This window comes from Enterobacter sp. 186315, assembly GCF_053290175.1.
In genome coordinates, this window is record NZ_JBPTTK010000002.1 from 1 (window position 1) to 55,275 (window position 55,275).

The window sequence follows — 55,275 nt, forward strand, 5'->3', positions numbered from 1 at the left end:
ACGACCTTGCCAAGGTCGGGGTCGCGAGTTCGAGTCTCGTTTCCCGCTCCAAATTCTTCTCAATCTCCTGAATATCCACAGCGAAAAGATTCGTTGGGGACGTATTCTATTGAGCCTGAAATTTTCTTTTAAACAGACTTATCCACAGATCATATGTCAGTTCTGAAGAGGTCAAAACCTTAGCAGGGTGAATGATATCCTTTCAACCCATTGAAAAGAATGGATAAAATTTCGTTCAAAAATGCTATGGCGATCGCTTGACCTGTTTGCAAAGCCAGACTACGCCTGAGTTTCGATTTTTATTCACAGGCTGTGAATATATCACGCATCGCGGGTAAGCCCTTTTTCGATCACCCTCACCAGACGCTGCTTTTTCGGGAGTTGTACTTCAACCACGCAGGCATTTCGTTTCTCGATTTGCTGCGCAATCGCCCATTCTATGTGCTTATCGAGAAGTGGGTGCTCACCTCTACGGCTTTCCAGCGCCTGGATATTTGCCTCATCCCAGGGAGCATTGCCCAACGCAACGGCAACGTTTCGCAGCCAGCGAAGATGTCCAATACGGCGAATCGCAGAACCCTCTGTCACCTTCAGGAACCAGGCTTCGGTCCAGGCAAACAGGTCAATGAGTTCAGGGGCGTGAAGCGCTTTACGCGGGCTGAAGTCCTCTTCGTCGGTTAGCTGCGAATAGCGATTCCACGGGCAAATCAGCTGGCAATCGTCGCAGCCGTAGATGCGGTTTCCGATTAACGGCCTGAACTCTTCCGGAATAGCGCCCTCAAGCTCAATGGTGAGGTAAGAGATGCAGCGGCGCGCGTCGACGGTGTAAGGCTCGACAATCGCCCCGGTCGGGCAGATGGTCATGCAGGCCACGCAGCGGCCGCATCCTTCTTCCACCGGGCCGTCTATCGGCAGCGGTAAATCAATCAGCAGTTCACCGAGGAAGAAGAATGATCCGGCGTCGCGGCTCAAGATTAGTGAGTGCTTACCTGTCCAGCCAAGCCCGGCTTTTTCAGCGATCGGGCGCTCAAGAATAGGCGCAGAATCGACAAAGGGTCTAAAATTCAGCGAATCGCAGTGCTGCTGAATAGTTTCCCCGAGTTTTTTTAAGCGGTTACGCAGAAGTTTATGGTAATCACGCCCCAGGGCATAACGGCTGACGTAACCCAAAGAGGGATTTTTTAAGGTACGGGCAAACGCCGCGTTAGCGGGAAGATAGTTCATCCGCACGCTAATGACCCGCAACGTGCCCGGCAAAAGCTCGTGTGGACGCGCCCGCATCATGCCGTGTCGCGCCATCCACTCCATTTCGCCGTGGTATTGTTTGTCCAGCCAGGCCTGTAGTTTCGGCTCGCTGGCAGAAAGGTCGGTGTCCGTAATGCCGACTTTCTGGAAGCCAAGCTCAGCGCCCCACTGTTTAATTTTTTGCGCTAACTGATTGAGATCGAGGGGCTGTGACATGACGGACCATACTGTGAAGAAAAACCCCGCAAGTATACCACATTCCATCTGGGATGCGGATGACCTCCGGCGTGCCGAAAAAGAGGCCGCCGACAGTCTCGGTATTACCCTTTTTGAACTGATGCAGCGCGCGGGCGAGGCGGCGTTTAACGTTGCCCGCCACGCGTATCCCGATGCGACACACTGGCTCATCTTATGTGGGCACGGCAATAACGGCGGCGACGGCTACGTGGTGGCACGTCTGGCGGTTGCGGCGGGTCTTCGCGTGACCCTGCTGGCGCAGGAGAGCGATAAACCGCTGCCGGAAGAGGCGAGTGACGCGCGCGAAGCCTGGCTCAATGCCGGCGGGACTATCCATGCCGCAGATATTCTCTGGCCGGACGATATTGATCTGATCGTCGATGGCCTGCTGGGCACCGGGCTGCGTAACGCTCCGCGCGATCCGATAGCCGCCCTGATTGAGCGCGCCAACGTGCATCCCGCGCCGGTTGTGGCGCTGGATATTCCCTCCGGCTTAATCGCCCAGACCGGCGCCACCCCGGGCGCGGTGATTCACGCTGCCCACACAATCACCTTTATTGCCCTTAAACCCGGCCTGCTGACCGGAAAGGCGCGGGATGTGGTGGGAAAACTTCACCATAATGCCCTGGGGCTGGACGGCTGGCTGGCGGGGCAGGACACGCACATTACCCGCTTTGATGAAACCGATCTTGCGCAGTGGCTCACGCCGCGTCGCCCGACATCCCATAAGGGCGATCATGGCAGGCTGGTGATTATCGGGGGCGACCACGGCACGGCGGGCGCTATCCGCATGGCCGGAGAGGCTGCACTGCGCAGCGGTGCCGGGCTGGTGCGGGTGCTGACGCGCAGCGAAAATATTTCCCCACTCATCACCGCTCGCCCGGAGCTGATGGTGCATGAACTCACGCCGCAGACGCTGGACGACAGCCTCGAATGGGCGGATGTGGTGGTGGTTGGCCCGGGACTTGGGCAACAGGCCTGGGGCAAACAGGCGCTTCAAAAGGTGGGGAATTTTCGTAAAGTGACGCTGTGGGACGCCGACGCGCTGAACCTTCTGGCAATCAACCCTGATAAGCGTCACAATCGCATCCTGACGCCACACCCCGGCGAAGCCGCGCGATTGCTCAATTGCAGCGTTGCAGAAATTGAAAGGGATCGCTTACTTTCTGCCCAGCGTCTGGTAAAACGTTACGGAGGTGTTGCGGTTCTGAAAGGGGCGGGCACGATCGTCGCCTGTGAATTCGGCGCGATGGGGATCGTCGATGCCGGTAACGCGGGCATGGCGAGCGGCGGAATGGGCGATGTGCTCTCTGGCATCATCGGCGCATTGCTCGGACAGAAACTTACCCCTTATGATGCAGCCTGTGCCGGCTGCGTGGTACACGGCGCGGCCGCCGACAGGCTTGCGGCGCAGTACGGAACGCGCGGAATGCTGGCCACCGATCTTTTTTGCACGCTCAGGCGTGTTGTTAACCCGGATGTGATTGACGTAGAAAATGACTAATCGAGCGATTCCTTTACCCGACGAAGAAGCCACTTTAGATCTCGGCAAGCGCGTGGCGCAGGCCTGTCAGGGTGCGACCGTCATCTATCTGTACGGTGATTTAGGCGCCGGTAAAACCACCTTCAGCCGTGGTTTTTTACAGGCGTTAGGCCACAAAGGGAACGTCAAAAGCCCCACCTACACGCTGGTCGAGCCCTATACGCTCGACAATTTAATGGTGTATCACTTCGATTTATACCGTCTTGCGGACCCCGAGGAGCTGGAATTTATGGGGATCCGCGATTACTTTGCCAACGACGCCATTTGCCTGGTGGAGTGGCCGCAACAAGGTGCGGGTGTGCTGCCTGACCCGGATGTCGAAATTCACTTAGATTACCAGGCACAAGGGCGTGAGGCGCGCATCAGTGCTGTTTCCTCATCAGGTCACTCTTTGCTGGCGCGTTTAGCCGGTTGAGCTTAGGGATACGGGATGATTAGTCGCGTTAAAGGTTGGTTATTGGCTGCAACGGTGCTGCTCTGCGCGAACGCCGGGGCCGCCAGTCTCTCGGATATTCAGGTCTCTAACGGGGATTCCCAGGCCCGTATTACCTTCAGCTTTATGGGCGATCCTGAGTATGCGTTTTCACAAATCGACAGCCACAGCGTGGCGCTGGATATCAAGCAGTCGGGCGTGATCCAGGGACTGCCGCTGCAATTTAGCGGTAACAACCTGGTTAAACGCATCCGCTCGGGTACGCCAAAAGACGACCAATCTTTACGACTGGTGGTCGATTTGACCGAAAAGGGCAAAACCCAGGCGGTGAAGCAGAAAAACGGCGCTAACTACACGGTGGTCTTTACCATCAATGCGGACGTGCCGCCACCGCCGCCACCGGCACCGGTTGTCGCGAAGCGCGTGGAAGAGCCTGTTTATACTCCGCGGCCGTCCGAGCCTGCCCGCAACCCGTTTAAATCGCAAAACGATCGCATTACCGCTGCCACCAGCAGCAATACGGTGACGCGTCCGGCGGCCACCGCACGACGCACGTCCGTTAGCGGTGACAAAGTGATTATCGCCATTGATGCCGGTCACGGTGGACAAGATCCCGGTGCCATCGGGCCGGGCGGCACGAAAGAGAAAAATGTCACCATCGCTATCGCCCGCAAGCTGCGCACGCTGCTGAACGACGATCCGATGTTTAAAGGCGTGCTGACCCGCGACGGGGATTATTTTATCTCGGTGATGGGGCGTTCAGACGTGGCGCGTAAGCAGAATGCGAACTTCCTGGTGTCCATTCACGCGGACGCCGCACCAAATCGCAACGCCACCGGCGCGTCGGTCTGGGTGCTGTCAAATCGCCGTGCTAACAGTGAGATGGCTAACTGGCTTGAAGAGCACGAGAAGCAGTCCGAACTGCTGGGCGGCGCAGGTGACGTGCTGGCGAACAGTCAGTCCGACCCGTATCTGAGCCAGGCCGTGCTGGATTTACAGTTCGGTCATTCGCAGCGCGTCGGGTATGATGTCGCCACTAACGTGTTGAACCAGTTGCAGAGCGTGGGCGTGTTGCATAAACGCCGTCCTGAACATGCAAGCCTGGGCGTTCTGCGTTCACCTGATATTCCGTCCATCCTCGTGGAAACGGGCTTCATCAGCAATAACGGTGAAGAGCGCCTGCTGGGCAGCGACGGCTTCCAGCAGCAGATCGCCGATGCGATTTATCAGGGGTTACGGAAATACTTTGACGCGCATCCGTTGCAGTCTGCGCCTCAGGGCGGAGGTGCTCAGACCGCGAGCGCCGCGCTGCCGGGTGAGATGACCGCCACTAATTAAGGAGTTTTCATGCCGATTCAGGTTCTACCGCCCCAGCTCGCGAACCAAATCGCCGCCGGTGAGGTGGTGGAACGCCCTGCGTCGGTCGTGAAAGAGCTGGTGGAAAACAGCCTCGATGCCGGGGCAACGCGCATTGATATTGATATCGAACGCGGTGGCGCGAAGCTTATTCGTATTCGCGACAACGGCTGCGGCATTAAAAAAGACGAGCTGGCCCTCGCGCTGGCGCGTCATGCCACCAGTAAAATCACCACGCTTGACGATCTGGAAGCCATTATCAGCCTCGGCTTTCGCGGCGAGGCGCTGGCCAGTATCAGCTCCGTTTCCCGTTTAACGCTTACCTCCCGCACGGCTGAACAGCCGGAAGCGTGGCAGGCCTACGCCGAAGGGCGCGACATGGACGTGACGGTTAAGCCAGCGGCGCACCCCGTGGGAACGACGCTGGAAGTGCTGGATCTCTTCTATAACACGCCCGCCCGGCGCAAATTTATGCGCACCGAAAAGACCGAATTTGGTCATATCGACGAGATTATCCGCCGCATCGCGCTGGCCCGTTTCGATGTCACCATTAACCTCAGCCATAACGGTAAGGTGATGCGCCAGTACCGCGCGGTGGCTGAAGGCGGGCAGAAGGAGCGTCGACTGGGGTCAATCTGCGGAACGGCGTTTCTGGAACAGGCGCTGGCTATCGAGTGGCAGCATGGCGATCTGGCCCTGCGCGGCTGGGTGGCTGACCCGAATGCGTCCAGCGCGGCCTTTACCGATATTCAGTATTGCTACGTGAATGGCCGCATGATGCGCGACCGCCTGATTAATCACGCGATCCGCCAGGCCTGTGAAGACAAGCTGGGTGCCGATCAGCAGCCCGCGTTTGTGCTTTATCTGGAAATCGATCCGCATCAGGTGGATGTGAACGTGCATCCTGCCAAGCATGAAGTGCGTTTCCATCAGTCGCGCCTGGTACACGATTTCATCTATCAGGGCGTGCTGAGTGTGTTGCAGCAGCAGGCCGCTGAACCTGCCTTGCCGCTGGAAAACGAGCCTGCCGCGCCGCGTCCGATCCCCGAGAACCGCGTGGCGGCGGGGCGCAACCATTTTGCCGAGCCTGCGGTGGCGCGCGAGCCAGCGTCGCCCCGGTTTTCCTCGTCGGGCAATGTATCGCGCCCTACCGGTGCGAACTACCCGAACGCGCAGCCTGGCTATCAAAAACAGCAGGGAGCGCTGTACCGCAAGCTGCTGGATACGCCTGCGGTGGAGCGCAAAGCGCACGTCGAAACACCGGCCCCTTCGCTGGACGGGCACAGCCAGAGTTTTGGCCGGGTGTTGACCATTGTCGCGCCGGATATGGCGCTGCTCGAACGTAACGGCAAGCTGCTGCTGCTTTCGCTGCCCGTCGCCGAACGCTGGCTTAAGCAGATGCAACTTACGCCAGGCGAAAACGCGGCCTGCGCGCAGCCGCTGTTGATTCCGGTACGCCTGAAAATATCCCCGCAAGAAGTGGCTGTATTACAGCGTGCTACGACTCAGCTCGCAGAAATGGGCATTGAATTTGTGTTAGAGGCGCAGCATGTGACAATTCGTGCAGTGCCTTTACCCTTACGCCAACAAAATTTACAAAACTTGATTCCTGAACTGATAGGCTACCTGGCGCAGCAAACGACGTATGATGCTGCCAACACCGCGCAGTGGATTGCCCGCCATCTGGCGAGCGAGCACAATCCGTGGACCATGGCGCAGGCGATTACCGTGCTGGCTGAGGTTGAACGCCTTTGCCCGCACCTGGTCAAATCGCCGCCGGGTGGATTATTACAACCTGTTGATTTACAAACGGCGATGACCGCCCTGAAACATGATTGACGTAAGCAAGGCGAGCCTGCCTAAGGCAATTTTTTTAATGGGGCCAACGGCCTCCGGCAAAACGGCGTTAGCCATTGAGTTACGTAAAGTTTTGCCTGTAGAGTTGATTAGCGTTGACTCCGCCCTCATTTATCGAGGGATGGACATCGGCACCGCGAAGCCAGACGCAGAAGAGCTGCGCGCGGCACCGCACCGTTTGCTGGATATTCTCGACCCGGCGCAGGCCTACTCCGCGGCAGATTTTCGCCGGGATGCCTTAGCCGAGATGGCCGAGATCACCGCCGCAGGGCGCATTCCGCTTCTGGTTGGCGGGACAATGCTCTACTTTAAGGCGCTGCTGGAGGGGTTATCGCCTCTGCCATCAGCCGATCCGGACGTGAGAGCGAGAATTGAGCAGCAGGCAGCAGAGCAGGGATGGGACGTTTTGCATCAGCAACTGGCCGAGATCGACCCGGTTGCCGCAGCACGGATTCATCCAAATGATCCGCAAAGGCTTTCCCGGGCACTGGAAGTTTTTTTCATTTCGGGTAAAACTTTAACGGAACTGACGCAAACGTCAGGAGAAGCTCTGCCGTATCAGGTGCATCAGTTCGCCATCGCCCCGGCGAGCCGTGAACTGCTCCATCAACGAATTGAGCAGCGTTTTCATCAGATGTTGGCTTCAGATTTTGAAGCAGAAGTGCGGGCGCTTTTTGCCCGTGGAGATTTGCATACGGACATGCCTTCCATTCGTTGTGTGGGATATCGCCAGATGTGGTCCTATCTCGAAGGTGAGATTTCATACGATGAAATGGTTTATCGAGGTGTTTGCGCCACGAGACAGTTAGCGAAACGCCAGATCACCTGGTTGCGCGGTTGGGACGGAATTCATTGGTTAGACAGTGAAAATCCACAACAATCGCTAAACAAGGTCGTTCAGGTTGTTGGTGATATCGCTCACTGAATGTGTACAATTAAGCCGTATCGTGCGCAATTTTTCAGAATCGCAAGGTTCTAAGTACAAAACAAGCATATAAGGAAAAGATAGAATGGCTAAGGGGCAATCTTTACAAGATCCGTTCTTGAACGCATTGCGTCGGGAACGTGTTCCAGTTTCTATTTATTTGGTGAATGGTATTAAGCTGCAAGGTCAGATTGAATCTTTCGATCAGTTCGTGATCCTGTTGAAAAACACGGTCAGCCAGATGGTCTACAAGCACGCTATTTCTACTGTTGTTCCGTCCCGTCCGGTATCCCATCACAGTAATAACGCTGGCGGCGGCACTGGTAGTAACTACCATCATGGCAGCAACGCACAGGGTTCTTCTTCTCCTGCGCAGGACAGCGAAGAGAACGAATAAGGTCTCTGGCTGTTATCCACACGGGGAGCCAGGGATCCTGCGTTCCCCGCTGATATTTTTAGAGGGTTATACGCTTGTTTGACCGTTATGATGCCGGTGAGCAGGCGGTGCTGGTACACATCTATTTTTCGCAAGACAAAGATATGGAAGACCTCCAGGAGTTCGAAGCTCTGGTCTCTTCCGCCGGTGTCGAAGCAATGAAGGTGATTACCGGTAGCCGTAAAGCGCCGCACCCGAAGTATTTTGTTGGTGAAGGTAAAGCAGTAGAAATTGCGGATGCCGTTAAAGCAACCGGCGCATCAGTCGTGTTGTTTGATCATGCGCTGTCTCCGGCTCAGGAACGTAACCTGGAACGTCTTTGCGAATGCCGTGTTATCGATCGCACGGGTTTGATTTTAGATATTTTTGCTCAGCGTGCGCGTACCCATGAAGGAAAGTTGCAGGTTGAGCTGGCGCAGCTGCGCCATCTGGCAACGCGGCTTGTGCGTGGCTGGACCCACCTTGAAAGACAAAAAGGCGGGATTGGTTTGCGCGGTCCGGGTGAAACCCAGCTCGAAACCGACCGCCGTTTACTGCGTGGCCGTATTACCCAGATCCTCTCACGCCTTGAGCGCGTAGAGAAACAGCGTGAGCAGGGGCGTCGTTCGCGAACGAAAGCTGACATCCCGACGGTGTCGCTGGTGGGGTATACCAACGCCGGTAAATCCACCCTGTTTAACCAGATTACCGAGGCCCAGGTTTATGCCGCAGACCAGCTGTTTGCGACCCTGGACCCAACGCTGCGTCGGATTGACGTCGCGGACGTCGGCGAAACCGTGCTGGCGGATACCGTAGGGTTTATTCGTCATCTGCCGCACGATCTGGTGGCCGCGTTTAAAGCCACGTTGCAGGAAACGCGTCAGGCAACGCTGCTGCTGCACGTAATTGACGCCGCAGACGTGCGCGTGCAGGAAAATATAGACGCAGTTAACGTGGTGCTCGAAGAGATCGACGCTCACGAAATCCCAACGCTGTTGGTGATGAACAAGATCGATATGCTGGACGACTTTGAGCCGCGTATCGACCGTGATGAAGAGAACAAACCGATTCGGGTCTGGCTTTCCGCTCAGACCGGGATTGGCGTGCCACTGCTTTTCCAGGCTTTGACAGAACGACTTTCCGGTGAGGTTGCTCAGCACACGCTGCGCTTGCCACCACAGGAAGGCAGGCTGCGCAGCCGGTTTTATCAGCTTCAGGCGATAGAAAAAGAGTGGATGGAGGATGACGGCAGCGTGGGGATGCAGGTGCGTATGCCGATCGTTGACTGGCGTCGCCTCTGTAAACAAGAACCTGCGCTGGTCGACTATATCGTCTGATCAGAAAGGGGATGCCTGAATAATTCGCCCTTGCATAACAAATATGGAGCATATACATGGCGTGGAATCAGCCCGGTAATAACGGACAAGACCGCGACCCGTGGGGAAGCAGCAAACCTGGCGGCAACTCTGAGGGAAATGGCAACAAAGGTGGTCGCGAGCAGGGGCCGCCGGATCTGGATGATATCTTCCGCAAGCTGAGCAAAAAGCTTGGTGGCCTTGGCGGAGGAAAAGGTACTGGCTCGGGTGGTAACTCCACTCAGGGGCCGCGCCCGCAAATGGGTGGTCGCATCGTGGGAATTGTGGCCGCTGCTGTGGTAATCATCTGGGCTGCCAGCGGATTCTACACCATTAAAGAAGCAGAACGCGGCGTGGTTACCCGTTTCGGCAAGTTCAGCCATCTGGTTGAGCCGGGCCTGAACTGGAAACCGACCTTCATTGACGACGTGACCGCCGTTAACGTGGAGTCCGTTCGCGAACTGGCTGCATCCGGCGTGATGCTGACCTCTGACGAGAACGTCGTGCGCGTTGAGATGAACGTGCAGTACCGCGTAACCGACCCTGAACGTTATCTGTTTAGCGTGACCAGCGCGGATGACAGCCTGCGTCAGGCGACCGACAGCGCCCTGCGTGGTGTGATCGGTAAATACACTATGGACCGTATTCTGACCGAAGGTCGTACCGTTATTCGTAGCGATACCCAGCGCGAGCTGGAAGAGACTATTCGCCCGTACAACATGGGTATCACCCTGCTGGACGTCAACTTCCAGGCTGCTCGTCCGCCGGAAGAGGTTAAGGCCGCGTTTGACGATGCGATTGCCGCGCGTGAAAACGAACAGCAGTACATCCGTGAAGCGGAAGCGTATACCAACGAAGTGCAGCCGCGTGCTAACGGTCAGGCGCAGCGTATTCTTGAAGAAGCGCGCGCGTACAAAACTCAGACCATCCTGGAAGCGCAGGGTGAAGTGGCTCGCTTCGCGAAGATCCTGCCGGAATATAAAGCGGCACCGGAAATTACCCGTGAGCGTCTGTATATCGAGACCATGGAAAAAGTGCTGAGCCATACGCGTAAAGTGCTGGTTAACGACAGCAAAGGTGGAAACCTGATGGTGCTGCCGCTCGATCAGATGCTGAAAGGCGGCTCTGCCCCTGCGTCGAAGACGGATAACAGCGGTGCCAACAACCTGCTGCGTCTGCCACCGGCCTCATCAGGCAGCTCCAGCGCGAACACAACGCCTTCTTCGAACGATGGTGACATTATGGACCAACGCCGTGCTAACGCGCAGCGTAACGACTACCAGCGTCAGGGGGAATAAGGATGCGTAAGTCAGTTATTGCGATCGTCGTCATCGTACTGGTCGTGCTTTATACCTCTATCTTTGTGGTGAAAGAGGGCGAGCGCGGCATCAAGTTCCAGTTCAGCAGCGTGGTGCGTGACGGCGACAAGCGTCCGGTGATCTACGCGCCGGGCCTGCACTTTAAAGTTCCGTTTATCCAGTCGGTGAAAACGCTCGATGCGCGTATTCAGACCATGGATAACCAGGCTGACCGTTTCGTGACCAAAGAGAAGAAAGACCTGATCGTTGATTCCTATATCAAATGGCGCATCAGCGATTTCAGCCGCTACTTCCTGGCAACGGGCGGTGGTGACGTTTCTCAGGCAGAAGTCTTGCTGAAACGTAAGTTCTCTGACCGTCTGCGTTCTGAGATTGGTCGTCTTGATGTGAAAGACATCGTAACCGACTCCCGCGGTCGTCTGACGCTGGAAGTACGCGACGCTCTGAACTCGGGCAGCGCGGGTACGGAAGACGAAGTGGAAACGCCAGCGGCGGATGACGCGATTGCCAAAGCGGCAGAGCGCGTTCAGGCTGAAACCAACGGCAAAGTGCCGGTGATCAACCCGAACAGTATGGCTGCGCTGGGTATCGAAGTGGTCGATGTGCGTATCAAGCAGATCAACCTGCCTGCTGAAGTGTCTGAAGCGATCTACAACCGTATGCGCGCCGAGCGTGAAGCGGTAGCGCGTCGCCACCGTTCACAGGGCCAGGAAGAGGCAGAAAAACTGCGTGCAGCGGCGGATTACGAAGTGACGAAGACGCTTGCCGAGTCTGAGCGCCAGGGCCGTATCCTGCGTGGTGAAGGTGATGCCGAAGCCGCTAAACTGTTCGCGGATGCGTTCAGCCAGGATCCAGGTTTCTACGCCTTCATCCGTAGCCTGCGTGCCTATGAAAGCAGCTTCCAGAGCAATCAGGATGTAATGGTGCTTAGCCCGGATAGCGATTTCTTCCGCTATATGAAGTCTCCGGCGACTACGACAACTCGCTGATCGATGACATAAAAAAAGGCGCCCCGCAGGGCGCCTTTTTAATATCTGGATAAAATTAGTTACCCAGCAGTTTGTTCAGCATACCGCCGATAACAGGCAGATTAGCCAGGGTGTTCTCAATCTGGCCACCGATGTTTGAGCCCATGGTTTCACCCATCGTTTTGCCCAGGTCTGGTGCCATTGTCGCCAGGCTGATGGTGCCAACAACTGGCAGTTCAACATCGAATGCGCTGCCGCTGTTTGCCCAGACTGCTGCGCCAATTTTGCTACCCAAAGAGGCCAGGGCGTTTTGCAGCCAGCCAGCACCACTTACCGCATCAATTTCACTTGCTGTTAATACTCTCATTATAATCATCCTAATTATTTTATATTCGTATCGAGCTCGATACGCGGTGGCATACTTGCAATTTTAATAATGACTTTCAATAAAACGGATTATGAATTTTGCGGTGGGTGGGTTTTTCACGCCAATCATGAAGTTTGTGATACTATGAAGCTATTATAATCAATGAGTTATAAGCGTAACGTGAAGGTTTACTTCATAATACGCTTCAGGTTTGTGGGTTAAATGAAGTGTGATCCTGGGGCCTGATGTATAAAAGCCGAACCGCCGGAAGCGGAAACAGATAAAGGTGAAAAATGAATTCAACGATTTGGCTGGCATTAGCCCTGGTATTGGTGCTTGAAGGTTTAGGTCCGATGCTTTATCCACGCGCCTGGCGCAAAATGATCGCCACGATGAGCCAGCTGCCCGATAATATTTTGCGTCGTTTCGGTGGGGGTCTAGTGGTTGCCGGTATCGTTATCTACTACATGTTGAGGAAAACGATTGGCTGATCAAAAAGTGGTCGAATTTGGCATGTTTTAGGGTCAAAAAGTGCTGTATATCTGAAAAAGCGATGGTAGAATCCATTTTTAAGCAAACGGTGATTTTGAAAAAATGGGTAACAACGTCGTCGTACTGGGCACCCAATGGGGTGACGAAGGTAAAGGGAAGATTGTTGATCTTCTGACTGAACGGGCTAAATATGTTGTACGCTACCAGGGCGGTCACAACGCAGGCCATACTCTCGTAATCAACGGTGAAAAAACCGTCCTCCATCTTATTCCATCAGGCATTCTCCGCGAAAACGTCACCAGCATCATCGGTAACGGCGTTGTGCTGTCTCCTGCTGCGCTGATGAAAGAGATGAAAGGTCTGGAAGACCGTGGTATCCCTGTTCGTGAGCGTCTGCTGCTCTCTGAAGCTTGCCCGCTGATCCTGGATTATCACGTGGCACTGGACGTTGCGCGCGAAAAAGCGCGTGGTGCGAAAGCTATTGGCACCACCGGTCGTGGTATCGGCCCGGCTTATGAAGACAAAGTGGCACGTCGCGGTCTCCGCGTGGGCGACCTGTTTGACAAAGAAACCTTCGCTGAAAAACTGAAAGAAGTGATGGAATATCACAACTTCCAGCTGGTGAACTTCTATAAAGCAGACGCTGTTGACTACCAGAAAGTGCTGGATGACGTCATGGCGATTGCTGACATTCTGACCGGTATGGTTGTTGATGTCTCCGATCTGCTGGACCAGGCGCGCAAGCGTGGCGATTTCGTCATGTTCGAAGGCGCGCAGGGTACGCTGCTGGATATCGACCACGGTACCTACCCGTACGTGACCTCCTCTAACACCACCGCAGGTGGCGTGGCAACCGGCTCTGGCCTGGGTCCACGTTACGTTGATTACGTTCTGGGCATCATCAAAGCGTACTCCACTCGCGTGGGTGCAGGTCCATTCCCGACCGAGCTGTTTGATGAAACCGGCGAGTTCCTGTGCAAGCAGGGTAACGAGTTTGGCGCGACCACCGGTCGTCGTCGTCGTACCGGCTGGCTGGACGCGGTTGCCGTACGTCGTGCAGTGCAGATCAACTCCCTGTCTGGCTTCTGCCTGACCAAGCTGGACGTGCTGGACGGCCTGAAAGAGGTGAAAATCTGCGTCGGTTATCGTATGCCAGATGGCCGCGAAGTCACCACCACTCCGCTGGCGGCTGACGACTGGGAAGGCATCGAGCCAATCTACGAAACCATGCCGGGCTGGTCTGAGACCACTTTCGGTGTGAAAGAGCGTAGCGGCCTGCCGCAGGCGGCGCTGGACTACATCAAGCGTATTGAAGAACTGACCGAAGTGCCGATCGATATTATTTCTACCGGCCCGGATCGTACTGAAACGATGATCCTGCGCGACCCGTTCGACGCATAATCTTCGTGACTGCTGGCCTGCGGGGAGACCCGCAGGCCGGATAAGCGTAGCGCCATCCGGCGACGCTCCTGGAACTCCGCTTTTTCGCCCCGTCTGTCAAATAAATTAGCCGCCAACTATCTGGCTGGTTTATCATCATTAATGAATATCTCTGCGGTTTGACCGCGTTTTCCCTTTTCCTGAGGTTGATGTGCAGTTAACGAGTTTCACCGATTACGGCTTACGCGCGCTGATTTATATGGCGTCGTTACCCGATGGGAAGATGACCAGTATATCTGAAGTGACAGAGGTCTACGGTGTATCCCGTAATCACATGGTCAAAATAATCAATCAACTGAGTCGTGCCGGATACGTTGCTGCCGTCCGCGGGAAAAATGGTGGGATCCGCCTCGGAAAACCGGCGCAGAGTATCCGGGTTGGTGATGTGGTACGAGAGCTGGAACCGCTGTCGCTGGTGAATTGCAGCAGCGCGTTTTGCCACATCACACCTGCTTGTCGCCTGAAACAGGCGCTTTCTAAAGCCGTGCAAAGTTTTCTCATGGAACTGGATAACTATACGCTGGCCGATTTGGTTGAAGAGAATCAACCGCTTTATAAATTATTGCTGGTGGAATGAAGAAAATTTCCACCGGAGCTGACAACGGAGGAACCGATATGTCACATGATCCTTTCCAGGAACGCGAAGCCGAAAAATACGCGAACCCCATCCCAAGCCGCGAGTTCATCATTGAACACTTAACCAAACGCGAAAAACCCGCCAACCGAGAAGAACTTGCCGTTGAATTAAATATTGAAGGTGAAGAGCAAACTGAAGCCCTTCGCCGCCGCCTGCGCGCCATGGAGCGTGACGGGCAGCTGGTCTTTACCCGCCGCCAGTGCTATGCGCTGCCGGAACGCCTCGACCTGCTGAAAGGCACGGTTATCGGTCACCGCGACGGCTATGGCTTCCTGCGCGTTGAGGGGCGTAAAGACGATCTGTATCTCTCATCCGAACAGATGAAGATGTGTATTCATGGCGATCAGATCCTGGCGCAGCCGCTGGGTGCCGATCGTAAAGGCCGCCGCGAAGCGCGCGTGGTCCGCGTGCTGGTGCCAAAAACCAGCCAGATTGTTGGCCGTTACTTCACCGACGCTGGCGTAGGTTTTGTGGTGCCGGACGACAGCCGCCTGAGCTTTGACATCCTGATCCCACCTGAAGAGGTGATGGGCGCGCGCATGGGCTTTGTCGTCGTGGTCGAACTTACCCAGCGTCCAACCCGTCGCACTAAAGCGGTAGGTAAAATCGTCGAGGTGCTCGGCGACAATATGGGCACCAGCATGGCGGTCGACATGGCCCTGCGTACCCATGAAATCCCTTACGTGTGGCCGAAAGCGGTTGAGGAACAGGTTGAAGGTCTTCGTGAAGAAGTGCCGGAAGAGTCCAAAGTGGGCCGCGTGGATCTGCGCTCCCTGCCGCTGGTCACCATTGATGGCGAAGATGCCCGCGACTTCGATGACGCCGTTTACTGCGAGAAAAAACGCGGTGGCGGCTGGCGTCTGTGGGTGGCCATTGCCGACGTGAGCTACTACGTCCGTCCAAACACGCCGCTGGATACCGAAGCGCGCAGCCGCGGCACGTCGGTCTACTTCCCGTCGCAGGTAGTGCCCATGCTGCCGGAAGTGCTCTCTAACGGCCTGTGCTCCCTGAACCCGCAGGTTGATCGCCTGTGTATGGTCTGTGAGATGACCATCTCCACCAAAGGCCGCTTGACCGGTTATAAGTTCTACGAAGCGGTGATGAGTTCCCATGCGCGTCTGACCTACACTAAGGTCTGGCATATGCTGCAAGGCGATCGGGAGCTGCGCGAACAGTACGCGCCGCTGGTTAAACACATCGAAGAGCTGCACAACCTCTACAAGACGCTGGAACAGGCGCGCGAAGAGCGCGGCGGGATCTCCTTTGAGAGCGAAGAAGCGAAGTTTATCTTCAACGCCGAACGCCGTATCGAGCGTATCGAGCAGACCCAGCGTAACGATGCGCACAAGCTGATTGAAGAGTGCATGATCCTGGCAAACATCTCGGCGGCCCGTTTCGTTGAGAAGGCCAAAGAGCCTGCGCTGTTCCGTATTCACGATAAGCCGACGACCGAAGCGATTACCTCGTTCCGCTCCGTGCTCGCTGAGCTTGGCCTGGAGCTGCCTGGCGGCAACAAGCCGGAGCCGCGCGATTATGCCGAGCTGCTGGAATCCATCAGCGACCGTCCTGACGCAGAAATGCTGCAAACCATGCTGCTGCGCTCCATGAAGCAGGCGATTTACGATCCGGAAAACCGCGGCCACTTCGGCCTGGCGCTCCAGTCTTACGCGCACTTTACCTCGCCGATCCGCCGTTATCCTGACCTTTCTCTGCACCGTGGGATTAAGTACCTGCTGGCGCAGGAGCAGGGCCATAAAGGCAACACGACCGAAACCGGTGGCTATCACTATTCCATGGACGAGGTGCTGCAACTGGGTCAGCACTGTTCGATGGCCGAACGCCGTGCCGACGAAGCGACCCGCGACGTGGCGGACTGGCTGAAGTGCGACTTCATGCTGGACCAGGTGGGTAACGTCTTCAAAGGCGTGATTGCCAGCGTGACCGGATTTGGCTTCTTCGTGCGTCTGGATGAGCTCTTTATCGACGGCCTGGTGCATGTCTCCAGCCTGGATAACGACTACTACCGCTTCGACCAGGTCGGGCAGCGCCTGATTGGCGAATCCGGCGGCCAGACCTATCGTCTGGGCGATCGCGTTGAAGTGAAGGTTGAAGCCGTCAACATGGACGAGCGTAAAATCGACTTCAGCCTGATCTCCAGCGAACGCGCGCCGCGCAACGTGGGCAAAACCGAGCGTGAAAGAGCGAAGAAAGGCGGCAACGGTAAACCGGGCGGCGGTAAGCGTCGTCAGGCCGGCAAGAAGGTGAACTTCGAGCCGGACAGCGCCTTCCGCGGCGAGAAGAAGCAAAAGCCGAAAGCGGCAAAGAAAGAGGCGCGTGCGGCGAAAAAACCTTCCGCTAAAACCCAAAAAATAGCCGCCGCGACCAAAGCGAAGCGTGCTGCGAAGAAACAGCAGGCGGAGTAATATTCCCCTCACCCTGACCCTCTCCCCAGCCGGGAGAGGGGAAATGTATATGACGAGAACCATCAATGAGTGAAATGATTTACGGCATCCACGCGGTGCAGGCCCTGCTGGAGCGCGCACCGGAGCGTTTTCAGGAAGTGTTTATGCTGAAAGGACGTGAAGATAAACGTCTGATGCCGCTTATTCACGCGCTGGAAGCACAGGGCGTGGTGATCCAGCTGGCGAACCGCCAGTTTCTGGATGAGAAAAGTGAGGGCGCGGTACACCAGGGCATTATTGCTCGCGTGAAGCCGGGCCGTCAGTATCAGGAGAACGATCTGCCGGATCTGATCGCGGAGCTGGATAACCCGTTCTTCCTGATCCTGGATGGCGTTACCGATCCGCACAACCTCGGCGCCTGTCTGCGCAGCGCGGATGCGGCCGGGGTACACGCGGTTATCGTGCCAAAAGATCGCTCTGCACAGCTGAACGCGACGGCCAAAAAAGTGGCGTGCGGCGCCGCTGAAAACGTGCCGCTGATCCGCGTGACTAACCTGGCGCGCACCATGCGTCTGTTGCAGGAAGAGAACATCTGGATCGTCGGAACGGCGGGTGAAGCGGATCATACCCTGTACCAGAGCAAAATGACCGGCCGTCTGGCGCTGGTGATGGGCGCGGAAGGTGAAGGGATGCGTCGTCTGACGCGTGAACACTGCGACGAGCTGATCAGCATTCCGATGGCGGGCAGCGTGTCGTCCCTGAACGTGTCGGTGGCAACGGGTATTTGCCTGTTCGAAGCGGTGCGTCAGCGTAGCTGATTTTTGCCCGGTGGCGCTCCGCTTACCGGGCCTACGGTTTTGTAGGCCGGGTAAGGCGAAGCCGCCACCCGGCAAAATAACTTCACTCCTCCAGCGACCGCAAATGGTCATCCTTCCTGAGCGTCATCAACGCCACGATACTCACCACCGCCGTTGCCATCACGTAATAGGCCGGAATATCCAGATTGCCCGTTTCTTTGATAAGCCCGGTGATAATCAACCCCGCACAGCCGGAAAATATTGCGTTCGACAGGGAATAGGCCAGCCCCAGCCCGGTATAACGCACGCGGGTCGGAAACATCTCTGACAGCATCGCCGGACCCGGCCCTGCCAGCATTCCCACCAGCCCCCCGGCAATCAGCACCACAATCGCCTTCACCGCCAGCGTACTAGACTCAGCCTGAAGGATCTTAAGCAGCGGCAGGGCGAGGATCAGCAGCAGCACCGTAGCGATAAGCATCACCGTGCGCCGCCCGATCCGGTCGCTCAGGATCCCCGACGGAATGATGGTCAGTGCAAAGCCGATATTCGAAATTACGGCAATCAGCAGCGCCTGATTAAACCCGGTGTGCAGCGCCGATTGCAGGTAGGTGGGCATAATCACCAGATAGGTATAACCGGCGGCTGACCACACCATTACCCGTCCAATCCCCATCACGATGGCTTTTAGCGTTGCCGCCGCATGTGCCTGAGCCACCGCGGGGTTCTCCTGCTGCTGCACAAAGCTCGGCGTCTCTTCCATGCTGACCCGCAGCCAGAGGGCAACGACGCCCATCGGCAGCGCCAGGAAGAACGGGATACGCCATCCCCAGTCGTGCAGGGCCTCAGGGGTGAGCAGGGCGGAGAGCAGCGCGACGATCCCCGCACCGGCCAGCAGCCCCAGCGCCACGGTAAAGGATTGCCATGCGCCGTAGAGGCCGCGCTTGCCCCGCGGCGCAAATTCGGTCATCAGCGAAACGGCACCGCCGTATTCTCCCCCGGCGAACAGCCCTTGCAGGATGCGCAGCAGCGTGACGATCAGCGGCGCGGCAATGCCGATGCTGGCGTACACCGGCACCAGGCCGATGGCGGCGGTGGCGAGCGTCATCAGCACCAGCACGATAATCAGCGTCGGCTTGCGGCCAATTTTGTCGCCGATACGGCCAAACACCACCGCACCCAGCGGCCGGAAGAAAAAGGCGATCGCAAACGACGCGTAGGTGAGGATCAGGCTGGTCAGCCCCGCTTCTCCGTCGAGCTGGAAGAAGTTTTTCGCGATCACCGTTGCCAGAAAACCGTAGACCGCAAACTCATACCATTCGATAAAGTTACCGATGGAGCCTGCAATCAATGCTCGTTTGTGCGCATCCTGTTGCATAACGTTCCTCACTTAAAGGGGGGTAGGAATAAATTATTCAACAAATAATCGCACGTGAAATAGTTTATTCTTATGTTCTGTGAGCCATTTCACGAATGATTTCAGCGGGATCGCCATCGTGTGACCCTCCTCCCATGCAGCGTTATCGCCCCCTGTCCATACTTACCTTCATTGCCATTGAAGGAGGGACTCAATATGCACTGGCACACCCATACCGTGTTTAATCAGCCTGCGCCGCTCTCAAACAGCAACCTGTTTCTGTCGGACTGCGCGCTGCGTGAAGCGGTCAACCGCGAAGGGGCCGAGTGGGACATGGAGTTGCTCGCCAGCATCGGCCAGCAGCTGGGAACGGCGGAATCGCTGGAGTTAGGCAGGCTGGCGAACGTCAATCCACCCGAACTGTTGCGCTACGACGCCACCGGAGAGCGGCTCGATGACGTGCGCTTTCACCCGGCGTGGCATCTGCTCATGCAGGGGCTGTGCGCCAACCGCGTTCACAATCTGGCGTGGGAAGAGGAGGCGCGTAAAGGATCGTTCGTGGCCAGAGCCGCCCGTTTTGTTCTCCATTCGCAGGTCGAGGCCGGAACCCTGTGTCCCGTCACCATGACCTTTGCCGCTACGCCCCTGTTGCAGCAGTCTCTGCCGATGATGTTCCGCGACTGGCTCACGCCGCTTTTGAGCGATCGCTACGATCCGCACCTCGCGCCGGTCGGGCAAAAGCGGGGGCTGCTGATAGGCATGGGGATGACGGAAAAACAGGGCGGCTCCGACGTGCTCAGCAATACCACACGGGCGGAAAAGTGCAGCGACGGCAGCTACCGGCTGGTGGGGCATAAATGGTTTTTCTCGGTGCCGCAAAGCGACGCGCATCTGGTGCTGGCGCAGGCCAAAGGCGGGTTATCCTGCTTCTTCGTGCCGCGTTTTCTGCCTGACGGACAGCGTAACGCGGTTCGCCTGGAGCGGCTCAAAGATAAGCTCGGCAACCGTTCGAACGCCAGCAGCGAGGCGGAGTTCCTCGACGCCAGCGGCTGGCTGTTGGGGGAGGAGGGCGAGGGCGTGCGGCAGATCCTGAAAATGGGCGGCCTGACGCGCTTCGACTGCGCCCTCGGCAGCCACGGCCTGATGCGCCGGGCGCTCTCGGTGGCGCTTTACCACGCGCACCAGCGGCAGACCTTCGGCAAGAACCTGATTGAACAGCCGCTTATGCGTGACGTTCTGAGCCGCATGGCGCTGGTGCTGGAGGGGCACACCGCGCTGCTGTTCCGCCTGGCTCGCGCGTGGGATAAACGCGCCGATCCGCAAGAGGCTGCCTGGGCGCGGCTGTTTACCCCGGCGGCGAAATACAGCGTCTGCAAAGCGGGTATTCCGTTCGTGGCGGAAGCGATGGAGGTGCTCGGCGGCATGGGCTACTGCGAAGAGAGCGAGCTGCCGCGCCTGTATCGGGAGATGCCGGTGAACAGCATCTGGGAAGGCTCCGGCAATATTATGTGTCTGGACGTACTTCGCGTGCTGGCGAAGCAGCCCGGCATTCTTGAGCTGCTTACGGAGGATTTCGCGCAGGTTAAAGGGCAGGACAGGCACTTCGACCGCAGCTGGCGGCAGCTCCAGCAAAAGCTGCGTAAACCGCAGGAGGCGCAGGGCAGAGAAATCACTCAGCAGCTCTTTTTACTGGGGGCGGGCAGCCAAATGCTGCGGCACGCATCGCCGCCGATGGCGCAGGCGTGGTGCCGCATGATGCTGGATGCCCGCGGTGGTTCGCTGATGAGCGAACAGGTGCAAAACGACCTGCTGCTGCGCGCCACGGGCAGGGTGGGTTAGCCCTTCAGCTGGAACAGGCTCACCAGCTGCGTCAGGTGTGAGCCTTTCTCGCGCAGCGTTTGCGCGGTCTGCTCGCTGCGGGAAACGCGGTCGGCGTTGATGTGTGAGGCTTCGCCGATGTGCGTCATGGCGAGGTTAACCTGATTGATGCCCGCCGACTGTTCGTGCGAGGCGTGGTTAATCTCGGTGACCAGCTGGCTGATGTTATCAATGTGAACGATGATGTCGTTCATCGCCAGGCGCGTCTGCTCGGACAGGGCGTGGCCTTCGCTGACCTTGTTTAGCGTATCGCCAATCAGCTGCTCGATCTCTTTGACCGCGTTGGCGCTGCGTGCTGCCAGGGCGCGAACCTCCTGTGCGACCACCGCGAAGCCCTTGCCGTGCTCCCCGGCGCGCGCGGCCTCCACGGCGGCGTTCAGCGCCAGAATATTGGTCTGGAAGGCAATTGACTCAATCACGCGGGTGATATCTTCGATTCGTTTTGACGCATCGCGAATATCATCCATCGTCGCCACCGCGTTCGTCACCGTTTCACCGCCCTGATGCACCGCGCGGGAGGTTTCCCCCACCAGCTGCTGGGTTTGCGCCATGTTTGCGGCGTTTTGCTGCACGGTCGCGGCCAGCTGCTCCATGCTGGCGGAGGTCTCCTCCACGCTGCTGGCCTGCTTGTTGATCTGCTCGGAGATTTCGCCGCTGTCCGACGCCAGCGCGCGGGTGCCGATATTGATTTCGCCCGCCGCTTCACGCACCTGCTGCACGATTTTCTGCAATCCACCGCCAATCCCGTTGATGGCGACAATCAGCTGGCCGACCTCATCCTGGCGCGTCACCGGCAGGTGGGCACGCAGATCGCCGTCCGCATACTGCCGCGCAAGATGGATAACGTCGCGAAGCGGGCGCGTCAGCATCCGGCGGATGATAAAGACGAACAGACCCGCAAAGAGCGCCGAGAGCACCACGCCCGCCAGCAGGAAGCGGTCGCGCAGGGTGTTAACGCTGGCGAGCAGCACCGATTTATCCACCTCGCCGACAATCGTCCAGTTCCAGCCAGGCAGCGGCGTCCAGGCCATTTTCAGGGTACGGCCTTCGTCGTTGACGCGCTCCAGCGTGCCGGATTTATCGCTCAACAGCTGCTGCTGCGTTGCGGCATCCCACTTCGGCAGCTGCCCCTCTTCGCGGGTGTGGAACAGGAACTGTCCGCGCGTTTTGCCGTTACTGCGATCCAGCACGAAGAAATGCCCGCTCTCTCCCAGACGACGGTTGAGGATCTTCTCGCGCATCACGTTCCACGAGTGGGTGATGTCCACGCCCACGAAGACGATGGCGATCACCTGTCCGTCGGGGCTTTTCACCGGCTGATACTGGGTGATGTAGCGCTTGCCGAACAGCAGCGCCAGGCCGCGATAGACCCCGCCTTTGGTGACGGCAGCGAAGGCGGGGCTGGCGGCGTCCAGCACCGTGCCCATTGCCCGGTCGCCATTCTCTTTGCGCAGCGAGGTCGCCACGCGCACGAAGTCGTTGCCGCTGCGAACGAAGAGCGTGGAGATCGCCCCCGTGCGGTTCAGGAAATCATCAGACAGCGTATTGTTCTCATGCAGCCCGGTGTCGCCGCCTTTCAGCAGCGGGACGTTCAGTCCGTTAATGGTCTGGCTCTGGCTGCTGTCGATGTTCAGGGGCTGCGGCAGAAAGGTGGTGAACAGCCGGGTATAGCTTTCCACCTCTTCGCTCAGGCTGGTGTTAAACATCTGCACCATATCCACCATCCCGGTGGACTGGTTATGCAGGTCTTCTACCGCCAGGGCTTCAAGCTGCTGGCTGGCCTTGTGGCTGAGTAAAAAGGTGAATAGCAGAAAGAGGATAGCGACACTGACGCCGGTAAGCAGCGATAGCTTCGTGCCCAGACCTGCACGGCGAAAAAAAGTGATCATAAATTGCTCATTATTGAAAAGGTATGGCTCTTCAACGGCAGGGCGGGGATAACATTTATCTAATTAATGTAACAAAATGTTAACTAATTGTATTTGATGGGGTTGTGAAAAGATAAAACGTTTGCAAAAAATAAAAGCCACTAAAACTAAGTGGCTTTTATCATGGGCATTTATGCATAGAGAATGGCCTGTACGCGCCACCGATCGTCATGATGATCTTCCTGCATCTGAATAATACGATACCAGGAGGCGCCCTGTTCATCGGCTTTTAATGCAACGACACGTTCAACGTCCTGCGGGCTTCCCGAAATGTTATTCACGGAAATCAGGCCTATTTCATTCAGGCCCGTTACGCAATCAGCGCAGGCAAATTCGGCCGACTGGGCGGTGGTGCTCAACAGGCCCGCTGAAAGCAACAGAGTGGTCAAAGCAAGAGTTCGTTTCATCGTCAGCTCCATTTCACATGTCTCCGGTATCCGCCGGGCAATCCTTCGCTAATAAACTCACTTCCATTGCTGCGGGCATGGAGTTTATTGTGGACAGGAAAATGTCTATGGACGCAAAGCAGTGTAAATGTCGTTCAAACGATGACCATTACTTACGGTACAAAATAGCCTGTGAGTACCACTGTCCCGTAATGATGGTTTCATCCACCATAATGATCACGTAATAATCTGCTTTTGCTGCGACGGCCTGTGCTCTGATGGCATCCTGTGCATCATCCGGGGAGCCGCGAACCATCGCGGAAATCGTCCCCATTCGCTGTAATCCTTCCGTCTGATTACGACGAATTTCCTGCGGACGATCGGTGACCGGGGGAGCGGGTTGCGGGGTGCCTTGCAACGCGCTACAGCCACAGAGCAGTGATACCAGCAATAAAGCAGCAAACCTGCGCATAACCATATCTCGTTTCCTGATAGCCATAGTGTAGTTGTCTGTAAATTTAGTTTTGGGGGAATGTTCCCGAAGTGTTATCTGGGGCGTAATTTTCGAATGAAATCGTCGTGAAAGCGTAACCCAGTTCTCAACATTATGAATCATTCATTTGCACAGGATCGACAATGATTGAACTTCAAACGCAACGCCTCGGCGACCACGAAATTCTCCACGCGTTTCCTGCCGGAAAAGGGGAACAGCCGTTGCCAACGGTGGTTTTTTATCATGGCTTTACCTCGTCTAAGCTGGTGTACAGCTATTTTTCCGTCGCGCTGGCGCAGGCCGGTTTTCGCGTGGTGATGCCGGATGCGCCCGATCACGGCGCGCGGTTCGCGGGTGACGAAGAGGCCCGGCTGGGGCAGTTCTGGCAAATCCTGCACGGTAATCTCGTGGAATTTGCCGCGCTGCGCGATGCGCTGCATCAGGCCGGGCTGGTGGCTGATAACCGTCTGGCGGTGGCCGGAGCATCGATGGGCGGTATGACGGCGCTGGGGATTATGACCCGCCATCCTGAGGTGAAATCCGTAGCCTGTCTGATGGGCTCAGGCTATTTCACTTCACTGGCGAAAACGCTGTTTCCCCCTCGGGAGCAGGACGACGTTAATGCCGTCCTCGCGCCGCTGGCGGAGTGGGAAGTCACCCATGCGCTGCCGAAGCTGGCTGACCGACCGCTCTTCCTGTGGCATGGCGAAGCCGATGACGTGGTGCCTGCGGGGGAAACGTTCCGCTTACAGCAGGCGCTTATTCGCGAAGGGCTGGACAAAAATTTGACCTGCCGATGGGAGGCCGGGGTACGCCACCGGATCACGCCAACGGCGCTGGATGCGACGGTGGCGTTTTTCCGCCAGCATCTTTAAACGCTCAGAATGGTCACGCCCTGATCTTCAAGCTTTTTGAGGATCGCGGGATCGGCGTTTTTACCGGTGATCACCATGGCGATCTGCTCGGCGCGGCTGAACAGCATCCCGGCGCGTTCACCGACTTTGCTGCTGTCGACCAGCACCACAAGCTTGCCGACCATGTTAAGCATGTTCTGCTCCGCCATCGCCGTCAGCATATCGGTTTTATACAGCCCTTCGGCGGTCAGCCCCTTGCCGCTGGTGAACATCCAGTGCCCGGCGTAGAGGCTGTTTTCGCTGTCCTGCGGGCTCAGGGTGATGGACTGGCTTTTGTTGTACTGGCCGCCCATGATCACCACGCTTTCATGTTCCTGATCGATAAGGTAGTTCGCGAGTGGCAGGTAGTTGGTGATGATCTGCACCGGTTTTCCGCACATTTCGCGGCCCAGAAGGAAGGCCGTCGAGCCGCAGTTGATCACCACGCTTTCGCCAGGATTGACCAGCTGGGAAGCGGCTCTGGCGATGCGGACTTTTTCATCGTGGTTCTGAGCCTGGTGGATGTTCATCGGCGTCCAGCGTGGGCGCTGCTGGCTGATGGCCTCTGCGCCGTTGCGGACTTTTTTGAGTTTGCCGCTTTCGTCGAGCTTGTTGATATCACGTCGCGCCGTCGCCGGAGAAATGCCCAGGCGTTCAATCACCTGTTCGACGGTGACAAATCCTGTTTGCGCCAGTAGTTCCAGTAAAATTTGATGCCGTTGCGCTTCGGTCATGAGCTATTCCGATAAGTATTGATTTTAAAAGATGATATTTGAAATAGCCTGAAAATACTAAGCAAAATGTGAATCGCCAGGCACATTGGCCTGGCGATGGGCAGGGCGCTTACAGGAACGACTTGAACGGCAGATCGGGTTCGATGGTGAAGCAATCGTCGAAACCGCGTGGATAGTGGTATTCGAAATTGTCTTTATCCAGCGGCCAGGTGAACTTGCCGCCAACCTGCCAGATGAACGGCTTAAAGCCATACTTCAGGCGATCTTTTTTCATCTCCCACAGCACGCGGATTTCCTGCGGATCGGCCTGGAAGTTGGACCAGATATCGTGGTGGAACGGGATCACCACTTTGGTATTCAGGGACTCGGCCATGCGCAGAATATCGGCGCTGGTCATTTTGTCTGTGATACCGCGCGGGTTTTCACCGTACGAGCCCAGGGCCACGTCGATCTGGTGCTCGTTACCGTGCTTCGCATAGTAGTTAGAGTAGTGGGAATCGCCGCTGTGGTAGAGCGAACCGCCCGGGGTTTTGAACAGGTAGTTCACCGCGCGCTCGTCCATGCCGTCAGGCAGTACGCCCGCCGCTTTCTGATCGGCTGGCAGGGTGATCAGTGCGGTACGGTCAAACGCGTCAAGCGCATGAATTTCCACGTCTTTGATTTTCACCACGTCGCCCGGTTTCATAACGATGCAGCGCTCTTTCGGCACGCCCCAGCCGATCCACAGGTCAACGCAGGTTTGCGGCCCGATGAACGGAACGTCGTCGGCACAGTTCTGCATAACCGCCGCCGCAACGTTAACGTCGATATGGTCGTTGTGATCGTGAGTAGAAAGAACGGCGTCAATCTGACGAATCGCGAACGGATCCAGCACAAACGGCGTGGTACGCAGGTTTGGCTGAAGCTTTTCCACACCGGCCATACGCTGCATCTGATGGCCTTTTTTCATCAGCGGGTTGCCGTGGCTCTGCTTGCCCGTGCCGCACCAGAAATCGACGCAGATGTTGGCGCCGCCTTCTGACTTTAGCCAGATCCCGGTGCAGCCCAGCCACCACATGGCGAAAGTGCCCGGCGCAACCTGCTCCTGCTCGATCTCTTCGTTCAGCCAGTTACCCCACTCAGGGAAGGTGCTCAGAATCCAGGATTCGCGGGTGATGGTGTTCACTTTACTCATCGTCGTACTCCCTCTTTAAATCAAAAATAATCATTATGTGATTTGTTGTGATTTATGTTGTCACCAATAAATCAACTTTGCAACGCTGTTTTTTCACTTTCAACCAGGGTGATGTTCGCCAGTGGATTGGCGTGCGTAACAGGTGATAAGGGCGGGTAATTGATTAATTGTATGAATTTAAACAATTAATGTTGGCGATTTGTATCTAAATAATAATCACTATTAAGTGTGGGGAAATAATTTGCGTGATGGCTCACAAATAATCAAATTCAATCTTGTGGTGATTATTTGTGATTAATAGAGTGAGAACACCAACCGCACGGGGCTGACCTGTGTATCCACTTTCTGGAGAGTGTTATGGAAATCCTCTACAGCGTCTTTACCGTCTTCTTTAACCAGGTAATGACCAACGCACCGCTCTTGCTGGGTATCGTGACCTGTCTGGGCTATATCCTGCTACGTAAAAGCGTGAGTGTGATTATCAAAGGCACCATCAAAACCATCATCGGTTTTATGCTTTTACAGGCGGGTTCAGGCATTCTGACGGGCACCTTTAAGCCTGTCGTAGCCAAAATGTCAGAAGTCTACGGCATCAACGGGGCCATCTCTGACACCTACGCCTCCATGATGGCGACCATCGACCGTATGGGCGATGCCTATAGCTGGGTGGGGTATGCCGTCCTGCTCGCGCTGGCGCTCAACATTATTTATGTCCTGCTGCGCCGTATCACCGGTATCCGCACCATCATGCTGACGGGCCATATCATGTTCCAGCAGGCGGGCCTGATTGCGGTCTCCTTCTTTATCTTTGGCTATTCGATGTGGACCACCATCATCTGTACGGCGATCCTGGTGTCGCTCTATTGGGGCATTACCTCCAATATGATGTACAAGCCAACGCAGGAAGTGACCGACGGCTGTGGTTTCTCTATCGGTCACCAGCAGCAGTTTGCCTCCTGGATTGCCTACAAAGTGGCGCCGTTCCTCGGCAAAAAAGAGGAGAGCGTAGAAGACCTTAAGCTGCCGGGCTGGCTGAACATCTTCCATGACAACATCGTGTCGACCGCGATTGTGATGACCATCTTCTTCGGCGCCATCCTCCTCTCCTTTGGTATCGACGTGGTTCAGGCGATGGCGGGTAAAACCCACTGGACTATCTACATCCTGCAAACCGGCTTCTCGTTCGCGGTGGCGATTTTCATCATCACCCAGGGCGTGCGTATGTTCGTGGCCGAGCTGTCTGAAGCCTTCAACGGTATCTCCCAGCGTTTAATTCCTGGCGCCGTGCTGGCCATTGACTGTGCGGCTATCTATAGCTTTGCGCCAAACGCCGTGGTCTGGGGCTTTATGTGGGGCACCATCGGTCAGCTGATTGCCGTCGGCATCCTTGTGGGCTGTGGCTCCTCGATCCTGATCATCCCTGGCTTTATCCCGATGTTCTTCTCTAACGCCACCATCGGCGTATTCGCTAACCACTTTGGCGGCTGGCGCGCGGCGCTCAAGATCTGCCTGGTGATGGGCATGGTTGAAATTTTCGGGTGCGTGTGGGCGGTCAAACTGACCGGCATGAGCGCCTGGATGGGCATGGCTGACTGGTCAATTCTGGCCCCACCGATGATGCAAGGCTTCGCCTCTGTTGGGCTGGTATTTATGGCCGTCATCATCCTGATTGCTCTGGCTTATATGTTCTTCGCTGGCCGCTCGCTGCGCGCTGAAGAAGATGCTGAAAAACAAACAGCAGAAGTTTCTGCTCACTAAGGAGTTCCGATTATGACCGTACGTATTCTGGCTGTGTGTGGCAATGGGCAAGGTAGCTCCATGATCATGAAGATGAAAGTGGATCAGTTTTTAACCCAGTCAAACATTGACCACACGGTGAACAGCTGCGCGGTGGGTGAATATAAAAGTGAACTGAACGGCGCGGACATCATCATCGCCTCTACCCACATCGCCGGTGAAATCAGCGTATCAGGCAATAAATACGTGGTGGGCGTGCGCAACATGCTGTCACCCGCTGACTTCGGGCCAAAACTGCTGGAAGTGATCAAAGAACACTTCCCACAAGACGTGAAGTAAGGACGCCACATGAAACTACGTGATTCGCTGGCCGACAATAAATCGATTCTGGTGCAGGCCGAAGCCCGCACCTGGCAGGAAGCGGTGAAGCTGGGCGTCGATCTGCTGGTTAAGGCTGACGTTGTCGAGCCGCGTTATTACCAGGCGATCCTGGATGGCGTGGCAGAGCATGGCCCCTATTTTGTGATTGCGCCAGGGCTGGCGATGCCGCATGGCCGCCCGGAAGAGGGGGTCAAAAAGACGGGCTTCGCGCTGGTGACCTTAAAAGAGCCGCTGGTGTTTAACCATGAAGATAATGACCCGGTGGATATTCTGATCACCATGGCCGCCGTCGATGCCAACACCCACCAGGAGGTGGGCATCATGCAGATCGTGAATCTGTTTGATGATGAAGCCAATTTCGACCGTTTACGCGCCTGCCGTACCGAGCAGGACGTGCTGGATTTAATTGATAACGCCACTGCGGCGGCTGTTTAAGAGGGATTTCACATGTCATTACCAATGTTGCAGGTCGCGCTGGATAACCAAACTCTGTCCCACGCGTATGAAACCACCCGCCTGATTGCTGAAGAGGTCGACATTATCGAAGTCGGCACCATCCTGTGCGTCGGCGAGGGCGTGCGCGCCGTTCGTGACCTGAAAGCGCTTTATCCGCACAAGATCGTGCTGGCCGACGCCAAAATTGCCGATGCAGGCAAAATCCTCTCCCGTATGTGCTTTGAAGCCAACGCGGACTGGGTCACCGTGATTTGCTGTGCGGATATCAACACCGCGAAAGGTGCGCTGGACGTGGCGAAAGAGTTCAACGGCGATGTGCAGATTGAGCTGACCGGTTTCTGGACCTGGGAGCAGGCGCAGGCGTGGCGTGAAGCGGGGATTCAGCAGGTGGTTTATCACCGCTCCCGCGACGCACAGGCTGCGGGTGTGGCCTGGGGCGAGGCGGATATCAGCGCCATCAAACGTCTGGCGGACATGGGCTTCAAAGTGACCGTTACCGGCGGTCTGGCGCTGGAGGATTTGCCGCTGTTTAAAGGCATTCCCATTCACGTCTTCATCGCCGGACGCAGCATTCGTGACGCGGCTTCTCCTGTTGAAGCCGCACGCCAGTTCAAGCGCTCTATCGCTCAGCTTTGGGGCTAAGGAGTGGGTATGTTGTCGAAACAGGTCCCGCTTGGCATCTATGAAAAGGCACTCCCTGCGGGGGAGTGCTGGTTAGAGCGCTTGCAGCTTGCTAAGCAGCTGGGCTTCGATTTTGTCGAGATGTCCATAGACGAAACCGACGAACGTCTTTCCCGCCTGGACTGGAGCCGCGAGCAGCGTCTGGCGCTGGTGAGTGCGGTGGCTGAAACGGGCGTGCGCGTGCCTTCTATGTGTCTGAGCGCCCATCGCCGCTTTCCGCTAGGCAGCGAAGATGACGCCGTTCGCGCTCAGGGGCTGGAGATTATGCGCAAAGCCATCCAGTTTGCGCAGGACGTGGGTATCCGCGTCATCCAGCTGGCGGGCTACGACGTCTACTATCAGGAAGCGAACGACGAAACGCGCCGCCGCTTCCGTGACGGGCTGAAAGAGAGCGTCGAAATGGCTAGCCGCGCACAGGTGACCCTGGCGATGGAGATCATGGACTATCCGTTGATGAACTCCATCAGCAAGGCGCTGGGCTACGCGCACTATCTCAACAATCCGTGGTTCCAGCTCTATCCCGATATCGGCAACCTGTCGGCGTGGGATAACGACGTGCAGATGGAACTCCAGGCGGGAATGGGGCATATCGTCGCCGTTCACGTGAAAGATACGCGTCCAGGCGTGTTCAAAAACGTTCCGTTCGGCACCGGGGTGGTGGATTTCGAACGGTGCTTCCAGACGCTCAAACAGGCTGGCTATTGCGGGCCCTGGCTGATTGAGATGTGGAGTGAAACGTCAGACGATCCGGCAGCCGAAGTGGCGAAAGCGCGGGACTGGGTGCGTGAACGTATGGTGCGGGCAGGTTTGCTGGAGGCTGAGCATGAAGCAGCTTAAACAGCAGGTCTTTGAAGCCAATATGGATCTCCCGCGCTACGGTCTGGTGACCTTTACCTGGGGTAACGTCAGCGCCATCGACCGCGAACGGGGGCTGGTAGCGATTAAGCCCAGCGGCGTGGCCTATGAGGTCATGAAGGCCGAGGACATGGTGGTCGTAGATCTCGACGGAAACGTGGTCGAGGGAACATGGCGACCGTCGTCGGATACCGCGACCCACCTGGCGCTCTATAAGCGATATCCGTCGCTGGGCGGGGTGGTGCATACCCACTCAACCCATGCCACGGCCTGGGCGCAGGCGGGGCTGGCGATCCCGGCGCTGGGGACGACCCATGCTGACTATTTCTTTGGCGATATTCCCTGCACCCGCGCGCTGAGCCAGGCGGAAGTGGAAGGGCAGTACGAGCTCAATACCGGCCACGTGATCATCGAAACGCTGGGTGACAGCGAGCCGCTGCATACGCCGGGAATTATGGTGTATCAGCATGGCCCGTTCTCTTGGGGAAAAGATGCCCACGACGCCGTACACAATGCGGTGGTGATGGAAGAGGTGGCGAGAATGGCGTGGATTGCGCGCGGCATTAACCCGAATCTTCAGGGCATTGATGATTACCTGATGAACAAGCATTTCATGCGCAAGCATGGCCCGAACGCGTACTACGGGCAGAAGTGAAAAAGTGCTCTGGAATACCAAAATTGTTGTAACCGGGGGTATTTCAGAGCCATCCATAAAAAAAGCCCCCGGGCAGGGGGCAAATCAAACTATGGCTATCTTGTCGTTGGTGGCTTTCCTGGTGTGGGCAATAACGCGTTATCGGTAGATATCTGCACTGGCGTGCATGTTGCCGTTGCTGCCGGGCTCACGCATCAGCATGACGTGAAAGTATTTTGCGCCCTGCGCATCGGTTTCTTTATTAAGCGCCTGATCTGCTTCACTTTCAGTGGCGAAGTTATGATTGATGTAAATTACGCCCAAGCTTTGCACATCATCCATGTTTTTGGCCTGTCGGCCGTCGATTTTGATGGCTGCCATCGCGTTTGCACTAAGCAAAAGCGCAGCCAGTACGGCAATTGCGATGTGTTTCATAATATGCGCTCCACGACTGCGTGCTGTGTGACGGTTGATACTTCTCCTTCTGCCTGTGGTCATCTTGATTAAAGTGTAATCGCTTCTCTGGCGGGTATCGGTGACCATTTCTGATGCTGTTGTTCAAAAAAACAACGCTTCCGGATGTGATTAATTTTAAATCACCCACTTAGGCCAGCTTTACGCTTTGTGCGAATTATTTGCGCAATCAGCTTGAGTTTCCGGGGGGGCGCAAGTATTATGACGCGTCAATTTTTCAGCCGACCTTTAACACGTTCCTTGCCTCCCCGGGCCTCGGCTGACCCAGACAGGAGGCTGAATAATCCGTAAGGAGCAATTCGATGCGTCATTACGAAATCGTTTTTATGGTCCATCCTGACCAGAGCGAACAGGTTCCGGGTATGATCGAGCGCTACACTGGTGCAATCACTGCAGCAGCGGGCACGATCCACCGTCTGGAAGACTGGGGCCGCCGTCAGCTGGCTTATCCGATCAACAAACTGCACAAAGCTCACTACGTTCTGCTGAACGTTGAAGCTCCGCAGGAAGCGATCGATGAGCTGGAAACTAACTTCCGCTTCAACGATGCCGTTATCCGCAGCATGGTTATGCGTACCAAAAACGCAGTGACCGAAGCATCTCCGATGGTTAAAGCGAAAGACGAGCGCCGTGAGCGTCGCGATGATTTCGCAAACGAAACCGCAGATGATTCTGATGCTGGGGATTCTGAAGAGTAATTTCTGATGACCAACCGTCTGGTGTTGTCCGGCACCGTGTGCAGGACCCCCCTTCGAAAGGTCAGTCCATTAGGAATTCCGCATTGCCAGTTCGTGCTTGAGCATCGTTCTGTGCAAGAGGAAGCCGGGTTTCACCGGCAGGCGTGGTGCCAAATGCCCGTTATTATTAGCGGACACGAAAACCAGGCCATTACTCACAGTTTAACGGTCGGTAGCGCAGTAATCGTTCAGGGGTTCATTTCTTGCCACAAGGCAAAGAACGGTCTGAGCAAAATGGTTCTGCATGCCGAGCAGATTGATTTGATAGATTCTGGAGACTAGCCATATGGCACGTTATTTCCGTCGTCGCAAGTTCTGCCGTTTCACCGCGGAAGGCGTTCAAGAGATCGACTATAAAGATATCGCAACGCTGAAAAACTACATCACCGAAAGCGGTAAGATTGTCCCAAGCCGTATCACCGGTACTCGTGCAAAATACCAGCGTCAGCTGGCTCGCGCTATCAAACGCGCTCGCTACCTGTCTCTGCTGCCGTACACTGATCGTCATCAGTAATCGGGCACGGTCCATTAATACGACTTTAAGAGGATAAGGTAATGCAAGTTATTCTGCTTGATAAAGTAGCAAACCTGGGCAGCCTGGGTGATCAGGTTAACGTTAAAGCGGGTTACGCACGTAACTTCCTGGTTCCACAGGGTAAAGCTGTTCCAGCTACTAAGAAAAACGTTGAGTTTTTCGAAGCACGTCGCGCTGAACTGGAAGCCAAACTGGCTGACGTTCTGGCGGCTGCTAACGCTCGCGCTGAGTCAATCAACGCACTGGGCACCGTTACCATCGCGTCTAAATCTGGCGACGAAGGTAAACTGTTCGGTTCCATCGGTACTCGTGACATCGCTGACGCAGTAACTGCGGCTGGCGTGAACGTTGCTAAGAGCGAAGTTCGTCTGCCGAACGGCGTTCTGCGTACCACCGGTGAGCACGAAGTGGACTTCCAGGTTCACAGCGAAGTATTCGCGAAACTGGTTGTTAACGTTGTAGCTGAGTAATTTTTTACTCTGCTCACGTCGAAGCGCCGGCCTTGTGCCGGCGTTTTGCTTTTCTGCGCGACCAAAAATCGTCTTTTCTTCTTGTATGGTAGCTATTCCGGCTGCATTCTCAGATAATAAATTGAAACGCAATTTTATTTATGGGATTTGCCATGGATACCGCTCTGCCCACGCCCGTGTTTGCCCGTCGAAATGTGGCCTATGCCTGCGCCACGCTCTGCTGTCTGCTTTGGGGTAGCTCCTACCCGGCGATCAAAAGCGGCTACGAACTCTTCCAGATTGCGACCGACGATATCCCGTCGAAAGTCGTGTTTGCCGGATACCGTTTTCTCTTTGCTGGCCTGATCCTGCTGCTGTTTGCCCTGGCACAGCGCAAGCCCATCGCCCGCCTGACGCGTGCGCAGTTCGGCCAGCTGACGATCCTCGGGCTAACCCAGACCTCCATTCAGTACACCTTTTTTTATATCGGGCTGGCGTATACGACCGGCGTCAACGGCTCCATCATGAACGCGACCGGCACCTTCTTCAGCGTGCTGCTGGCGCACTTCATCTACCACAACGATAAGCTCAGTTATAACAAGACGCTGGGCTGTATTCTGGGATTTGCCGGGGTGATGCTGGTGAATTTCCACAGCGGACTGAGCGAGTTCAGGTTTGTCTGGAACGGCGACGGCTTCGTGGTGCTGGCGGCCTTTATTCTCTCTGCCGCCACGCTGTACGGAAAACGCATCTCCCAGACCGTTGACCCGACGGTCATGACCGGCTGGCAGCTGGCGATCGGCGGATTTGTACTGGTGGCAGGCGGGTATCTCACGGGCGGTACGCTTGAAGTCCACAGCCTGAAGGCGGTGGCGGTGCTAGGCTATCTGACGCTGCTCTCCTCGGTGGCCTTCGCCCTGTGGAGCGTGCTGCTGAAGGTCAACCGCGTCAGCATGATTGCGCCGTTCAACTTCGTGGTCCCCGTTGCGGGCACGGTGCTGTCCGCCATTTTCCTCGGCGAAAACATTCTGGATATCAAATACGCGATTGCGCTGGTGCTGGTCTGTTCGGGGATCTGGTGGGTGAATAAGCGCAGTACGAAAGCGTAGCGTGGCCGGGCGGCGATGCTGCGCCCGGCCAGAGGAATTAACGAACGCGGATAAAACTGCCGTCTGACTGGCGGGTAAACAGAACCTGTTGGCCGTTCCCGGTATCGATGGTCAGCCCGGTGACCACGCCGCTGGCGTTCTGACGGATCTGCACCATCTGGCCGTTCTGCAAGTTGCTGAGCGGCTTACCTGCCCCTTCCACCTGCGCCATTGAATAAACGTCCGTCGGCGGCAGATTATGGTCGCGGAAAAGCTGGGCGAGCGTTTTGCCCGGCTCAACGCGATACGAGCGCCACTGCTGCTCGATACCCGTCGGCTGCTGCGCCTGCGATTGTTCCGGCGCGGCGGTCTGCTCCTGCGGCTGCTCGTCCTGAATCGGCTCCGGCTCTACCGGCGCAACCTGGCCCGGATCGTTAGTGGGCGCGACCAGCTGTGTCTGCATTGGCTGCTCGTCCGACTGCGGCTGTGCCTGGGACTGGATATCCAGCTGTGCGTTGCGGGTGACCGGCGCGGTATCGCGGGTATCGTCACCGGACGGAAGCAGGAAGCCAATAATCAGCAGCAGCGCCGCAATGATAATCCCTCTGCGGTGCATGGGAGGCAGCGGATCCATAATGCGAAAGTTGTCTGGCGCGTGCCAGATTTTCACCAGGGTAGGTTTCAGTTCAAATCGCCCGGGCATGGCTGTCCTCCTGCTCCGCGTCTTTATATCCTGTACTGAGAAGTGTAGTTTGCTAACTGCCTGAGGGGCGTAACAAAGTGGGCTTCCGTGACACATATTTGGGAAAAATCCTGACCGGCTCTATTGTTTCTGTTTCCCCGCGATTTGTCATCTTAACTTAAGACAAAGTTTTACCGGATGGGGTGTGGCTGTTATGCTGCCCGCTACTTTAAATGCGATGGAAGGAAAACCCATGACCACCCCGACTTTTGACACTATCGAAGCGCAGGCAAGCTACGGTATCGGCTTGCAGGTAGGACAGCAGCTGAGCGAATCCGGCCTGGAAGGTCTGTTACCGGAAGCACTGGTGGCGGGTATTGCTGATGCGCTGGAAGGCAAACATCCTGCGGTTCCGGTAGACGTTGTGCACCGTGCGCTGCGTGAAATCCACGAACGTGCTGACGCGGTACGTCGCGCGCGCTTCGAAGAGATGGCATCTGAAGGCGTGAAATATCTGGAAGAGAACCGCGAGCGCGAAGGCGTGAACAGCACCGAATCTGGCCTCCAGTTCCGTGTGATCAACCAGGGCGATGGCGCAATCCCGGCGCGTACCGATCACGTTCGTGTACATTACACCGGTAAACTGATCGACGGCACCGTATTCGACAGCTCCGTGGCGCGCGGCGAACCGGCTGAATTCCCGGTCAACGGCGTGATCCCAGGCTGGATCGAAGCGCTGACCCTGATGCCGGTAGGCTCCAAATGGGAACTGACTATCCCTCAGAACCTGGCCTACGGCGAGCGCGGCGCTGGCGCGTCCATCCCGCCATTCAGCACCCTGGTCTTTGAAGTCGAGCTGCTGGAAATCCTGTAATCGACTTTTCTTATTCCTCTCTCCGCTTGGGGAGAGGAATATAGTGTTAAAACCTATAGTTACGGTGTTATCAACATTTTATCTTGCAAACGAAACTGTTGCGTGTATTTTTGTGAGCTGTTTCGCGCTGTATGAGTGATATGACACTCACTTTCAACATATTATTAACATAATATCTAAATCATAGTATTCATCCCGCCGATTCTTACCTAATATCGATGAGTCCTTATACAGGGCCGTCACTCTTTGACGTATTTAAAGGCCAGAAGAGCCTTAACAACACAGACAGGCATAAACAGGAAAATATCACATGGTAGATCAGGTCAAAGTCGTCGCTGAAGAAGCGCCGTCTGAACAGTCGCTGCGGCGAAATCTCACAAACCGTCATATCCAGCTTATCGCCATTGGGGGTGCCATCGGTACCGGGCTGTTTATGGGGTCGGGCAAGACCATTAGCCTTGCCGGGCCGTCGATCATCTTCGTTTATATGATCATCGGCTTTATGCTCTTCTTCGTGATGCGCGCAATGGGTGAATTGCTGCTCTCGAATCTCGAATACAAATCGTTTAGCGATTTCGCCTCTGACCTGCTCGGGCCGTGGGCGGGCTATTTCACCGGCTGGACCTACTGGTTCTGCTGGGTGGTCACCGGCATGGCGGACGTGGTCGCCATTACGGCCTATGCGCAGTTCTGGTTCCCCGGCCTGTCGGACTGGGTGGCCTCGCTGGCGGTTATCGTCCTGCTGCTGAGCCTCAACCTCGCCACCGTGAAAATGTTCGGTGAGATGGAGTTCTGGTTCGCGATGATCAAAATCGTCGCCATCGTGGGGCTGATTGTCGTGGGTCTGGTGATGGTGCTTACCCACTTCCAGTCGCCAACCGGCGTTCAGGCGTCCTTTACCCATCTGTGGAATGACGGCGGCTGGTTCCCGAAAGGTATCAGCGGATTCTTTGCCGGTTTCCAGATTGCGGTCTTCGCCTTCGTGGGGATTGAGCTGGTCGGGACCACGGCGGCTGAAACCAAAGATCCTGAAAAATCGCTGCCGCGCGCCATCAACTCCATTCCGGTGCGTATCATTATGTTCTACGTGTTCGCGCTGATTATCATCATGTCGGTCACGCCGTGGAGTTCAGTCGTTCCAAGCAAGAGTCCGTTCGTGGAGCTGTTTGTGCTGGTGGGGCTGCCTGCTGCGGCGAGCCTGATTAACTTCGTGGTGCTGACCTCTGCGGCCTCTTCCGCGAACAGCGGCGTGTTCTCTACCAGCCGTATGCTGTTCGGCCTGGCGCAGGAAGGGGTGGCGCCGAGCGCGTTCGCCAAGCTGTCTAAGCGTGCGGTGCCGGCGAAAGGGCTGACCTTCTCCTGCATGTGTCTGCTGGGCGGCGTGGTGATGCTCTACGTTAACCCAAGCGTGATCGGCGCGTTCACCATGATCACCACGGTGTCGGCGATCCTGTTCATGTTTGTCTGGACCATCATTCTTTGCTCGTACCTGGTGTACCGCAAACAGCGTCCGCACCTGCATGAAAAATCGATCTACAAAATGCCGCTGGGCAAGGTGATGTGCTGGGTGTGCATGGCCTTCTTCGCCTTCGTCATCGTGCTGCTGACGCTGGAGGATGATACCCGCCAGGCGCTGATCGTGACCCCGCTGTGGTTTATCGCGCTGGGTCTGGGCTGGCTGTTTATCGGTAAGAAAAGAATGGCAGGCATGAGGTAAAAGCAAAACGGCAACGTCGGTTGCCGTTTTTAGTTTTGCACCCTCTCCCCGTGGGAGAGGGCCGGGGTGAGGGCATCAGGCTGCAATGGCCTTTTTATTCCCCCGCCAGCGCCCGCGGGAACAGCACGTTATTCTCAAGACTGATGTGTTCCATCAGATCGTCAATCATCTCGTTGATGCCGTTATACATCGCTTTCCAGGTTGTGCAGGCTTCCGGCGGCGGGGTGACGTTGTTGGTGGTGTGTTTGATCACTTCCAGCAGTTCGCCCGCGTCGTCGTGCTCGCTTTCCATCACGCTGATGGGCCCCATCGCCTGGCTGCCCATTCCCTGTTTAATCATCGGGAAGAGGATCTGCTCCTCTTTCATCATGTGGCTGGACAATTCTTCGTGCAGCATGGAGAGGTATTTCGCCAGCCCGCGCGGGACGGACGGTTTATCGGCATGAACGCGTTCGACTTTGGTCGCCTGTAAAATCAGCTCGGGCAGCTGCTCGCGGTGACGGTCGTGGTAGCGCACGATGATGTGGTCGATGATGTCGGCAAGCGCGGCGGTGCGCCAGTCTTTCTCAATCGGCTGTTCGGCCAGCGTTGCCAGCTCGGCTTCGATCGCGTCGACATCCAGCTCTTTGCGGGACGCTGCGCGCGCCAGCGTCTGCTTGCCGCCGCAGCAGTAATCCATATCGTATTTACGGAACAGCGCAGACGCGCGTGGGATGGAGAGCGCCAGCTCGCCGAGGGGTTGGTCGCGGAAGGCCATAGCAGTTACCTCATCATCAACAATATAAGATGTATTTTAAATGCATCTTTAAGATGGCGCTATAACCCTTTAGGGGCACCGATGAAAACGTGAAGCAGATCACAAAAATTATTGTGTTTTAACTTGCTGAATGATTTCGAAAATTTCCTGAATCCAGGGTTTTGAAACTGAAGAAAGCGTAAACAACGCGGCCTGCCTGCCGATAGATACAGGTCAGACAATATCCTGCATATAACAAAGGCAACGTATGTTTAAACGTATAAAAGTGATTACTCTTCTGGTCTCGGTGCTGCTTGCGCTCGGCATCATGCAACTGATCTCTGCGGGCATTTTCATTAACGCGCTCAATAACGATAAAGACAACTTCACCGTGTCGCAGGTATCCAGCCAGAACGTAGCGGAATTTACCGACGCGTGGATCAGCCTGAACCAGGCGCGCGTGACCCTGAACCGCGGCATGCTGCGCCTGCAAAGCAGTATGGCCTCGCAGATCAACGGCGGGCAGCTGAACGAGCTGGTGAACACCGCGAAAAACCTGCTGGCCGACGCGCAGGCGCATTACGATAAATACTATGCGCTGCCGGAAACGCCGGGTCTGGACGAGAAATTATCGAACCAGCTGGAAGAGCAGTACCGCATCTATTCCGCCACCCTGACGCAAATGAACGTGCTGCTGGGCCAGGGCAACCTGGAGGATATGTTTAAGCAGAACGCGGAGCAGAAACAGACGGCGATGCAGAAGGTGTATCGCGAGTGGCGCGAGGCGCAGGCCGCGCTGACCGACAAGGGCATCAGGGATAACGAAAGCGACTACACGCGTATTCTGTGGATCCTCTCGGCGATGATGGTGCTGGTGATTGCGGTGATTATCTCCAGCTGGATCGCGATGCGCCGCGTGCTGCTGCTGCCGCTTGAGGATGTGATTAACCATATTCGCGCCATCGCGGCGGGGGATTTAACCCAGCCGATTCAGGCCGACGGTAAAAACGAAATGGCGGTGCTGGCCCGCAACGTGCAGGAGATGCAAACCGCGCTGGCGAATACCGTGGGCGTGGTGCGCGAAGGGGCGGACACTATCTATACCGGCGCCGGTGAGATTTCAGCGGGCAGCAACGACCTGTCGTCCCGTACCGAACAGCAGGCGGCCTCTCTGGAAGAAACCGCCGCCAGCATGGAACAGCTGACCGCCACCGTGAAGCAGAACGCCGACAATGCGCGTCAGGCTTCCCGTCTGGCGCTGGATGCGTCATCCACCGCGAAGAAGGGCGGCAGCGTGGTTGAAGGCGTCGTGCGCACGATGGACGAGATCGCCACCAGCTCCAGCAAGATTGCGCAGATCACCAACGTGATCGACGGCATTGCCTTCCAGACGAACATTCTGGCGCTGAACGCGGCGGTCGAAGCGGCGCGCGCGGGCGAGCAGGGGCGCGGTTTTGCGGTGGTGGCCGGGGAAGTTCGTACCCTTGCCCAGCGCAGCGCTCAGGCGGCGAAAGAGATCAAAGGGCTGATCGACGATTCCGGCGAGCGCGTGAGCGCGGGCTCTCAGCTGGTGAACGAGGCGGGCGCGACGATGGCGGAGATCGTTAACGCCGTAACGCGCGTGACCGACATTATGGGCGAGATTGCGTCCGCGTCTGACGAGCAGAGCCGTGGGATTGACCAGGTCGGCCAGGCGGTTGCGGAGATGGATCGCGTGACCCAGCAAAACGCCTCGCTGGTGGAAGAGTCCGCCGCGGCGGCGGCGGCGCTGGAAGATCAGGCCGCACGCCTGAACGACGCGGTGGCGGTGTTTAAAATTACGCGCGGTCAGGCGGTGAAAGCCGCGCCGGTAAAGACCTATGTACCTAAAGCACAGCCCGTAGCGACATCTGAAGCGAACTGGGAAACGTTCTAAAGGCTGCCCGGTGGCGGCTACGCCTTACCGGGCCTACGAGGCGATATTTTGTAGGCCGGGTAAGCGTCAGCGCCACCCGGCAAAAAATCATATCTCCGACGCCGGAACGACCGTGGGTTTTTCCGGCTTCGCCCTGACCGCAACCACCACTCCCACCACCAGCAGCGCGATCCCGCAGGCCGTCAACAGCGGCGGCACGCTCTGGCGCATCAGGAAGGTATACAGCAGCCCGGCAAGCGTTTCGAAGACGATCAGCGGCCCGAGAATAACCGTCGGCAGCTTCTGGCTGGCGATATTCCAGCACAGCGCGCCCACCCACGAGCAGAGCACCGCGATAGCCACCATCAGCCCGACAAACAGCCACGGGCGCGGCCCGAAGGGCAGGGCAAACTCAGGCTGCTGCACCCCGAGCCACGCGCAGGCTCCCGCGTAACCCACCAGCGACACCGGGAGCGTCACCAGCGCCTGCGCCGTTGCCCACATCATCGGATGTTTGTCCGGGTTCTCCCGCAGCCAGCGGGCGTTGCGCAGGGCATACCACGCCCAGCAGACCACGGAAACGAACGCCAGCAGAATGCCCGACCCGTAGCGCCAGAGGCTAAAATCCTCCAGCCCGTGACGCAGCTCGGCCACGTTCACGCACGTCAGCCCCAGCGCAATACAGACCAGCGCTGGCACCATTTTCGACCACGCCAGCTTGCCGTCGCGGTGGCTGTAAAGCAGGTTCGCGAACACCGGGATCACCACCGGCAGGGTGCCGATAATCATGGTCGATACCGGCGCGCCCGTGCGCTGAATCGCGCTCGCCAGGCAGACGTAATAGATGAGGTTTCCCATCATGGTTAACGCCAGCGCCGTTCCCCAGTCCCGGCGGCTCAGCTGGCGCAACCGCGCCCGGCCCAGCCAGGCCAGCGGCAGGGCGATCAGCCCGAGCGCCAGATAGCGTCCGGTCGACTGCAATATCGCCGGGTACTCCGGAACAATCAGCGGGCCGACAAAAATCAGCCCCCACATTAACCCTGCCAGCAGGGCATACAACACGCCGCTAATCATGCGTCCATCCACGTTTATTAACCTGACGCTCAGTGTAGGAAGGGGCGCTGTCGCCGTATTGTATGAGATTGCGCATTAGCGCTTTACGACCTGCTTTTGGTAACGCACGGGGGTGATGCCGTAGCGGCGGGTGAAGGCGCGGGTCAGGTGCGACTGATCGGTTAATCCGGCTGCCGCAGCCACTTCAGCGGCGGGCATGCCGTGGGTGAGAAAGGCTTTGGCGCGCCACAGGCGGATCGCCATCAGCATCTGGTGCGGCGTGACGTGGAAGTGGGCCTTAAACTGGCGCTGAAAATGGTACGGGCTGAGGGACACCACGTTCGCCAGCTCGTCGAGGGTCACGGGATGCATATAGTTGTCGTGCAGATAGTCGCGCACGCGCTCGAACCGGTGCGCACGCTCTTGGATGACTGGCGCATGGTGAGCAAAAGGCTGGAAGGTGTCGATCAAGTCCAGCAGCAGCCCCTTTTGCGCCAGCGGATCGTCCGTGTGCCACAGGCCGTAAATCAGCTGGCCGATTTGCCGGGAGCGCAGCGGATCGTAGCGCGTGACGTCGCTAAACCACCAGTGGCGAAGGCCGGTGACCTCTTCAAGCAGATCGGGTTCGAGATAGACCATCCGGTAGCGCCAGCCGTCGTCGGTGGCGGATTCCCCGGTATGGATCTCGTCCGGGTTCATGGTGACAACCGACTGCGCGGGGGCGAGGTGCTGGGTACCGCGATAGCGAAACCGCTCGGCACCGGTTTCAATCGTCCCGATGCCGAACGCTTCGTGGGTGTGAGGCTCAAAGGCGTAGTCGGAGATATGCGCATGATAAAGCTCGAGGCCCGGCACCTGCGCCAGATGGCGAAAGCGCGCGCTGTCTCTCTCATCGATGAACTGTTCCGGTACGCCTTGCACGTTGAGCCTCCTCGTGGGTCATCCGTTCATTATCAGAGATGACCCGGGGGGATGCCACAAAAAATAACCAATCTGTAACAATTACAGGATGGCGCTGACGCTCTCTGACAGCGAGGTGGTCGGACGGCCGATCAGCTTGCTCAGGGTGCGGCTGTCGTCGAACAGGCCGCCTTTGGATGCGCCCGTGTCGGAATCTGCCAGCATATCCGCCAGCCCGGCAGGCAGGCCGACGCCCTTCAGCGCGGCGGCAAAGTCCGCTTCGCTCAGGTTCTGGTAGGTCACGGTTTTACCGCTCTGTTTGCTCAGTTCTGCCGCCAGCTCGGTCAGCGTCCACGCTTCATCGCCCGCCAGTTCATAGACCTTGCCCGCGTGCCCCTCTTCGGAAATCACTTTTGCCGCTGCCGCCGCGTAATCGGCACGGGTCGCCGAGGCAATTTTGCCGTCGCCCGCCGCGCCAATAAACACGCCGTGCTCCAGCGCAGGCGGCGCGCTCGCCAGATAGTTTTCGGTATACCAGCCGTTGCGCAGCAGGGCATACGGAACGCCGGACTCGGCCAGCGCTTTCTCGGTGTCGACGTGCTCAACGTGCAGGCCAAGCGGGGATTTATCCGCGTGCAGCAGGCTGGTGTAGGCGATGAACGTCACGCCCGCCGCCTTCGCCGCGTTAATCACGTTCTGATGCTGCGTGGCGCGCTGGCCCACTTCGCTGGACGAGATCAGCAGCAGCTTCTCCACGCCGTTCAGCGCGGTGGTGAATGCCGCCTGGTCGGTGTAATCCGCCTGACGTACGTGAATACCCTGCTGGCTCAGCGCGCTTGCTTTTGCCGGGTTGCGCACGATGGCAACAATCTGGTTCGCCGGAACGGTTTTCAGCAGTTGTTCAATAACGAGCTGGCCAAGCTGGCCGGTAGCGCCGGTAATTGCGATCATGAGAGAACTCCTTCGTGTTTGTCTGGTGTTGTGGCACACTATCACCATCACTAACTTTTAGTAAGTACGTACAAAAAGGTAAGTATGAAAACGACTCCTACCCTTAGCGAACAGCTGCGTGACGGAAACCTGTTTGCCGAGCAATGTCCTTCGCGCGACGTGCTAAAGCACGTCACCAGCCGCTGGGGCGTGTTAATTCTGGTGGCGCTGCGTGAGGGAACGCACCGCTTTAGCGATCTGCGCCGCAAAATGGGCGGGGTGAGCGAAAAGATGCTGGCCCAGTCGTTACAGGCCCTGGAGCAGGACGGGTTTGTCGATCGCGTGTCCTATCCGGTGGTGCCGCCGCACGTGGAGTATAGCCTGACGCCGCTGGGCGTGGAGGTGAGCGAGAAGGTCGCCGCGCTGGCGGACTGGATTGAGATTAATACGCCGCAGGTGCTGGCGAATCGGGGCGATCGTGCGGCGTAAAAGCCGGGAATGTGCGGCCTGATGCCCTCACCCTAACCCTCTCCCACAGGGAGAGGGAATGTGTTGCCGTTTTGCACTTACTTACTCAAATCCACCTGATAAATCGCGAACCCGATATCGTCGGTCGCGACCTTCTTCATTGGATATTGCGCCTTATCCTTGATAAACGCCGCCGCCTTGTCGGACGGTGAGGTTTCAAAGCGGATATCCAGCTTCGTCGCGCTGTGGATTGGCGCCAGACGCCAGTTGTTATCCACCGCCGGATGAATTTCCCCGGCTTTTTTCGACTCCGCGCCGATCCACGCCGCCAGCACCGAGCGGTTCTCGTCCGGCGAGGCAAAGGCGATGTGGCTGTCGCCGGTTCCGGCGAACTTGCCGCCGTAGGCGCGGTAGTTGTTGGTCACCACCAGGAAGGTGGCGTTCGGATCGATCGCCTTGCCGTTGAAGGTCAGGTTTTTGATGCGCTCCGCCTGCGGGTTAACTGCCTGGCATTCGCCGTCGTATTTCGCGGGCTGGGTAACATCAATCTCATACTCCACGCCGTCGATCACGTCGAAGTTATAGGTGCGGAACCCGTCCCAGTTGATCAGCGACTGCGGCTTGCTGCTGTTCGGATCGATCTGGTTAAACTGCCCGGCGGAGCACTCCAGCCACTCTTTCACCTCTTTTCCACTCGCTTTGACCACCACCAGGGTGTTCGGATAGAGGTACAAATCGGCGGCGTTGCGGAAGGTGAGCTGGCCTTTTTCCACCTCAACGTAGCTTGCCGGATCGTTCTTACGGCCGCCCACCTTGAACGGCGCGGCGGCAGAGAGCACCGGAAGTTTTGCCAGATCCGGATCGCCCTGAATAAAGTGCTCGGCGTAGGCTTTTTGCGCCATGTTAACCACCTGCACGGTCGGGTCGTCCTGCACCAGCGCCAGGAAGCTGTACATGTTGTCGGCGGATTTGCCGATAGGCTTGCTGACGAACTCGCGCGTGGCGTCGTGGTCGTGCTTCAGCACGTCGACCAGCTTCTTATCTTCGCCCGCGAGGGACTTTTTGGCCGCGGCATCGTAGATCGGGCGTGCTTCGGCCTTCGACTGCGAGACCTTCCAGCTGCCGCCGTCGCTATTCAGCACCAGATCCACCACGCCCAGATGATCGCCCCACATGCCCGGCATCACCGACGGCACGCCGTTGAGCGTCCCTTTTTCGATGTCTGCCCCTTTGATGCTGGCGAAATCCTTGCCCGGGAAGACCGCGTGGGCGTGACCGAACAGAATGGCGTCCACGCCTTTCACTTCGCTCAGGTAGTAAACCGAGTTTTCCGCCATCGCCTGATACGGGTCGGCAGAAAGCCCCGAGTGGGCGACCACCACCACCAGATCCGCCCCTTTCTCACGCATCTCTGGCACGTATTTGCGTGCGGTCTCGGTGATGTCGTTTACCGTCACTTTGCCGTCGAGGTTGGCCTTATCCCAGGTCATGATCTGCGGCGGCACAAAGCCGATGTAGCCGATTTTCAGCGTCTGCTTTTTACCGTCCCGATCGACAACCTCGGTCTCTTTAATCAGGTAAGGGGTAAATAGCGGCTTTTGGGTATTAACGTCGATGATATTGGCGTTAACGTACGGGAACTTCGCCCCCGCCAGCGCGTCGTGCAGGTAGGTCAGGCCGTAGTTAAATTCGTGGTTGCCCAGGTTGCCAACGGTGTAATCCAGGGTGTTCAACGCCTTGTAGACCGGGTGGATCTCGCCTTTTTTCAGCCCCTTCGCCGCCATGTAATCCCCGAGCGGGCTGCCCTGAATCAAATCGCCGTTATCGACCAGCACGCTGTTTTTCACCTCATCCCGCGCGGCGTTAATCAGCGTGGCGGTGCGTACCAGCCCGAATTTTTCGGTCGGGGTATCTTTGTAGTAATCGAAGTCCATCATGTTGCTGTGCAGGTCGGTTGTTTCGAGAATGCGAAGATCAACCGTCGCCGCCTGTACGCTGGCTGCAATCAGCGTCGCCAGGAGCGTTGCGCTAAACTTAATCATCAGTGGAGTCCTTTTTTCGATCCAAGCCACAAAAGAATATGTATGTATATTTTGTTGCTTACAGAATTGTGAATCCTGCCAGAAAAACGGGTCATGAAATCAGAAATGCCTCACAGATAGCGGATTTGCTCACATTACGATATAAATAAAACAACAAGTTATGCCCACTGCATTAACGAAGAGGTGGAGAATGTTAGATAAAATTTGTCAGCTCGCGCGGGACGCGGGTGATGCGATTATGCAGGTCTACGACGGTGCGAAGCCCATGGACGTGGTGAGCAAGGCCGATGATTCCCCGGTCACGGCGGCCGATCTCGCGGCGCACGCCGTGATCCTCAACGGGCTACAGGCGCTGACGCCGGATATCCCGGTGCTCTCGGAAGAGGCGCCGCAGGGCTGGGACGAGCGCCAGCACTGGCAGCGCTACTGGCTGGTGGATCCGCTGGACGGCACCAAAGAGTTTATCAAGCGCAACGGCGAATTTACCGTCAACATCGCCCTGATTGAAAAGGGCAAAGCGGTGCTCGGCGTGGTCTACGCCCCGGTGCTGAAGGTGATGTACAGCGCGGCAGAGGGGAAAGCCTGGAAAGAGGAGTGCGGCGTGCGCAAGCAGATTCAGGTGCGCGACGCGCGCCCACCGCTGGTGGTGATCAGCCGTTCCCACAGCGACAACGAGTTGCAGGAGTATCTGCAACAGCTGGGAGAGCACCAGACGACGTCGATTGGCTCTTCGCTGAAGTTCTGCCTGGTGGCAGAGGGGCAGGCCCAGCTTTATCCGCGCTTTGGGCCAACCAACGTCTGGGATACGGCGGCCGGTCATGCGGTTGCCGCCGCCGCGGGTGCGCACGTTCACGACTGGCAGGGCAAGCCGCTGGACTACACCCCGCGCGAGTCGTTTTTAAATCCGGGCTTCAGGGTTTCGCTCTACTGAGCCAGCAGCTTGTGCAGCAGGGCAACCACCTGCTGCACCTCTTCCTGCGTCAGCGCGCCGTCTTTCACCCACTGCACGCGTCCGTCTTTGTCCAGCACCATCACCGCCGAGCTTTCCTCTTCCAGCTGCCACGCCTTACGCGTCACGCCGTTGCTGTCGACGATAAACTGCGACCACGGATAGAGCTTCTTGTTGCTCTCAAGGCTTGAGCGGACAAACATTCCCGAGCCGGGAATGGCGTCGTCGGTGTTCACAATGGTGGTGGTCTGGTAACGGTCATGGGGGAATTTGCCGGTCTTGATCGCTTCAATCAGGGTGGCGTTTTTCTCTTTTGCCGATGTACGACCGGCAATATGTTGTACAACTCTCACTTTGCCCGCAAGCTGCGCGCTATTCCAGGGTTTGTAGCTAAACTTATCATTGTCGAGAATCAATTCTCCCCGGTCTGCAATACCGACTGGCGGCACACGGTTTCCTTTTTCAATGTTGTGCGCGCAAGCCCACAGGGGCAGGAGCAGGGTCGCTGCTGCCAGGATGTTACGTAGGGTCATGGTGTTTCCTTATTGTAAGCAGGTGATCCGACCACTTGGTCATACGCTTTTAATCATAAGTGCGATCAATGGGGTTTTCCCGCAAGGCCGATGCCAGTTTGCGGGTTAACGCACATATCCATGAAAAAACGACGGCTTATACTGCTCTCAGTCACGGTTTGCAAAGATTATTCTGAATAATTGTAATCAAACGGTAAATAAACTTATGCACACTGGGTAACAACGTAGTTCTGGTCTATAGTCACTGGGCAATAAAATTTGCGCTCAGAACAGTCGGCCCGATTGTGGCGCCGCAAGAGCGTGTGATTCGCAGGAGATACAAGAATGAAAATTTTCCAACGCTACAACCCGCTTCAGGTGGCGAAGTACGTGAAGATCCTGTTCCGTGGACGATTATATATCAAGGATGTTGGCGCTTTTGAGTTCGATAAGGGCAAAATCCTTATCCCAAAAGTGAAGGACAAACAGCACTATTCTGTGATGTCCGAAGTCAACCGTCAGGTTATGCGTCTGCAAACTGAGATGGCTTAACCAGCGTGCTATGCAGTAGTAGTTAAAAAGACGGCTCCCAGTGGGAGCCGTTGATGTATATGGCGGGTAGGAAACTTTACGCCGACACCTTCTCTTCCGCGTCCGGCAGCTTCGGCACCAGCACGGTCGGCTTATTGTCGATACGCGTCACCAGCAGCTGGTCGATGCGGTAGTTATCAATATCCACCACCTCAAACTTAAAGCCTGAGAACTTCACCGAATCGGTGCGTTTCGGGATTTTACGCAGCATAAACATCATAAAGCCGCCGATGGTTTCGTAGTTGCCGGACTGCGGGAACTCGTCGATATCCAGCACGCGCATCACGTCTTCAATCGGCGTACCGCCGTCGATCAGCCATGAGTTTTCGTCGCGCTGCACAATCTGCTCTTCCATGCCCTGACCCACCAGGTCGCCCATCAGCGTGGTCATCACGTCGTTCAGGGTGATGATACCCACCACCAGCGCGTACTCGTTCATGATCACCGCGAAGTCTTCCCCCGCCGTTTTGAAACTTTCCAGCGCTTCTGAGAGCGTCAGGGTGTCGGGAACAATCAGCGTATTGCGGATCTGCACGCCGCTGTTCAGCGCCAGGCTCTGGTTGGCCAGCACGCGGTTCAGCAGGTCTTTCGAGTCGACATAGCCGATGATGTGGTCGATATCTTCGTTACAGACCAGGAACTTGGAGTGCGGGTGCTCCGCCACTTTGTTCTTCAGGCTCTGCTCGTCTTCGTGCAGATCGAACCAGATGACGCTTTCACGGCCGGTCATGGACGACGGCACGGTGCGCGACTCCAGTTCAAACACGTTCTCGATTAACTCATGCTCCTGCTTACGCAGCACCCCGGCCAGCGCGCCGGCTTCCACCACCGCATAAATATCGTCGGAGGTGATGTCGTCTTTACGCACCATCGGCAGCTTAAAGACGCGGAAAATCATGTTCGCCAGGCCGTTGAAGAACCACACCAGCGGGCGGAAGACGTACAAACAGAAGCGCATCGGGTTGATGATACGCAAAGCCACGGCTTCTGGCGCAATCATACCGATGCGTTTCGGGGTCAGGTCGGCGATCAGAATGAACATCCCGGTCACCAGCGAGAAGGAGAGGATAAAGCTCAGCTGTTCGGCAAGCTCGGCGGACACGTACTGAATAAAGAGACTATGGAATGCCGGAGAAAAGGCCGCGTCGCCCACGATACCGCCCAGAATGGCGACCGCGTTCAGGCCGATCTGCACGACGGTGAAGAACATCCCCGGGTTTTCCTGCATTTTCAGCACGCGGGACGCGTTGATATTGCCCTCATCGGCAAGCAGCTTAAGTTTGATTTTTCGGGAGGCTGCCAGCGAAATCTCCGAGATGGAGAAAAATGCACTGACGGCAATAAGACAAAGTATTACTAAAATACTGTTTAACATAGTTTATCCGGCTTCTCGCCAGATCCTCGGAAGGGAAGTTAATTACATTTGTGTGAAAACACATTGAACGTCAGCTCGTAGCGTTGAGCTGATAATTTCAGCGGTAGTATAGCGTAAAGAGATGTAAATCTGCCAGAGGTCACATTTTGAGTGGTTTTTGCTTATAAAGTGGCCGGGCAATCGGGCATCGCCCGGCCTGAAAAGGCTATCGCGCGCTCAGGTTTTGCACCAGCGCCATCTCCTCTTCGCAGTAGGGCAGCCCGTCCGGGGTTAGCACGTCATGGAACCACTGCGCGACGTCTTCCCGGTGCAGTGCGATGTCCGGCCAGGGCAGCCAGGTCTGGGTTTTGCCCTGCACCAGCCCCCAGTGGTAGCACGAGACCTGCCCGTCCTTAAACAGCGGCAGGGTATTCGCCATGTCAGAGCCGATGTGCCTCGCCAGCCATTCGCTACAGACGATGGGGCGATTAAACTCCGCCAGACGCGATAAAATCAGCCGCTGGCCCGGCGCATCAACGTAGGCGTGATAGCTGGTCACGTCGGAAAGATGTAACGCCGCCACGTCGATGGGGTGGCTAAAGGCTTCCCGGCAATCGCTGCGGTCGGGAATATGCCAGGCCGCGACCGTTAACGGCTGCGAGGGGTGAACCGAGCGCGCCCACTTAAAGACCTGCACCATCAGCGACAGGGCGTAAAATCCCAGCCGGGTGTCGTACTCCATCCCCTTCGGTTCACCGACAAACACGCCGCTGTTGCCCGGCTCGTTGTACAAGTCCCAAATCTGAATGCGCGGGTCGTAGCGAAAATAGCCGACGATATCTTTCACGTAGGCCTCAATCTGCGGCCAGCGCTCGGGCGAAAGCACCACGGCGCGACCGGGGCTTCCCGCGCCCTGGCTGTTATGCACCCCCGGCACCGGGGGCTTTTGCTGGCCGATAAAAGGCTCATCGCCGGAAAACGCGCAGTCGTCCAGCAGGGTAAGCATCACCTTCAGCCCGTTGCTGCTGGCAATCGACAGGAACCGGTCAATGCGCGCGATGAGGCCGTCGCGGTCGTGCTCCCACACCGTAAAGGGCAGGTTGGTGCGCAGGGTGTTGTAGCCGTACTCGTGCGCCCATTTCAGCTCCTGCGAAATAGTGGTGATGTCGAAGGTTTCCGCCTGCCACATCTCCAGCCAGTTCACCGCCGTGCGGGGCAGGTAGTTAAATCCGCAGCCCCAGGGCTGCTTGAGCGCCCAACTCTTTGCCTGTGCGGGTGTCCATTGTTGATACATAACTGCTCCTTATTTCGCTTCTGACAGGCTTATCTCACCCACCGTGCGCCGCGTCGCATCGCCACCCCAGACCTGGTCGTAGCGATAGCCCGTCAGCTGTTTGATCACCACGCGGGTCTTTTCATCACAGTCCCGGTAATCCCCGCCGAGCTTGCGGCGGGCGATTTCTTTCAGCAGCAGCTTGTGGGTTTCGCGGGTGAGTTTGAACTTGTAGGTGGTGAAGAAGCTCACGGCCAGCAGCGCGGCGGTGGCGAACACCATCAGGCCGATAATGGCGTGCAGGGCGTTTTCAGGCTGCGCGCCGCTGCCCTTAATAAAGCCCGACTCCTGAAGCACTACGCCGATGATCATAATGGCGATTGCCACCGTGCTTTTACGCGTCAGCACCATCACCCCGGCAAAAATCCCCTCCCGGCGCTGCTGGGTAACGATTTCATCGATATCGGGAATAAAGCTGTAGATGTTCCACGGGATGTAATAAAGGCCAGAGCGCGCCGCGCCGAGCAGAATAAAGACCGCCGAGAACAGGATCGCCGGAACCTGCGTCCGGGTGATGTAGACGGTGAACAGGAACGCCAGCACGCAGAAAATACAGCCGTAAGCGAGGCGAAGCGCGGCGGACGGGGTGAAGTTCAGGCGGTTTAACAGCAGCATAAACCCGTAGGTGCCCGGCACCGAGGCAAAGGCCGCGATACTCAGCCAGCCGGACACGGCGGCGGCATCCTGGCTCAGGCAATAGACCACGTAATAGGTAAAGACCGAGCCGAAAACGTCCATCGCCGTAAACGAGAAGATATAAATAATAATGTGCAGGCGGAACGCCCGAATGCGGAACGAGGAGAACAGATCCAGCACCAGATACTTCATGTGGTTCAGGAGCCCGCCGCTGCGCTGGGTGTCCACCTTAAAGTCGGAGGTTTGATGAACGTCTTTGGCCTCCCAGGTGCAGCGCCAGGTGATAAACACGGCGATGCAAAAAATGCAGGAGAACAGCAGCCCGGTCAGGGTGTAGGTAAAGGGATTGTCTTTGCCGGTGAACTGCATGATCACGCCGGGCACCGACACCGCCAGAAACCCGCCCAGCTGGGAGCAGATCATACGCACGCCCGACAGGCGGCTGCGCTCCTCGTAGCGGTTGGTCATCTCTGCCGCCAGCGTTTCCCACGGCACCAGCACCATGGCCGAGAGCAGTTCAATGGAAAGATAGGTGCCCAGGTAATACCAGTAGCCCATATCGGTGAGCCACAGCAGAGCGTAGAGGAACATGAGCGGCGAGCTAATTAATAAAAAGAAACGGCGGCGTCCAAATTTACGCCCGAGCCAGGTATCACCAAAATTGTCGGTGATATAGCCCATAATCGGGCTTAATAACGCGTCAATAATACGCGCCACCGCGAAAATAGAACCGGCTTCCAGCACGGTTAGCCCGCAATAGGTGGTGTAAAAAAATAAAAGCCAGGTGCCGATAATCGCGAACGCGCCACCGCCAAACAGATCGGTTATGCCGTAGCCAAGCGCCACGCCATAACCAACCCTACGTTCAGTTGGTTTGACCATAATATTTTCTTCCAGGTGTAGGGTAGCTATTAACCCTTAACGGGTCGTTTTTTATTAACTGCTGGAATACCTATGACCTTCTAATGAGCGATCTCAATCCATTGTCTTATCTGGGACGATCGATAAATAGCCTCCACGAGGGTGAGTGATTTTCCGGCGGAACGGATATCGGTGTAGTCCGTCTTTTCCGGCTGAGTAATGCCGTGATAAAAACGGCGGATGGCCTGCTGATGCCCAAGTCCCCAGTAGCTTTTTGCCGAGCCGTCGGGGGCGGCATCGCTGATGAGCTTTGTCCGCTCGCCCTGGCCGATGCGCCAGAGGGTGTTGTCCGTCAGCTGGAGCGTGCCGTGCTCGCAGTGGATCTCCAGCAGCAGCGGGGAGTCGGTGGTGTTGCAGTTGCTGGCATAAAACAGGCCGCGCGCGCCGTTGGCAAAATGCAGCGTGGCCATCGCGCTGTCTTCGCCCTCGGTCACGTCCGCCAGCTCGCCGCTCTCCACCACCCCTTTCAGCCGGGTGACGCCGCCCGCAAACCACTGCATCAAATCCAGGGTGTGGATCGCCTGGTTGATCAGCAGGCTTCCGCCCTCCGTTGCCAGACGTCCGCGCCACGGGCTTTCCGTGTAGTAGCTGCCCGAGCGCGACCAGGTGAGCACCGCTTTGATACTGAGCATCCTGCCGAGCGAGCCGCCCGCCAGCATCTTCTGGATGTACTGGCTGGTGGGGTTGAGCCGGTTCTGGTAACAGACCCCGAGCAGGCCCGGCGCGCGGTCGGCCGCCTGGATGATATCGGCGATTTCTCTGCCGTTCATCGCCACCGGCTTTTCGCAGAACACGTGCTTTCCGGCGGCGAGGGCCGCCAGGATCATCTCTTTATGTTCAAAATGCGGCGTGCAGATGTGGACCACGTCGATCAGCGGATCGCGCAGCATCTCCCGGTAGTCCTGGTAAAAGCGGCACTGGTAATCCATCGCCAGCTTCAGCCCCTTTACGCTGTCAATGTCCACCAGCGCCCGCAGCGTGACGTCAGGAAGATGGCATAAGGCGTTAACGTGGCAGCCGTGGATCGCGCCGCCGCCGATAATGGCCGAGTTCAGTACCTTCATCCGCGCCTCCCGTTATTCCGCCGCGTTCGCCAGCATCTGCGCCTTCACGCACAGCTCGGCGGCCTTAAAGGCGTGCGCCTGCGTCATGGCGTTTTCAGTGCGGTGCAGACAGTCGAGGATCAGCTCGCCGAAGTAGGGGAAGCCCACCTGGCCCGCCACCGGGTAGCGGAACTCGCCCTCTTTGTTGACCAGATAAACCACGTCCTGCTCGCCGCGGGTGATATCGACATATTTGCGGATCTCGATATAGCCGTCGGTGCCCAGCAGCGTCAGGCGGCCGTCGCCCCAGGTGGAGAGGCCGTCCGGCGTAAACCAGTCGCAGCGGAAATAGCCGCTGGCGCCGTTTTCGCCCTTAAGCATCGCATCGCCGAAATCCTCAAACGCGGGATACTGCGGATGGCTGACGTTGCGCGTCCGGGCGGCCATGATTGAGGCGTCATGATTGCCGGTGTAAAAGAGGAACTGTTCAATCTGGTGGCTGCCGATATCGCACAGAATGCCGCCGAAGTAGCGCCGGTCGTAAAACCAGTCCGGTCGCCCCTGGCCCTCACGGTGCGGGCCGGTTCCCAGCGTTTGCACCACCTGACCAATCGCCCCCTGCTGCACCAGCTGCCCTGCAAAGACCGCGCTTTCCACGTGCAGGCGCTCGCTGTAATAGACCGCGTATTTTTTACCGGTTTTTTCCACCATCGCTCTGGCGTCTTCCAGCTGCTCAAGGGTGGTGAGCGGGGCCTTATCGGTGAAGTAGTCCTTGCCTGCGGCCATCGCTTTTAGCCCCAGCGCACAGCGCTCGGACGGGATCGCCGCCCCCGCCACCAGCCGCACCTCGCGATCGTTGAGGATCGTTTCCAGCGAATCTGCCGCCTGCGCCTGCGGGTACTGCTGGATGAATTTATCCACCTTGGCGGGATCGGGGTCGTAAACCCACTTAAGGGTCGCGCCCGCTTCGATAAGCCCGTTGCACATGCCGTAAATATGGCCGTGGTCGAGGGCGGCGGCGGCAAAGACAAATTCCCCTTCCTGCACCACCGGCTGCGGTTTGCCCACGGGCGCGTAGTTCATTCCGTCATTCTTATTCATGGTCAGATTCCTCGGTCCAGATCTTTACCCAAAGGGATGGCGCCCACTTCGCTGAAGTTGGCGACGCTTGCGGATTTCTCATAAAAACGGGGGGCGAGGGCGTTGGTCCCGCCGGTACGGTAAAAAGGATCGTCACGCTCGATGGGCAGGGACACCACGGCGCGGGTAATAGAAGACTTATAAATGGCGGTAATCAGCTCCAGCGAGCGCTTGCCCTGCTCGCCGTCCACCAGCGGCGGCGCGTTGCGCTCAATGGCGTCGAGCAGGTTGTCGATCTGCCCGGTATGCAGCGTCCATTTGAGCTTCGGCGTGTCCTGGAAAACGGCGTTGAGCTGCGCTTCACGCTGGAGATCGTTCACCTCCTGCGGAAAGCCGTTGTCGGCGCTCACGCTGGCAAAGGCCTGCCAGGGCGCGGAGATACGCGCTTTTTCGCCCTGAATGACGATCTTCTGATCTTCCCCGTGATGGACGACCGAGGCGGTCAGCTGGGTGAGTGCGCCGCCGGGGTATTTGAATATCGCGGCGCTCAGATCTTCCACTTCGGCGTTGTCGTGGGCCACGTTGGTCATCATCGCCACCACCTCGGACGGGAAGCCCAGCATCCACTGGATAGCGTCGATATGGTGTACCGCATGGTTAAGGGTGCAGCCGCCGCCCTCTTTTTCCCAGGTGCCGCGCCACCACAGATCGTAATAGCTGTGGCCGCGCCACCAGAACGAGTCCACCTGGGCGTGGCAAATCTTGCCCGCCAGCCCGGAATCGAGCGCCGCCTTCAGCCGCCAGAAGGCGTCGGTAAAGCGGTTTTGCGCGATAACGGCGAGCGTTTTGCCGCTGGCCTTCTGCGCGGCGATCATCGCGTCGCACTCTTCCAGCGAGGCGGC

General features: G+C 57.0%; 55 protein-coding genes (1 of these 55 only partly in view). 33 read left to right on the forward strand and 22 right to left on the reverse strand.

Going from position 1 to position 55,275, the window contains the following annotated elements:
* Nucleotides 1-321: 321 nt before the first annotated feature.
* Entirely contained in the window at nt 322-1,461 is a 1,140-nt protein-coding gene (gene queG / locus ACSVHP_RS02345) for a tRNA epoxyqueuosine(34) reductase QueG (RefSeq protein ID WP_447550871.1), read from the reverse strand.
* On the opposite strand from queG, the gene nnr reads away from it, so the two are divergent.
* The 9 genes from nnr to hflC all read left to right on the forward strand — a co-directional run bounded on the left by nnr (nt 1,460) and on the right by hflC (nt 11,674).
* Nucleotides 1,460-2,986: a bifunctional ADP-dependent NAD(P)H-hydrate dehydratase/NAD(P)H-hydrate epimerase gene (gene nnr, locus ACSVHP_RS02350; RefSeq protein WP_447550872.1), complete on the forward strand. Its 1,527-nt coding sequence runs from the start codon at nt 1,460-1,462 to the stop codon at nt 2,984-2,986. The genes queG and nnr overlap by 2 nt on opposite strands.
* Complete coding sequence (gene tsaE, locus ACSVHP_RS02355; RefSeq protein ID WP_234673083.1) at nt 2,979-3,440, forward strand: tRNA (adenosine(37)-N6)-threonylcarbamoyltransferase complex ATPase subunit type 1 TsaE; 462 nt, start codon at nt 2,979-2,981, stop codon at nt 3,438-3,440. The genes nnr and tsaE overlap by 8 nt, the downstream gene beginning before the upstream one ends.
* A 15-nt stretch (nt 3,441-3,455) precedes the next feature.
* Nucleotides 3,456-4,796 (forward strand): N-acetylmuramoyl-L-alanine amidase AmiB, encoded by a 1,341-nt coding sequence (gene amiB, locus ACSVHP_RS02360; RefSeq protein WP_447550873.1) that lies wholly within the window; start codon nt 3,456-3,458, stop codon nt 4,794-4,796.
* 9 nt (nt 4,797-4,805) lie between these two features.
* Nucleotides 4,806-6,653, forward strand: coding sequence for a DNA mismatch repair endonuclease MutL (gene mutL, locus ACSVHP_RS02365; protein ID WP_447550874.1), 1,848 nt, complete (start codon nt 4,806-4,808; stop codon nt 6,651-6,653).
* On the forward strand, nt 6,646-7,596 hold the full coding sequence (gene miaA, locus ACSVHP_RS02370) for a tRNA (adenosine(37)-N6)-dimethylallyltransferase MiaA (RefSeq protein ID WP_234673077.1): 951 nt from the start codon (nt 6,646-6,648) through the stop codon (nt 7,594-7,596). The genes mutL and miaA overlap by 8 nt, the downstream gene beginning before the upstream one ends.
* Before the next feature lie 85 nt (nt 7,597-7,681).
* Nucleotides 7,682-7,993 carry an RNA chaperone Hfq gene (gene hfq / locus ACSVHP_RS02375; RefSeq protein ID WP_234673075.1) on the forward strand — a complete coding sequence of 104 codons (312 nt, stop codon included), beginning with the start codon at nt 7,682-7,684 and terminating at the stop codon, nt 7,991-7,993.
* 74 nt (nt 7,994-8,067) lie between these two features.
* The gene (gene hflX, locus ACSVHP_RS02380; RefSeq protein ID WP_234673073.1) at nt 8,068-9,348 is read left to right on the forward strand and encodes a ribosome rescue GTPase HflX; all 1,281 of its coding nucleotides are present in this window, start codon (nt 8,068-8,070) and stop codon (nt 9,346-9,348) included.
* A 56-nt stretch (nt 9,349-9,404) separates the two neighbouring features.
* Nucleotides 9,405-10,664: an FtsH protease activity modulator HflK gene (hflK, locus tag ACSVHP_RS02385; RefSeq protein ID WP_417315449.1), complete on the forward strand. Its 1,260-nt coding sequence runs from the start codon at nt 9,405-9,407 to the stop codon at nt 10,662-10,664.
* Between the two features lie 2 nt (nt 10,665-10,666).
* On the forward strand, nt 10,667-11,674 hold the full coding sequence (gene hflC / locus ACSVHP_RS02390) for a protease modulator HflC (RefSeq protein ID WP_234673062.1): 1,008 nt from the start codon (nt 10,667-10,669) through the stop codon (nt 11,672-11,674).
* Between the two features lie 55 nt (nt 11,675-11,729).
* Here the strand turns inward: hflC and ACSVHP_RS02395 are convergent, their stop codons facing one another.
* A complete protein-coding gene (locus ACSVHP_RS02395) occupies nt 11,730-12,020 on the reverse strand; it encodes a hypothetical protein (protein WP_234673061.1) in 291 nt (96 codons plus the stop codon).
* 293 nt (nt 12,021-12,313) lie between these two features.
* Here ACSVHP_RS02395 and ACSVHP_RS02400 point away from each other — a divergent pair, with 293 nt between their 5' ends.
* The 5 genes from ACSVHP_RS02400 (at nt 12,314) to rlmB (ending at nt 17,809) form a co-directional block, all read left to right on the forward strand.
* A complete protein-coding gene (locus tag ACSVHP_RS02400) occupies nt 12,314-12,511 on the forward strand; it encodes a DUF2065 domain-containing protein (RefSeq protein WP_417315445.1) in 198 nt (65 codons plus the stop codon).
* A 103-nt stretch (nt 12,512-12,614) separates the two neighbouring features.
* The gene (locus ACSVHP_RS02405; RefSeq protein ID WP_234673057.1) at nt 12,615-13,913 is read left to right on the forward strand and encodes an adenylosuccinate synthase; all 1,299 of its coding nucleotides are present in this window, start codon (nt 12,615-12,617) and stop codon (nt 13,911-13,913) included.
* Between the two features lie 190 nt (nt 13,914-14,103).
* On the forward strand, nt 14,104-14,529 hold the full coding sequence (nsrR, locus tag ACSVHP_RS02410) for a nitric oxide-sensing transcriptional repressor NsrR (protein ID WP_039028444.1): 426 nt from the start codon (nt 14,104-14,106) through the stop codon (nt 14,527-14,529).
* 38 nt (nt 14,530-14,567) lie between these two features.
* Entirely contained in the window at nt 14,568-17,012 is a 2,445-nt protein-coding gene (rnr, locus tag ACSVHP_RS02415; protein WP_447550875.1) for a ribonuclease R, read from the forward strand.
* Between the two features lie 65 nt (nt 17,013-17,077).
* A complete protein-coding gene (rlmB, locus tag ACSVHP_RS02420; RefSeq protein WP_234673053.1) occupies nt 17,078-17,809 on the forward strand; it encodes a 23S rRNA (guanosine(2251)-2'-O)-methyltransferase RlmB in 732 nt (243 codons plus the stop codon).
* A gap of 82 nt (nt 17,810-17,891) precedes the next feature.
* Here the strand turns inward: rlmB and ACSVHP_RS02425 are convergent, their stop codons facing one another.
* Nucleotides 17,892-19,166 carry an MFS transporter gene (locus tag ACSVHP_RS02425; protein WP_447550876.1) on the reverse strand — a complete coding sequence of 425 codons (1,275 nt, stop codon included), beginning with the start codon at nt 19,164-19,166 and terminating at the stop codon, nt 17,892-17,894.
* 195 nt (nt 19,167-19,361) lie between these two features.
* On the opposite strand from ACSVHP_RS02425, the gene ACSVHP_RS02430 reads away from it, so the two are divergent.
* Nucleotides 19,362-20,984, forward strand: coding sequence for an isovaleryl-CoA dehydrogenase (locus ACSVHP_RS02430; protein WP_447550877.1), 1,623 nt, complete (start codon nt 19,362-19,364; stop codon nt 20,982-20,984).
* Here ACSVHP_RS02430 and ACSVHP_RS02435 read toward each other — a convergent pair.
* The 3 genes from ACSVHP_RS02435 to bsmA form a co-directional block, all read right to left on the reverse strand.
* Nucleotides 20,981-22,912, reverse strand: coding sequence for a methyl-accepting chemotaxis protein (locus tag ACSVHP_RS02435; RefSeq protein ID WP_447550878.1), 1,932 nt, complete (start codon nt 22,910-22,912; stop codon nt 20,981-20,983). The two genes, ACSVHP_RS02430 and ACSVHP_RS02435, sit on opposite strands and share 4 nt — an antisense overlap.
* A 170-nt stretch (nt 22,913-23,082) precedes the next feature.
* The gene (gene yjfN / locus ACSVHP_RS02440) at nt 23,083-23,370 is read right to left on the reverse strand and encodes a DUF1471 family protease activator YjfN (RefSeq protein ID WP_417315434.1); all 288 of its coding nucleotides are present in this window, start codon (nt 23,368-23,370) and stop codon (nt 23,083-23,085) included.
* Nucleotides 23,371-23,506: 136 nt separating this feature from the next.
* Nucleotides 23,507-23,836 carry a biofilm peroxide resistance protein BsmA gene (gene bsmA / locus ACSVHP_RS02445; protein WP_234673046.1) on the reverse strand — a complete coding sequence of 110 codons (330 nt, stop codon included), beginning with the start codon at nt 23,834-23,836 and terminating at the stop codon, nt 23,507-23,509.
* A 137-nt stretch (nt 23,837-23,973) separates the two neighbouring features.
* Here bsmA and yjfP point away from each other — a divergent pair, with 137 nt between their 5' ends.
* On the forward strand, nt 23,974-24,705 hold the full coding sequence (gene yjfP / locus ACSVHP_RS02450; RefSeq protein ID WP_447550879.1) for an esterase: 732 nt from the start codon (nt 23,974-23,976) through the stop codon (nt 24,703-24,705).
* On the opposite strand, the gene ulaR is transcribed toward yjfP, so the two are convergent.
* Both ulaR and ulaG read right to left on the reverse strand, forming a co-directional pair.
* The gene (gene ulaR / locus ACSVHP_RS02455; RefSeq protein ID WP_234673034.1) at nt 24,702-25,457 is read right to left on the reverse strand and encodes an HTH-type transcriptional regulator UlaR; all 756 of its coding nucleotides are present in this window, start codon (nt 25,455-25,457) and stop codon (nt 24,702-24,704) included. The genes yjfP and ulaR overlap by 4 nt on opposite strands.
* Nucleotides 25,458-25,566: 109 nt before the next feature.
* Complete coding sequence (gene ulaG / locus ACSVHP_RS02460) at nt 25,567-26,631, reverse strand: L-ascorbate 6-phosphate lactonase (protein WP_447550880.1); 1,065 nt, start codon at nt 26,629-26,631, stop codon at nt 25,567-25,569.
* 357 nt (nt 26,632-26,988) lie between these two features.
* Here ulaG and ulaA point away from each other — a divergent pair, with 357 nt between their 5' ends.
* The 6 genes from ulaA to ACSVHP_RS02490 are packed head-to-tail and all read left to right on the forward strand — an operon-like array spanning nt 26,989 to nt 31,396.
* On the forward strand, nt 26,989-28,389 hold the full coding sequence (gene ulaA / locus ACSVHP_RS02465; protein WP_234673030.1) for a PTS ascorbate transporter subunit IIC: 1,401 nt from the start codon (nt 26,989-26,991) through the stop codon (nt 28,387-28,389).
* Nucleotides 28,390-28,401: 12 nt separating this feature from the next.
* Nucleotides 28,402-28,707, forward strand: coding sequence for a PTS ascorbate transporter subunit IIB (gene ulaB, locus ACSVHP_RS02470; protein ID WP_003856022.1), 306 nt, complete (start codon nt 28,402-28,404; stop codon nt 28,705-28,707).
* A gap of 9 nt (nt 28,708-28,716) precedes the next feature.
* Nucleotides 28,717-29,184 carry a PTS ascorbate transporter subunit IIA gene (ulaC, locus tag ACSVHP_RS02475; protein ID WP_447550881.1) on the forward strand — a complete coding sequence of 156 codons (468 nt, stop codon included), beginning with the start codon at nt 28,717-28,719 and terminating at the stop codon, nt 29,182-29,184.
* A gap of 12 nt (nt 29,185-29,196) precedes the next feature.
* Entirely contained in the window at nt 29,197-29,847 is a 651-nt protein-coding gene (ulaD, locus tag ACSVHP_RS02480; RefSeq protein WP_234673026.1) for a 3-keto-L-gulonate-6-phosphate decarboxylase UlaD, read from the forward strand.
* 9 nt (nt 29,848-29,856) lie between these two features.
* Nucleotides 29,857-30,723 (forward strand): L-ribulose-5-phosphate 3-epimerase, encoded by an 867-nt coding sequence (locus ACSVHP_RS02485; RefSeq protein WP_447550882.1) that lies wholly within the window; start codon nt 29,857-29,859, stop codon nt 30,721-30,723.
* Nucleotides 30,710-31,396: an L-ribulose-5-phosphate 4-epimerase gene (locus ACSVHP_RS02490; RefSeq protein WP_447550883.1), complete on the forward strand. Its 687-nt coding sequence runs from the start codon at nt 30,710-30,712 to the stop codon at nt 31,394-31,396. Before ACSVHP_RS02485 ends, ACSVHP_RS02490 begins: the two co-directional genes overlap by 14 nt.
* Before the next feature lie 138 nt (nt 31,397-31,534).
* Here ACSVHP_RS02490 and yjfY read toward each other — a convergent pair whose 3' ends face one another.
* Nucleotides 31,535-31,810, reverse strand: coding sequence for a DUF1471 family protein YjfY (gene yjfY, locus ACSVHP_RS02495; protein WP_447550884.1), 276 nt, complete (start codon nt 31,808-31,810; stop codon nt 31,535-31,537).
* 341 nt (nt 31,811-32,151) lie between these two features.
* Here yjfY and rpsF point away from each other — a divergent pair, with 341 nt between their 5' ends.
* The 5 genes from rpsF (at nt 32,152) to ACSVHP_RS02520 (ending at nt 34,679) form a co-directional block, all read left to right on the forward strand.
* Entirely contained in the window at nt 32,152-32,547 is a 396-nt protein-coding gene (gene rpsF / locus ACSVHP_RS02500; protein ID WP_234673018.1) for a 30S ribosomal protein S6, read from the forward strand.
* 6 nt (nt 32,548-32,553) lie between these two features.
* Nucleotides 32,554-32,868, forward strand: coding sequence for a primosomal replication protein N (gene priB / locus ACSVHP_RS02505; RefSeq protein ID WP_447550885.1), 315 nt, complete (start codon nt 32,554-32,556; stop codon nt 32,866-32,868).
* 4 nt (nt 32,869-32,872) lie between these two features.
* Nucleotides 32,873-33,100 (forward strand): 30S ribosomal protein S18, encoded by a 228-nt coding sequence (gene rpsR, locus ACSVHP_RS02510; RefSeq protein ID WP_000135199.1) that lies wholly within the window; start codon nt 32,873-32,875, stop codon nt 33,098-33,100.
* 41 nt (nt 33,101-33,141) lie between these two features.
* The gene (gene rplI, locus ACSVHP_RS02515) at nt 33,142-33,591 is read left to right on the forward strand and encodes a 50S ribosomal protein L9 (protein WP_234673016.1); all 450 of its coding nucleotides are present in this window, start codon (nt 33,142-33,144) and stop codon (nt 33,589-33,591) included.
* Nucleotides 33,592-33,743: 152 nt separating this feature from the next.
* Nucleotides 33,744-34,679, forward strand: a complete 936-nt coding sequence (locus ACSVHP_RS02520; RefSeq protein ID WP_447550886.1) for a DMT family transporter — start codon at nt 33,744-33,746, stop codon at nt 34,677-34,679.
* A 37-nt stretch (nt 34,680-34,716) separates the two neighbouring features.
* On the opposite strand, the gene ACSVHP_RS02525 is transcribed toward ACSVHP_RS02520, so the two are convergent.
* Entirely contained in the window at nt 34,717-35,361 is a 645-nt protein-coding gene (locus ACSVHP_RS02525) for a LysM-like peptidoglycan-binding domain-containing protein (protein WP_447550887.1), read from the reverse strand.
* A 232-nt stretch (nt 35,362-35,593) separates the two neighbouring features.
* On the opposite strand from ACSVHP_RS02525, the gene fklB reads away from it, so the two are divergent.
* Nucleotides 35,594-36,214 carry an FKBP-type peptidyl-prolyl cis-trans isomerase gene (gene fklB / locus ACSVHP_RS02530; RefSeq protein ID WP_234673010.1) on the forward strand — a complete coding sequence of 207 codons (621 nt, stop codon included), beginning with the start codon at nt 35,594-35,596 and terminating at the stop codon, nt 36,212-36,214.
* Between the two features lie 310 nt (nt 36,215-36,524).
* On the forward strand, nt 36,525-37,931 hold the full coding sequence (gene cycA, locus ACSVHP_RS02535) for a D-serine/D-alanine/glycine transporter (RefSeq protein WP_234673008.1): 1,407 nt from the start codon (nt 36,525-36,527) through the stop codon (nt 37,929-37,931).
* 94 nt (nt 37,932-38,025) lie between these two features.
* Here cycA and ytfE read toward each other — a convergent pair whose 3' ends face one another.
* Complete coding sequence (gene ytfE, locus ACSVHP_RS02540; RefSeq protein WP_234673006.1) at nt 38,026-38,688, reverse strand: iron-sulfur cluster repair protein YtfE; 663 nt, start codon at nt 38,686-38,688, stop codon at nt 38,026-38,028.
* A gap of 247 nt (nt 38,689-38,935) precedes the next feature.
* Between ytfE and ACSVHP_RS02545 the strand changes: the two genes are divergently transcribed.
* Nucleotides 38,936-40,582 (forward strand): methyl-accepting chemotaxis protein, encoded by a 1,647-nt coding sequence (locus ACSVHP_RS02545; RefSeq protein WP_447550888.1) that lies wholly within the window; start codon nt 38,936-38,938, stop codon nt 40,580-40,582.
* 87 nt (nt 40,583-40,669) lie between these two features.
* Here ACSVHP_RS02545 and ACSVHP_RS02550 read toward each other — a convergent pair whose 3' ends face one another.
* The 3 genes from ACSVHP_RS02550 to ACSVHP_RS02560 all read right to left on the reverse strand — a co-directional run bounded on the left by ACSVHP_RS02550 (nt 40,670) and on the right by ACSVHP_RS02560 (nt 43,465).
* Nucleotides 40,670-41,635, reverse strand: coding sequence for a DMT family transporter (locus ACSVHP_RS02550; RefSeq protein WP_447551064.1), 966 nt, complete (start codon nt 41,633-41,635; stop codon nt 40,670-40,672).
* 75 nt (nt 41,636-41,710) lie between these two features.
* Complete coding sequence (locus tag ACSVHP_RS02555; RefSeq protein WP_447550889.1) at nt 41,711-42,535, reverse strand: AraC family ligand binding domain-containing protein; 825 nt, start codon at nt 42,533-42,535, stop codon at nt 41,711-41,713.
* 81 nt (nt 42,536-42,616) lie between these two features.
* Entirely contained in the window at nt 42,617-43,465 is an 849-nt protein-coding gene (locus ACSVHP_RS02560) for an SDR family oxidoreductase (RefSeq protein ID WP_417315411.1), read from the reverse strand.
* 84 nt (nt 43,466-43,549) lie between these two features.
* Between ACSVHP_RS02560 and ACSVHP_RS02565 the strand changes: the two genes are divergently transcribed.
* A complete protein-coding gene (locus ACSVHP_RS02565) occupies nt 43,550-43,933 on the forward strand; it encodes a winged helix-turn-helix transcriptional regulator (RefSeq protein ID WP_234676118.1) in 384 nt (127 codons plus the stop codon).
* A 77-nt stretch (nt 43,934-44,010) separates the two neighbouring features.
* On the opposite strand, the gene ACSVHP_RS02570 is transcribed toward ACSVHP_RS02565, so the two are convergent.
* A complete protein-coding gene (locus ACSVHP_RS02570; protein ID WP_447550890.1) occupies nt 44,011-45,954 on the reverse strand; it encodes a bifunctional 2',3'-cyclic-nucleotide 2'-phosphodiesterase/3'-nucleotidase in 1,944 nt (647 codons plus the stop codon).
* Between the two features lie 190 nt (nt 45,955-46,144).
* Here ACSVHP_RS02570 and cysQ point away from each other — a divergent pair, with 190 nt between their 5' ends.
* Nucleotides 46,145-46,885 carry a 3'(2'),5'-bisphosphate nucleotidase CysQ gene (gene cysQ / locus ACSVHP_RS02575; protein ID WP_234676114.1) on the forward strand — a complete coding sequence of 247 codons (741 nt, stop codon included), beginning with the start codon at nt 46,145-46,147 and terminating at the stop codon, nt 46,883-46,885.
* Here the strand turns inward: cysQ and ACSVHP_RS02580 are convergent.
* Complete coding sequence (locus ACSVHP_RS02580; RefSeq protein ID WP_447550891.1) at nt 46,879-47,436, reverse strand: YtfJ family protein; 558 nt, start codon at nt 47,434-47,436, stop codon at nt 46,879-46,881. The genes cysQ and ACSVHP_RS02580 overlap by 7 nt on opposite strands.
* Before the next feature lie 324 nt (nt 47,437-47,760).
* On the opposite strand from ACSVHP_RS02580, the gene ACSVHP_RS02585 reads away from it, so the two are divergent.
* On the forward strand, nt 47,761-47,967 hold the full coding sequence (locus ACSVHP_RS02585; protein ID WP_012015808.1) for a DUF1107 domain-containing protein: 207 nt from the start codon (nt 47,761-47,763) through the stop codon (nt 47,965-47,967).
* Nucleotides 47,968-48,043: 76 nt separating this feature from the next.
* On the opposite strand, the gene ACSVHP_RS02590 is transcribed toward ACSVHP_RS02585, so the two are convergent.
* From ACSVHP_RS02590 to ACSVHP_RS02615, 6 genes are all read right to left on the reverse strand, one after another.
* Nucleotides 48,044-49,381, reverse strand: coding sequence for a hemolysin family protein (locus ACSVHP_RS02590; RefSeq protein ID WP_234676111.1), 1,338 nt, complete (start codon nt 49,379-49,381; stop codon nt 48,044-48,046).
* A gap of 205 nt (nt 49,382-49,586) precedes the next feature.
* Nucleotides 49,587-50,654: a 1,4-beta-xylanase gene (locus ACSVHP_RS02595; protein WP_447550892.1), complete on the reverse strand. Its 1,068-nt coding sequence runs from the start codon at nt 50,652-50,654 to the stop codon at nt 49,587-49,589.
* A 9-nt stretch (nt 50,655-50,663) separates the two neighbouring features.
* Entirely contained in the window at nt 50,664-52,211 is a 1,548-nt protein-coding gene (locus ACSVHP_RS02600) for an MFS transporter (protein ID WP_417315404.1), read from the reverse strand.
* An 80-nt stretch (nt 52,212-52,291) separates the two neighbouring features.
* Complete coding sequence (locus ACSVHP_RS02605) at nt 52,292-53,314, reverse strand: Gfo/Idh/MocA family protein (RefSeq protein ID WP_447550893.1); 1,023 nt, start codon at nt 53,312-53,314, stop codon at nt 52,292-52,294.
* Nucleotides 53,315-53,326: 12 nt separating this feature from the next.
* The gene (locus ACSVHP_RS02610) at nt 53,327-54,394 is read right to left on the reverse strand and encodes a Gfo/Idh/MocA family protein (protein WP_417315401.1); all 1,068 of its coding nucleotides are present in this window, start codon (nt 54,392-54,394) and stop codon (nt 53,327-53,329) included.
* A gap of 2 nt (nt 54,395-54,396) precedes the next feature.
* Nucleotides 54,397-55,275 carry the 3' portion of a Gfo/Idh/MocA family protein gene (locus tag ACSVHP_RS02615; protein ID WP_447550894.1) on the reverse strand. Its footprint extends 300 nt past the window's final position, so only the last 879 of its 1,179 coding nucleotides appear in the window; its start codon lies off the right edge, out of view; the stop codon is at nt 54,397-54,399.

What these genes read in the sequence shown, in the direction of transcription:
- nnr (WP_447550872.1), top strand. Translation starts at nt 1,460, where the DNA reads ATGACGGACCATACTGTGAAGAAAAACCCCGCAAGTATACCACATTCC.
- queG (WP_447550871.1), bottom strand. Translation starts at nt 1,461, where the DNA reads ATGTCACAGCCCCTCGATCTCAATCAGTTAGCGCAAAAAATTAAACAG.
- tsaE (WP_234673083.1), top strand. Translation starts at nt 2,979, where the DNA reads ATGACTAATCGAGCGATTCCTTTACCCGACGAAGAAGCCACTTTAGAT.
- amiB (WP_447550873.1), top strand. Translation starts at nt 3,456, where the DNA reads ATGATTAGTCGCGTTAAAGGTTGGTTATTGGCTGCAACGGTGCTGCTC.
- mutL (WP_447550874.1), top strand. Translation starts at nt 4,806, where the DNA reads ATGCCGATTCAGGTTCTACCGCCCCAGCTCGCGAACCAAATCGCCGCC.
- miaA (WP_234673077.1), top strand. Translation starts at nt 6,646, where the DNA reads ATGATTGACGTAAGCAAGGCGAGCCTGCCTAAGGCAATTTTTTTAATG.
- hfq (WP_234673075.1), top strand. Translation starts at nt 7,682, where the DNA reads ATGGCTAAGGGGCAATCTTTACAAGATCCGTTCTTGAACGCATTGCGT.
- hflK (WP_417315449.1), top strand. Translation starts at nt 9,405, where the DNA reads ATGGCGTGGAATCAGCCCGGTAATAACGGACAAGACCGCGACCCGTGG.
- hflC (WP_234673062.1), top strand. Translation starts at nt 10,667, where the DNA reads ATGCGTAAGTCAGTTATTGCGATCGTCGTCATCGTACTGGTCGTGCTT.
- ACSVHP_RS02395 (WP_234673061.1), bottom strand. Translation starts at nt 12,020, where the DNA reads ATGAGAGTATTAACAGCAAGTGAAATTGATGCGGTAAGTGGTGCTGGC.
- ACSVHP_RS02400 (WP_417315445.1), top strand. Translation starts at nt 12,314, where the DNA reads ATGAATTCAACGATTTGGCTGGCATTAGCCCTGGTATTGGTGCTTGAA.
- ACSVHP_RS02405 (WP_234673057.1), top strand. Translation starts at nt 12,615, where the DNA reads ATGGGTAACAACGTCGTCGTACTGGGCACCCAATGGGGTGACGAAGGT.
- rnr (WP_447550875.1), top strand. Translation starts at nt 14,568, where the DNA reads ATGTCACATGATCCTTTCCAGGAACGCGAAGCCGAAAAATACGCGAAC.
- rlmB (WP_234673053.1), top strand. Translation starts at nt 17,078, where the DNA reads ATGAGTGAAATGATTTACGGCATCCACGCGGTGCAGGCCCTGCTGGAG.
- ACSVHP_RS02425 (WP_447550876.1), bottom strand. Translation starts at nt 19,166, where the DNA reads ATGCAACAGGATGCGCACAAACGAGCATTGATTGCAGGCTCCATCGGT.
- ACSVHP_RS02430 (WP_447550877.1), top strand. Translation starts at nt 19,362, where the DNA reads ATGCACTGGCACACCCATACCGTGTTTAATCAGCCTGCGCCGCTCTCA.
- ACSVHP_RS02435 (WP_447550878.1), bottom strand. Translation starts at nt 22,912, where the DNA reads ATGATCACTTTTTTTCGCCGTGCAGGTCTGGGCACGAAGCTATCGCTG.
- yjfN (WP_417315434.1), bottom strand. Translation starts at nt 23,370, where the DNA reads ATGGAGCTGACGATGAAACGAACTCTTGCTTTGACCACTCTGTTGCTT.
- bsmA (WP_234673046.1), bottom strand. Translation starts at nt 23,836, where the DNA reads ATGGCTATCAGGAAACGAGATATGGTTATGCGCAGGTTTGCTGCTTTA.
- yjfP (WP_447550879.1), top strand. Translation starts at nt 23,974, where the DNA reads ATGATTGAACTTCAAACGCAACGCCTCGGCGACCACGAAATTCTCCAC.
- ulaR (WP_234673034.1), bottom strand. Translation starts at nt 25,457, where the DNA reads ATGACCGAAGCGCAACGGCATCAAATTTTACTGGAACTACTGGCGCAA.
- ulaG (WP_447550880.1), bottom strand. Translation starts at nt 26,631, where the DNA reads ATGAGTAAAGTGAACACCATCACCCGCGAATCCTGGATTCTGAGCACC.
- ulaA (WP_234673030.1), top strand. Translation starts at nt 26,989, where the DNA reads ATGGAAATCCTCTACAGCGTCTTTACCGTCTTCTTTAACCAGGTAATG.
- ulaB (WP_003856022.1), top strand. Translation starts at nt 28,402, where the DNA reads ATGACCGTACGTATTCTGGCTGTGTGTGGCAATGGGCAAGGTAGCTCC.
- ulaC (WP_447550881.1), top strand. Translation starts at nt 28,717, where the DNA reads ATGAAACTACGTGATTCGCTGGCCGACAATAAATCGATTCTGGTGCAG.
- ulaD (WP_234673026.1), top strand. Translation starts at nt 29,197, where the DNA reads ATGTCATTACCAATGTTGCAGGTCGCGCTGGATAACCAAACTCTGTCC.
- ACSVHP_RS02485 (WP_447550882.1), top strand. Translation starts at nt 29,857, where the DNA reads ATGTTGTCGAAACAGGTCCCGCTTGGCATCTATGAAAAGGCACTCCCT.
- ACSVHP_RS02490 (WP_447550883.1), top strand. Translation starts at nt 30,710, where the DNA reads ATGAAGCAGCTTAAACAGCAGGTCTTTGAAGCCAATATGGATCTCCCG.
- yjfY (WP_447550884.1), bottom strand. Translation starts at nt 31,810, where the DNA reads ATGAAACACATCGCAATTGCCGTACTGGCTGCGCTTTTGCTTAGTGCA.
- rpsF (WP_234673018.1), top strand. Translation starts at nt 32,152, where the DNA reads ATGCGTCATTACGAAATCGTTTTTATGGTCCATCCTGACCAGAGCGAA.
- priB (WP_447550885.1), top strand. Translation starts at nt 32,554, where the DNA reads ATGACCAACCGTCTGGTGTTGTCCGGCACCGTGTGCAGGACCCCCCTT.
- rpsR (WP_000135199.1), top strand. Translation starts at nt 32,873, where the DNA reads ATGGCACGTTATTTCCGTCGTCGCAAGTTCTGCCGTTTCACCGCGGAA.
- rplI (WP_234673016.1), top strand. Translation starts at nt 33,142, where the DNA reads ATGCAAGTTATTCTGCTTGATAAAGTAGCAAACCTGGGCAGCCTGGGT.
- ACSVHP_RS02520 (WP_447550886.1), top strand. Translation starts at nt 33,744, where the DNA reads ATGGATACCGCTCTGCCCACGCCCGTGTTTGCCCGTCGAAATGTGGCC.
- ACSVHP_RS02525 (WP_447550887.1), bottom strand. Translation starts at nt 35,361, where the DNA reads ATGCCCGGGCGATTTGAACTGAAACCTACCCTGGTGAAAATCTGGCAC.
- fklB (WP_234673010.1), top strand. Translation starts at nt 35,594, where the DNA reads ATGACCACCCCGACTTTTGACACTATCGAAGCGCAGGCAAGCTACGGT.
- cycA (WP_234673008.1), top strand. Translation starts at nt 36,525, where the DNA reads ATGGTAGATCAGGTCAAAGTCGTCGCTGAAGAAGCGCCGTCTGAACAG.
- ytfE (WP_234673006.1), bottom strand. Translation starts at nt 38,688, where the DNA reads ATGGCCTTCCGCGACCAACCCCTCGGCGAGCTGGCGCTCTCCATCCCA.
- ACSVHP_RS02545 (WP_447550888.1), top strand. Translation starts at nt 38,936, where the DNA reads ATGTTTAAACGTATAAAAGTGATTACTCTTCTGGTCTCGGTGCTGCTT.
- ACSVHP_RS02550 (WP_447551064.1), bottom strand. Translation starts at nt 41,635, where the DNA reads ATGATTAGCGGCGTGTTGTATGCCCTGCTGGCAGGGTTAATGTGGGGG.
- ACSVHP_RS02560 (WP_417315411.1), bottom strand. Translation starts at nt 43,465, where the DNA reads ATGATCGCAATTACCGGCGCTACCGGCCAGCTTGGCCAGCTCGTTATT.
- ACSVHP_RS02565 (WP_234676118.1), top strand. Translation starts at nt 43,550, where the DNA reads ATGAAAACGACTCCTACCCTTAGCGAACAGCTGCGTGACGGAAACCTG.
- ACSVHP_RS02570 (WP_447550890.1), bottom strand. Translation starts at nt 45,954, where the DNA reads ATGATTAAGTTTAGCGCAACGCTCCTGGCGACGCTGATTGCAGCCAGC.
- cysQ (WP_234676114.1), top strand. Translation starts at nt 46,145, where the DNA reads ATGTTAGATAAAATTTGTCAGCTCGCGCGGGACGCGGGTGATGCGATT.
- ACSVHP_RS02580 (WP_447550891.1), bottom strand. Translation starts at nt 47,436, where the DNA reads ATGACCCTACGTAACATCCTGGCAGCAGCGACCCTGCTCCTGCCCCTG.
- ACSVHP_RS02585 (WP_012015808.1), top strand. Translation starts at nt 47,761, where the DNA reads ATGAAAATTTTCCAACGCTACAACCCGCTTCAGGTGGCGAAGTACGTG.
- ACSVHP_RS02590 (WP_234676111.1), bottom strand. Translation starts at nt 49,381, where the DNA reads ATGTTAAACAGTATTTTAGTAATACTTTGTCTTATTGCCGTCAGTGCA.
- ACSVHP_RS02595 (WP_447550892.1), bottom strand. Translation starts at nt 50,654, where the DNA reads ATGTATCAACAATGGACACCCGCACAGGCAAAGAGTTGGGCGCTCAAG.
- ACSVHP_RS02600 (WP_417315404.1), bottom strand. Translation starts at nt 52,211, where the DNA reads ATGGTCAAACCAACTGAACGTAGGGTTGGTTATGGCGTGGCGCTTGGC.
- ACSVHP_RS02605 (WP_447550893.1), bottom strand. Translation starts at nt 53,314, where the DNA reads ATGAAGGTACTGAACTCGGCCATTATCGGCGGCGGCGCGATCCACGGC.
- ACSVHP_RS02610 (WP_417315401.1), bottom strand. Translation starts at nt 54,394, where the DNA reads ATGAATAAGAATGACGGAATGAACTACGCGCCCGTGGGCAAACCGCAG.